61 protein-coding genes (1 of these 61 running past the window's edge) are annotated in these 57671 nt (G+C 35.4%); 8 read left to right on the top strand and 53 right to left on the bottom strand.

Features of this window, described 5'->3' with window-relative positions; genetic code table 11:
* The 7 genes from AX762_RS01720 to AX762_RS01690 all read right to left on the bottom strand — a co-directional run.
* A protein-coding gene (locus AX762_RS01720; protein ID WP_071847448.1) for a DegV family protein crosses the window boundary here: on the bottom strand, positions 1-604 show its start. Its footprint begins 1166 nt before the window's first position; only the first 604 of its 1770 coding nucleotides appear in the window; its start codon is at positions 602-604; its stop codon lies beyond the left edge, outside the window.
* Between the two features lie 755 nt (positions 605-1359).
* Complete coding sequence (locus AX762_RS01715) at positions 1360-2487, bottom strand: hypothetical protein (RefSeq protein ID WP_071847447.1); 1128 nt, start codon at positions 2485-2487, stop codon at positions 1360-1362.
* A 166-nt stretch (positions 2488-2653) separates the two neighbouring features.
* A complete protein-coding gene (locus AX762_RS01710) occupies positions 2654-3214 on the bottom strand; it encodes a sugar O-acetyltransferase (protein WP_071847446.1) in 561 nt (186 codons plus the stop codon).
* On the bottom strand, positions 3211-3846 hold the full coding sequence (locus AX762_RS01705; RefSeq protein ID WP_071847445.1) for a DUF1054 family protein: 636 nt from the start codon (positions 3844-3846) through the stop codon (positions 3211-3213). The genes AX762_RS01710 and AX762_RS01705 overlap by 4 nt, the downstream gene beginning before the upstream one ends.
* Before the next feature lie 108 nt (positions 3847-3954).
* Positions 3955-4644 carry a 5'-methylthioadenosine/adenosylhomocysteine nucleosidase gene (locus AX762_RS01700; RefSeq protein ID WP_071847444.1) on the bottom strand — a complete coding sequence of 230 codons (690 nt, stop codon included), beginning with the start codon at positions 4642-4644 and terminating at the stop codon, positions 3955-3957.
* Positions 4645-4666: 22 nt separating this feature from the next.
* Positions 4667-4900, bottom strand: a complete 234-nt coding sequence (locus AX762_RS01695) for a hypothetical protein (protein WP_071847443.1) — start codon at positions 4898-4900, stop codon at positions 4667-4669.
* 2 nt (positions 4901-4902) lie between these two features.
* Entirely contained in the window at positions 4903-5466 is a 564-nt protein-coding gene (locus AX762_RS01690) for an NUDIX hydrolase (RefSeq protein ID WP_256244349.1), read from the bottom strand.
* Between the two features lie 170 nt (positions 5467-5636).
* Between AX762_RS01690 and AX762_RS01685 the strand changes: the two genes are divergently transcribed.
* The 3 genes from AX762_RS01685 to AX762_RS01675 all read left to right on the top strand — a co-directional run bounded on the left by AX762_RS01685 (position 5637) and on the right by AX762_RS01675 (position 7925).
* On the top strand, positions 5637-6329 hold the full coding sequence (locus AX762_RS01685) for a 5-bromo-4-chloroindolyl phosphate hydrolysis family protein (RefSeq protein WP_071847441.1): 693 nt from the start codon (positions 5637-5639) through the stop codon (positions 6327-6329).
* 48 nt (positions 6330-6377) lie between these two features.
* The gene (locus tag AX762_RS01680; protein ID WP_071847440.1) at positions 6378-7586 is read left to right on the top strand and encodes a toxic anion resistance protein; all 1209 of its coding nucleotides are present in this window, start codon (positions 6378-6380) and stop codon (positions 7584-7586) included.
* 96 nt (positions 7587-7682) lie between these two features.
* Entirely contained in the window at positions 7683-7925 is a 243-nt protein-coding gene (locus AX762_RS01675) for a GlsB/YeaQ/YmgE family stress response membrane protein (protein WP_071847439.1), read from the top strand.
* Between the two features lie 74 nt (positions 7926-7999).
* Here AX762_RS01675 and AX762_RS01670 read toward each other — a convergent pair whose 3' ends face one another.
* From AX762_RS01670 to AX762_RS01530, 29 genes are all read right to left on the bottom strand, one after another.
* Positions 8000-9334 carry an IS3 family transposase gene (locus AX762_RS01670; protein WP_071847438.1) on the bottom strand — a complete coding sequence of 445 codons (1335 nt, stop codon included), beginning with the start codon at positions 9332-9334 and terminating at the stop codon, positions 8000-8002.
* Between the two features lie 141 nt (positions 9335-9475).
* Positions 9476-9679 carry a cold-shock protein gene (locus AX762_RS01665; protein ID WP_371261621.1) on the bottom strand — a complete coding sequence of 68 codons (204 nt, stop codon included), beginning with the start codon at positions 9677-9679 and terminating at the stop codon, positions 9476-9478.
* 179 nt (positions 9680-9858) lie between these two features.
* A complete protein-coding gene (gene ileS / locus AX762_RS01660; protein ID WP_071847458.1) occupies positions 9859-12639 on the bottom strand; it encodes an isoleucine--tRNA ligase in 2781 nt (926 codons plus the stop codon).
* Between the two features lie 267 nt (positions 12640-12906).
* A complete protein-coding gene (locus tag AX762_RS01655) occupies positions 12907-13581 on the bottom strand; it encodes a DivIVA domain-containing protein (protein ID WP_083432741.1) in 675 nt (224 codons plus the stop codon).
* Positions 13582-13653: 72 nt separating this feature from the next.
* A complete protein-coding gene (locus AX762_RS01650; protein WP_071847436.1) occupies positions 13654-14439 on the bottom strand; it encodes an RNA-binding protein in 786 nt (261 codons plus the stop codon).
* Between the two features lie 6 nt (positions 14440-14445).
* Positions 14446-14706 carry a YggT family protein gene (locus AX762_RS01645; protein ID WP_256244350.1) on the bottom strand — a complete coding sequence of 87 codons (261 nt, stop codon included), beginning with the start codon at positions 14704-14706 and terminating at the stop codon, positions 14446-14448.
* A gap of 64 nt (positions 14707-14770) precedes the next feature.
* Positions 14771-15235, bottom strand: coding sequence for a cell division protein SepF (locus AX762_RS01640; RefSeq protein ID WP_071847434.1), 465 nt, complete (start codon positions 15233-15235; stop codon positions 14771-14773).
* A gap of 24 nt (positions 15236-15259) precedes the next feature.
* Positions 15260-16501, bottom strand: coding sequence for a cell division protein FtsZ (gene ftsZ / locus AX762_RS01635; RefSeq protein ID WP_071847433.1), 1242 nt, complete (start codon positions 16499-16501; stop codon positions 15260-15262).
* A gap of 32 nt (positions 16502-16533) precedes the next feature.
* Positions 16534-17844: a cell division protein FtsA gene (gene ftsA / locus AX762_RS01630; protein ID WP_071847432.1), complete on the bottom strand. Its 1311-nt coding sequence runs from the start codon at positions 17842-17844 to the stop codon at positions 16534-16536.
* A gap of 227 nt (positions 17845-18071) precedes the next feature.
* A complete protein-coding gene (locus AX762_RS01625) occupies positions 18072-18884 on the bottom strand; it encodes a cell division protein FtsQ/DivIB (protein ID WP_177244012.1) in 813 nt (270 codons plus the stop codon).
* Between the two features lie 20 nt (positions 18885-18904).
* Positions 18905-20035 (bottom strand): undecaprenyldiphospho-muramoylpentapeptide beta-N-acetylglucosaminyltransferase, encoded by a 1131-nt coding sequence (murG, locus tag AX762_RS01620; RefSeq protein ID WP_071847431.1) that lies wholly within the window; start codon positions 20033-20035, stop codon positions 18905-18907.
* Between the two features lie 19 nt (positions 20036-20054).
* Positions 20055-21437 carry a UDP-N-acetylmuramoyl-L-alanine--D-glutamate ligase gene (gene murD / locus AX762_RS01615; protein ID WP_071847430.1) on the bottom strand — a complete coding sequence of 461 codons (1383 nt, stop codon included), beginning with the start codon at positions 21435-21437 and terminating at the stop codon, positions 20055-20057.
* A 96-nt stretch (positions 21438-21533) separates the two neighbouring features.
* On the bottom strand, positions 21534-22496 hold the full coding sequence (gene mraY / locus AX762_RS01610) for a phospho-N-acetylmuramoyl-pentapeptide-transferase (RefSeq protein WP_071847429.1): 963 nt from the start codon (positions 22494-22496) through the stop codon (positions 21534-21536).
* Between the two features lie 32 nt (positions 22497-22528).
* Positions 22529-24706, bottom strand: a complete 2178-nt coding sequence (locus tag AX762_RS01605; RefSeq protein WP_071847428.1) for a penicillin-binding transpeptidase domain-containing protein — start codon at positions 24704-24706, stop codon at positions 22529-22531.
* Complete coding sequence (ftsL, locus tag AX762_RS01600) at positions 24703-25074, bottom strand: cell division protein FtsL (protein WP_071847427.1); 372 nt, start codon at positions 25072-25074, stop codon at positions 24703-24705. The genes AX762_RS01605 and ftsL overlap by 4 nt, the downstream gene beginning before the upstream one ends.
* Before the next feature lie 38 nt (positions 25075-25112).
* Complete coding sequence (gene rsmH, locus AX762_RS01595; protein ID WP_071847455.1) at positions 25113-26066, bottom strand: 16S rRNA (cytosine(1402)-N(4))-methyltransferase RsmH; 954 nt, start codon at positions 26064-26066, stop codon at positions 25113-25115.
* 28 nt (positions 26067-26094) lie between these two features.
* Entirely contained in the window at positions 26095-26526 is a 432-nt protein-coding gene (mraZ, locus tag AX762_RS01590; RefSeq protein ID WP_071847426.1) for a division/cell wall cluster transcriptional repressor MraZ, read from the bottom strand.
* 174 nt (positions 26527-26700) lie between these two features.
* A complete protein-coding gene (locus AX762_RS01585) occupies positions 26701-27075 on the bottom strand; it encodes a DUF3397 family protein (RefSeq protein WP_071847425.1) in 375 nt (124 codons plus the stop codon).
* Positions 27076-27221: 146 nt separating this feature from the next.
* Entirely contained in the window at positions 27222-27401 is a 180-nt protein-coding gene (gene rpmF / locus AX762_RS01580) for a 50S ribosomal protein L32 (RefSeq protein WP_071847424.1), read from the bottom strand.
* A gap of 41 nt (positions 27402-27442) precedes the next feature.
* On the bottom strand, positions 27443-28003 hold the full coding sequence (locus AX762_RS01575; RefSeq protein WP_177244011.1) for a DUF177 domain-containing protein: 561 nt from the start codon (positions 28001-28003) through the stop codon (positions 27443-27445).
* Positions 28004-28128: 125 nt separating this feature from the next.
* Positions 28129-29316 (bottom strand): nucleotidyltransferase, encoded by a 1188-nt coding sequence (locus AX762_RS01570; RefSeq protein ID WP_071847423.1) that lies wholly within the window; start codon positions 29314-29316, stop codon positions 28129-28131.
* Positions 29317-29327: 11 nt separating this feature from the next.
* Positions 29328-30050, bottom strand: a complete 723-nt coding sequence (locus tag AX762_RS01565) for a class I SAM-dependent methyltransferase (RefSeq protein ID WP_071847422.1) — start codon at positions 30048-30050, stop codon at positions 29328-29330.
* The gene (gene rsfS, locus AX762_RS01560) at positions 30050-30409 is read right to left on the bottom strand and encodes a ribosome silencing factor (RefSeq protein ID WP_071847421.1); all 360 of its coding nucleotides are present in this window, start codon (positions 30407-30409) and stop codon (positions 30050-30052) included. The genes AX762_RS01565 and rsfS overlap by 1 nt, the downstream gene beginning before the upstream one ends.
* An 11-nt stretch (positions 30410-30420) precedes the next feature.
* Complete coding sequence (gene yqeK / locus AX762_RS01555; protein ID WP_071847453.1) at positions 30421-31008, bottom strand: bis(5'-nucleosyl)-tetraphosphatase (symmetrical) YqeK; 588 nt, start codon at positions 31006-31008, stop codon at positions 30421-30423.
* A complete protein-coding gene (locus AX762_RS01550; RefSeq protein ID WP_371261620.1) occupies positions 30992-31657 on the bottom strand; it encodes a nicotinate-nucleotide adenylyltransferase in 666 nt (221 codons plus the stop codon). The genes yqeK and AX762_RS01550 overlap by 17 nt, the downstream gene beginning before the upstream one ends.
* Before the next feature lie 15 nt (positions 31658-31672).
* On the bottom strand, positions 31673-31993 hold the full coding sequence (gene yhbY / locus AX762_RS01545; RefSeq protein WP_071847420.1) for a ribosome assembly RNA-binding protein YhbY: 321 nt from the start codon (positions 31991-31993) through the stop codon (positions 31673-31675).
* A 31-nt stretch (positions 31994-32024) separates the two neighbouring features.
* Positions 32025-33140 carry a ribosome biogenesis GTPase YqeH gene (gene yqeH, locus AX762_RS01540; RefSeq protein ID WP_071847451.1) on the bottom strand — a complete coding sequence of 372 codons (1116 nt, stop codon included), beginning with the start codon at positions 33138-33140 and terminating at the stop codon, positions 32025-32027.
* Positions 33133-33678: a YqeG family HAD IIIA-type phosphatase gene (locus AX762_RS01535; protein ID WP_071847419.1), complete on the bottom strand. Its 546-nt coding sequence runs from the start codon at positions 33676-33678 to the stop codon at positions 33133-33135. Before AX762_RS01535 ends, yqeH begins: the two co-directional genes overlap by 8 nt.
* A gap of 89 nt (positions 33679-33767) precedes the next feature.
* A complete protein-coding gene (locus AX762_RS01530; protein WP_071847418.1) occupies positions 33768-34019 on the bottom strand; it encodes a YkuJ family protein in 252 nt (83 codons plus the stop codon).
* A 182-nt stretch (positions 34020-34201) separates the two neighbouring features.
* Here AX762_RS01530 and AX762_RS01525 point away from each other — a divergent pair, with 182 nt between their 5' ends.
* Entirely contained in the window at positions 34202-35386 is a 1185-nt protein-coding gene (locus tag AX762_RS01525) for an aminotransferase class I/II-fold pyridoxal phosphate-dependent enzyme (protein WP_071847417.1), read from the top strand.
* A gap of 77 nt (positions 35387-35463) precedes the next feature.
* Here AX762_RS01525 and AX762_RS01520 read toward each other — a convergent pair whose 3' ends face one another.
* The 3 genes from AX762_RS01520 to AX762_RS01510 all read right to left on the bottom strand — a co-directional run bounded on the left by AX762_RS01520 (position 35464) and on the right by AX762_RS01510 (position 38393).
* On the bottom strand, positions 35464-36333 hold the full coding sequence (locus tag AX762_RS01520; RefSeq protein WP_071847416.1) for an NAD(P)-dependent oxidoreductase: 870 nt from the start codon (positions 36331-36333) through the stop codon (positions 35464-35466).
* A gap of 69 nt (positions 36334-36402) precedes the next feature.
* Positions 36403-38127 (bottom strand): phosphoenolpyruvate--protein phosphotransferase, encoded by a 1725-nt coding sequence (ptsP, locus tag AX762_RS01515; RefSeq protein WP_071847415.1) that lies wholly within the window; start codon positions 38125-38127, stop codon positions 36403-36405.
* Entirely contained in the window at positions 38127-38393 is a 267-nt protein-coding gene (locus AX762_RS01510; RefSeq protein WP_071847414.1) for a phosphocarrier protein HPr, read from the bottom strand. Before AX762_RS01510 ends, ptsP begins: the two co-directional genes overlap by 1 nt.
* Before the next feature lie 348 nt (positions 38394-38741).
* Between AX762_RS01510 and AX762_RS01505 the strand changes: the two genes are divergently transcribed.
* Complete coding sequence (locus AX762_RS01505) at positions 38742-40988, top strand: ATP-dependent Clp protease ATP-binding subunit (protein ID WP_071847413.1); 2247 nt, start codon at positions 38742-38744, stop codon at positions 40986-40988.
* 127 nt (positions 40989-41115) lie between these two features.
* On the opposite strand, the gene AX762_RS01500 is transcribed toward AX762_RS01505, so the two are convergent.
* Entirely contained in the window at positions 41116-42708 is a 1593-nt protein-coding gene (locus tag AX762_RS01500; RefSeq protein ID WP_071847412.1) for a peptide chain release factor 3, read from the bottom strand.
* An 11-nt stretch (positions 42709-42719) separates the two neighbouring features.
* Positions 42720-43838, bottom strand: coding sequence for an AI-2E family transporter (locus tag AX762_RS01495; RefSeq protein ID WP_083432738.1), 1119 nt, complete (start codon positions 43836-43838; stop codon positions 42720-42722).
* Positions 43839-43977: 139 nt separating this feature from the next.
* On the opposite strand from AX762_RS01495, the gene AX762_RS01490 reads away from it, so the two are divergent.
* Complete coding sequence (locus AX762_RS01490) at positions 43978-44412, top strand: GNAT family N-acetyltransferase (RefSeq protein ID WP_071847411.1); 435 nt, start codon at positions 43978-43980, stop codon at positions 44410-44412.
* A 5-nt stretch (positions 44413-44417) separates the two neighbouring features.
* Here the strand turns inward: AX762_RS01490 and AX762_RS01485 are convergent, their stop codons facing one another.
* Genes AX762_RS01485 through AX762_RS01465 form a run of 5 tightly spaced genes read right to left on the bottom strand, consistent with a single transcriptional unit; the run spans position 44418 to position 48007 of the window.
* A complete protein-coding gene (locus AX762_RS01485; RefSeq protein WP_071847410.1) occupies positions 44418-44672 on the bottom strand; it encodes a DUF3006 family protein in 255 nt (84 codons plus the stop codon).
* Positions 44672-45658: a ComEC/Rec2 family competence protein gene (locus AX762_RS01480; protein ID WP_071847409.1), complete on the bottom strand. Its 987-nt coding sequence runs from the start codon at positions 45656-45658 to the stop codon at positions 44672-44674. Before AX762_RS01480 ends, AX762_RS01485 begins: the two co-directional genes overlap by 1 nt.
* Positions 45651-46559 carry an RluA family pseudouridine synthase gene (locus AX762_RS01475; protein ID WP_071847408.1) on the bottom strand — a complete coding sequence of 303 codons (909 nt, stop codon included), beginning with the start codon at positions 46557-46559 and terminating at the stop codon, positions 45651-45653. Before AX762_RS01475 ends, AX762_RS01480 begins: the two co-directional genes overlap by 8 nt.
* Complete coding sequence (locus tag AX762_RS01470) at positions 46537-47361, bottom strand: NAD kinase (RefSeq protein WP_071847407.1); 825 nt, start codon at positions 47359-47361, stop codon at positions 46537-46539. The genes AX762_RS01475 and AX762_RS01470 overlap by 23 nt, the downstream gene beginning before the upstream one ends.
* Before the next feature lie 25 nt (positions 47362-47386).
* Positions 47387-48007, bottom strand: coding sequence for a GTP pyrophosphokinase family protein (locus AX762_RS01465; protein ID WP_071847406.1), 621 nt, complete (start codon positions 48005-48007; stop codon positions 47387-47389).
* Positions 48008-48103: 96 nt separating this feature from the next.
* On the opposite strand from AX762_RS01465, the gene AX762_RS01460 reads away from it, so the two are divergent.
* On the top strand, positions 48104-48694 hold the full coding sequence (locus AX762_RS01460; protein ID WP_071847405.1) for a CYTH domain-containing protein: 591 nt from the start codon (positions 48104-48106) through the stop codon (positions 48692-48694).
* Positions 48695-48874: 180 nt separating this feature from the next.
* Positions 48875-49495: a DsbA family protein gene (locus AX762_RS01455; protein ID WP_071847404.1), complete on the top strand. Its 621-nt coding sequence runs from the start codon at positions 48875-48877 to the stop codon at positions 49493-49495.
* 117 nt (positions 49496-49612) lie between these two features.
* On the opposite strand, the gene pepF is transcribed toward AX762_RS01455, so the two are convergent.
* The 7 genes from pepF to hemG form a co-directional block, all read right to left on the bottom strand.
* Positions 49613-51424: an oligoendopeptidase F gene (pepF, locus tag AX762_RS01450; protein ID WP_071847403.1), complete on the bottom strand. Its 1812-nt coding sequence runs from the start codon at positions 51422-51424 to the stop codon at positions 49613-49615.
* 109 nt (positions 51425-51533) lie between these two features.
* Positions 51534-52616 (bottom strand): competence protein CoiA, encoded by a 1083-nt coding sequence (locus AX762_RS01445; RefSeq protein ID WP_071847402.1) that lies wholly within the window; start codon positions 52614-52616, stop codon positions 51534-51536.
* 122 nt (positions 52617-52738) lie between these two features.
* A complete protein-coding gene (locus tag AX762_RS01440; RefSeq protein WP_071847401.1) occupies positions 52739-53380 on the bottom strand; it encodes an adaptor protein MecA in 642 nt (213 codons plus the stop codon).
* 210 nt (positions 53381-53590) lie between these two features.
* Positions 53591-53998, bottom strand: coding sequence for a transcriptional regulator SpxA (spxA, locus tag AX762_RS01435; protein WP_071847400.1), 408 nt, complete (start codon positions 53996-53998; stop codon positions 53591-53593).
* Between the two features lie 308 nt (positions 53999-54306).
* Positions 54307-55326: a lipoate--protein ligase gene (locus AX762_RS01430; RefSeq protein WP_071847399.1), complete on the bottom strand. Its 1020-nt coding sequence runs from the start codon at positions 55324-55326 to the stop codon at positions 54307-54309.
* A gap of 14 nt (positions 55327-55340) precedes the next feature.
* Positions 55341-56084 carry an MBL fold metallo-hydrolase gene (locus tag AX762_RS01425; protein WP_071847398.1) on the bottom strand — a complete coding sequence of 248 codons (744 nt, stop codon included), beginning with the start codon at positions 56082-56084 and terminating at the stop codon, positions 55341-55343.
* 134 nt (positions 56085-56218) lie between these two features.
* On the bottom strand, positions 56219-57616 hold the full coding sequence (hemG, locus tag AX762_RS01420) for a protoporphyrinogen oxidase (RefSeq protein ID WP_071847397.1): 1398 nt from the start codon (positions 57614-57616) through the stop codon (positions 56219-56221).
* Positions 57617-57671 lie beyond the last annotated feature (55 nt).

Here is a 57671-nt window from a genome sequence, read left to right as displayed (position 1 = left end):
GCCCATGGATGCCATCTAAAAATCCTTTAATAAAATAGGCAAAGCCTTTAGCCCCTGAATCGACAACAGACGCTCGCTTAAGAACTTTTAACTGATCGGTTGTGTTCTCAACAGCAATCTCCACATTTTTTAATGCTGTTTCAAGCAGTGTATCAAAGGTTCCCTGGCGACTTAGTTCTGTACTTAACGCATCATGAAAAACGGTCATAGTGGTTAAGATCGTCCCTTCAACAGGATTTTCCATTGCTTGATAGGCATACTCCATCCCATTTTTACTTGCCGAAACAAAGTCTTCTTTTGTGATAACTGTTTCGGCCGTTATTCCTTCGCTGAACCCTTGAAAGTATTGGGCGAAGATTAATCCGGAATTTCCCCGTGCGCCAATAATGGCTGAATCTGCAATAGACTCCAAGGTTGTTTTGGTATTTTCTTTTAATTCTGAATGATGAACAATGCTGTGCATAGTAGAGAAAAGATTGCTTCCTGTATCCCCATCTGCTACCGGAAAGACATTGATTTTATTTAAAAACAACCGGTTGTTCATGACCTCTTTTGCACCATTGATCAAGCTGACATATAATTCATCGTGTGTAATTGTGTCCATAGTTATCCCCTACCTTTTCTCATAGTCGAATCAGCCAGATATACTTATATAAACGTTACCGTTATTCAAGTATATTCAAGCTCCTCCAATAATTTAAAACCCGCATTTTCTAATTTCATATTCAACTAGTGCCACCAGTAAAAAATTATGACTATAATGTTTTACGAATATAATAAACCGATCTAATAAGTTTAATTAACGTATCTACTATGGATTATACAATAAAATGTATACGCCTGTCATTAATACTGTCTCATTTATTAGTTTTTCAAAATAAAGAAACCTGGTTTAATCTTTCTCTCTGAAGCATTTCAAAAAAATATTGTCAAATAAGAAAATAGTGAGTTTTCATTCTAGTAGCTACTCAAGTAAACTTAAACTTGGTATTTTATAGTCTGAATATTTTTTTGGGAATATTGTTCTTGAAACTTATAATACAGGAAATAACTGATTAGTCATTTTTTCAATACATTTATTGAGCAGTCCTCTCATCAAAACGGTCGACCATAAGATTTATCCGATAAAACGAAGCGGATAAGATGATAGGGATTCCAGAAATATAAGCGCTCCAATTTTTATTTAACTGATAATAATGATATACGGATTCGAACCTAAATATTGTAGCGAAAACCTGATCATGTAGCATGAAAAAGGAAGAAAGCCACACAGCTTTCTTCCTTTGATAAACTATTTTGAAATCTTTTCTATACGTAAAGTCAGATAATAGCTTTTGTATATTTCGTTGTGGCTTTGACTTAAAATCTCAACAGTGCTGCTATGCCTGTATCAGATGGCATACCTTCTGTTTCGAGCACAAATACGTTGCCTTTTGTTTTTAATACGTTGTGAACAAGCTGATTTATAAAAATGTTATTCTCCGGACTTTCATGATGTTGTCCATTTCCATCTATATGCCCATTAACCTGATAGTGATCTTCCAGTAACAATGTATCGATTTTCCCTTGGATGCTTGCCATTGCTAAGTCGTTGTATTGTGCTCCTAATTTAAATTCAGGTGTTGTTTCTTCAAATTGTTTAACCACTTTTTCGTAGCGTCGATTGATAATCTCATCAACGACTTCCTTTGTTTTTGCTTGAATATCATTATCTGTTAACTTTGCCGAAGAGGCTTCAACACGAGTTTCATCAAGATATGCATTTTTTGATATTTTTTTGAAATCGGCAATATTTGCAGGAAGTGCAAACAGCACTAACGGTAACTCAGAAGGTTTAGAGAAATACTCATTCACATATTTATCTACTTCTCTGAAGTAATTGATTTGATCAATTGCAACTTCATTACTTTTTTCGTTGTGTCCATGGAACATACCTGTTCCGGGTCCCCCAGCATAATCCGCTACATTTAGTGCACCGCCGGTCAGTTCCTCACCTAATGCTTTAACTAATGTATCTGGTGCGTCTTCCGGTAAGTCTATTTTTTGAATGGTATCCTTACGTCCACTGTAGAGACTGAATTTATCATGGTTAAGGCAAAGCAGATGATAATAACTGATATACTGAAAATTAGCAATTAATGGTAAGATATATGCTTTATCAGAAACGACTACCCTTGTATGAACTGGTACACTTAGTAGATAATAATATACCTCATCGGGTGTAATATAAAAAACAATACTATCAGTCACTTTTCTCCAAAAATGAGTATTGTCTTTCAGTCCATTTACTTTTTCAAGTAATCCATCGCAATACTTTTTATCGAATTTTTCGCATAACTTTTCTTTAGCTTGTTTTAATAAATTTTGAAATTGAATCTGATTAGCTTCTATATCATAAGAATTTGATTCAGAGTTAAGTGCTAATGAGACAACGACCTCATTTTCTTGCAGAAGTTCATCAGTTGGAAACGCAAACAATTCTATCATGTGCTTCACCTTCCATTCATTATTTTCTTCTGGTCCAACTAAATTACAGGTTAGTTACAGAAGAGTTCTATAGTTATATCATATCTAAACGTGTGGAAAATGTCTAAAGATACGCTACATAAGATAAACGTACGTTAGTTATAATATAATCATTTCAATAAGATCTCTAGCAATCATTATCAATGACTTTTATTATTTTTGCCGGGACTCCACCGATAATAACATTATCTGAAAATGATTTTGTTACCACTGAGCCAGCAGCCACAACAACATTGTCTCCCAATGTTACTCCTCCTATTATCGTTGCATTTGTCCCGATCCAGCAATTGTCTCCAATAGTGATAGGTCTTCCAAATTCATAACCGGAATTACGTTCTGTCGCTTTCAGGGGGTGTTCACCCGTAACCAAGTTAACTCCTGGACCCAGCATCGCATTTTTCCCAATGGTTATTGGACATACATCTAAAAAGACACAATTAAAGTTCGCGTAAAAGTCTTCTCCAACGTGTATATTATACCCATAGTCTAATCTGAAGGTCGCTTCTACCGTGATATTCTCTCCTGCACTTCCAAATAATTCTTTAATGATTTTCTTTCTTTCCTGATCTGTCTCCACTCGATTAAATTCTTGTGCTTTTGAATGAGCTGACACTCTTTCTTTTACTAACTCCATATCAGAAGCCTTATACATTTTCCCAGCAATCATTTTATCTTTTTCGCTTATCATTTCATCTCTTCCTTCCGATACAAATCCAGCAGTTCTTTATACATAGGCAACAAACCATTTAAAGTATCTTTAAAGAATTTTTTTTGCATAGTGTTGTCCAATAACTCTTCACTTGAAGGAGTAAGTACTCTACCGAGCATAAACTCTCCTTTTTTTACATTAATTAATCGTTTTAATGTTTTTTTTATTGTGTCTTCTTCCGCTTTTTGAATATCGGGTTTGGTGTGATCCCCAGAAACAAAATAATCATCATCTAAATTTTCCCATAACGATCGACGATTTAAAAGATATTCTCCCATAGTCTTTTCGTGTTTTGGATTATCAATGAGTGATAAAAATATAAAAATATGCTTTTCATTAATACCGATTTGAATATGAGGATATTTTTTATACCCACGGTTATTTCCTCCGATTGCACTCCACGTTGATTCCGGTGCGTTTGTTGTTCGTCTTCGGTGTTGGGCAATGTGAAAAGATCCATCAAATTCAGTATAGGCATTTACATCATTTATGTAAGCATCACCTAAGTTTTGAAAAACAGGCTGAATCTGCTTTCTTATGGCGCTCATTCGTTCATCGAGTCCATCAATATTAAAAATATCGAAATCAGAATATCTAAAAAATTCTTTCATTCTATTTCCTCCTTGAAGTCACTAGTTATCGTATCAAAAGAGCAGATATCTCGTTCCTCTATCTAAAAATCTGAGGCAATGGTTCTATCTACTCTATTTTTGTTTTATTTACAGTAAAGAAATAAATTGTATAACCGTATCGGCTGATTTTTTACCAACTTTTTCTATAAATTCATCGAATGAAACCGAGGCTTCTTCATCTGCTACATCGGATACAGCTCTAATAACAACAAAAGGAATATCGAACTGGTAACACGTCTGAGCTACCGCGCCGCCTTCCATTTCCGTTACTAGGACATCTTTAAAGTGTTCGCGTATTTCAGAAATCCTTTTTTTGTCACTGACAAAGGAATCCCCTGTTACGATCAGTCCTTGTTTGATATCCCAATTTTTCTTTACTGCTGCTTTTTTAAATAGATCGATTAAATGTGGGTCTGATTGATACCTACTTGGCATTTGAGGTATTTGGCCATAGTCATAGCCAAATACTCGCGCATCCGCATCATTATAAGATAACTCTGATGAAATAACTAGGTCTTCCACAGCTAAGCCGTCGCCAATCCCACCTGCAGAGCCAGTATTTATGACTGCTTCTACTTTATACGTATCAATGAGCAGTGTTGTCGCAATAGAAGCATTGACTTTACCAATGCCTGCTTGCGCCAAGACAACTTCGGTCCCTTGAATGGTTCCTTCATAAAAATATTGATTAGCTTTTACTGATTTTTTCAATTCTTGTAATTGAGCAACAATTTCTCTAGCCTCTTGCTCCATAGCAGCTATAATTCCTATTTTCATATTTATCCTTCCTTAACAGTTTTTATATAAAGAAAACAAAAGACAGTACAATTAACAATAATAATGCAACGATTATTATTGCAAGAGTCAAACGTTTCTCAATTAAGCGATATCTATCCATTTCATTTGATCTTTTTTTGGTTGTTCTGCCTACTTTATTTAATTTCCGTTCTGTTTTCTTAGTTTCTTTGGTTAATAATTTCTGCTCTTGTTCTTTTAATTTTTCTTCTTCTTTTTTCTTTATTCTAGATGACATGATTATTCTCCTAGCTTTATCTCTAATTTTTTCATTTTCCAGTAGAATAATGCAAAGACTGTTTTAGAGTCTCTCAACAAGCCCTGCTCGTATAAATCCCAGGCTTCGTCATATGTCGCTATGATAACTTCCACGGTCTCATCATCATCCGGTGCTAAAGAATCATCTACCAGATATAAATCGGTTGCTTCATAAATTTCTAAGAATTCATCTGTAAAGCCTGGTGTACTATAAAAAGACGTCACAAATTTCCAGGATTTTGCATTGTAATCTGTTTCTTCTTCTAATTCTCTTTTTGCCGTATGCAAACCATCAAGATCGGAATCGTCTTTTAATCCTGCCGGTATTTCAATGCTCACTTGATCAATAGCTTTACGATATTGCTTGACCAAAACTATTTCACCCGATCGTGTAAAAGGTATGACCGCTGATGCGCCTGCATGTCTTACAATCTCTCTTTGAGACATTTCTCCATTAGGTAATTTCACTTCTTCTACAATATATTCGGTTACATTCCCCTTATATATTGAAGTGCTTTTAATTGTCTCTTCATAAAATTTCATCATTTCATCTCCTAAGTAATTATATTTTTTATCATACCCTATTTATGGAAGTATTTCATCTCACTTCATACACTTCTTATAAATCCAACTAAGGTCCTATATAAATTTTTTCGGGTTTTGTGATATTATTAGTGTAGAGGAAATTTATCAATTCACGAGAATGGAGGATTAAAATGAAACAATCAAATACACGTTTAAATATCACCAATGCCCTAACTTTATTCGTCATTATGTTTATCTTTCTGTTAATGGTCGGATTTGAAATAAACATTTTCATATCATTATTGTTAAGTATCGCAATAGGTGTCTTAATGCTCAATCTATTAACAAAAACCGTTAGCGGACATACAAAAGAAAGGCTACCTCGTCTTTCCAAAGAAAAAGAAGAGTTCTATTCTTCCAAAGGATTATCTAGAGAAGATATAGATTATTTCAGGCGAACAATGTTTCAAGCTCAACAACAAATCGTCTCTATAGAGCAACATATGCAAAAGTCTGGCAAACTTAGAGCAATTGAAAATCGTAACAACACATTAGCATTATCCAAAGAATTATTTAAAGACATCACTCATGAACCAAATAGACTGCATGACGTTGATAAATTTTTATATGTTCATTTGCCATCACTGGCTGACCTTTCTGAGAAGTATTTAGAAATTGAAGGACATAAAGCCAAAAGTAAAACAACTTATGATATTTTAGAAAAAGCAGCTCTTACCATTGATAAGATGTGTGAGCAGATTGCTGAAGATTATGTAAAATTTAAAGCAGATGACATTCAAGATATGTCCGTTGAAGTTGAATTAGCTAAACGGACTCTTAATCATAAACAATCAGACACACAAGATTTCGATAGTTCAATCTAGGTAAATAAACTCAACCCCAATATAAATATTATACGAGAGGTGTAAACTATGCCAAATAATCACGAAAAACAGTTTGATACCAATAAATCAGCTGATATTGATGATTTAATTTTAAATCCATTTGGTTCAGAAAAACCAAATATCGATAAGGTCAAAAAAGATAGTCACTCGTTGACAAAAAAAACTGAAGCAAAAAAAGTGATTGATACACTTAGTGACCAACGAAAGACACAAGCTTACGAACTAGCTAAACAGATTGATGTGTCAAACAGTGATTCCATTTTAGATTATGGTGCTCAGGCTCAACAAAAACTGGGTGAATTCTCTCATTCCGTGCTCAATCATGTCCAGAATCAGGAAACCAATCAAATTGGTGAAACACTCAATGACTTGATGTTTCGATTAAAAGAAGCTGACCCTAATGAATTGAAAGCAGAAGATCAGAACCTTTTCAAAAAGATGTTCAGAAAAATCAATCGGTCTATTTATGAAACGACGGCAAAATACCAAAAGATAGGTGCTCAAGTAGATAAAATAGCTGTTAAATTAGATAAAGAACGTGAACTTCTATTAAATGACAATGAAATGCTCGAAGAATTATACGACAAAAATTTCGACTATTTTGAAGCTTTAAATGTTTATATTGCTGCAGGAGAAGTCAAGATAGATGAATTACAAAGCGAAACCATCCCTAAAGCGATTGAACATGCTGAATCTAGTGAAAATCAGATGGAAGTTCAAAAAGTCAATGACTTGAATCAATTTTTAAATCGACTCGATAAGCGTGTGTATGATTTAAAAACGGCTCGTCAAATGACTATTCAGCAAGCGCCACAGATTCGGCTCATTCAAAATACGAATCAGGCATTATCAGAAAAAATTCAGACATCTATTAATACTGCCATTCCTTTATGGAAAAATCAGATCGTGGTTGCATTGACACTACTTCGTCAAAAAGAAGCGGTAACTGCTCAAAGACAAGTATCAGAAACCACTAATGAACTGCTGAAAAAAAATTCTGAAATGCTGAAAATTTCTTCTATTGAAACAGCAAGAGAAAATGAGCGAAGCATCATCGATATAGAAACACTTGAAAAAACACAGTCAGATTTAATGGAAACTTTGGAAGAAACGTTAAATATTCAAAGAGAAGGACGATCTAAACGCAAAGAAGCTGAAGTTCAGCTCACTCAATTAGAAAGTCGTTTAAAAGACCAATTACTAAAATTGACCGAACCCAATGATTCAACTGAATAAAATCCTTTAGTTCTCGAGTCAAAATATTTGAATAAAATGTGACGGTTTCATATACTATAAAAGCAAGGTCATATTTCAGAAAGAGGAGAGATAAGTATGTTAGGATTTATTTGGTCACTTATTATTGGAGGAATCATTGGTGCAATCGGTCAAGCTATCGTTGGTACAAATGTTCCCGGTGGTATTATTGGTAATATCATAATTGGTTTCATTGGCGCATGGGCTGGCCACGCACTATTCCAAATGGGACCACAATTAGCTGACTTTTATATTATACCAGCTATTGTTGGTGCTATTTTAATTGTTTTCATATACGACTTGATTGCAAGCCGTCTATAAAAAGTACATTAAAATAAAAAAAGACTTCCTTTATTGAATTACTACCTATAAACTAGACACGTAAAAAAACGATACTATGCAGTCCATAGAAGATGATCCCGATAAGCTACGGGGGTCATCTTCTTTAATTTTTTCTGATATCGATTATGATTATAAAATGAAATATAGTCTTCTACTGCATTCCACAAAGCTTGAAGAGTTTCATATCTTTCCGAAAGGACTACGTCCTTCATATGACCGAAAAAGGACTCCATAGGGGCATTATCCCAACAGTTACCTCTTCTAGACATGGATTGAATAAAGCCCATTTGTTCAACGTTTTGCTGGAAAGTAGGATTAGTGTAATGGAAACCTTGGTCAGAATGCAAGTATCTTTCTGTCTCAGGAATGTCATTTGTTACCAATTCTAATTTCTCTAAAGTTCTATAAACCAAATTCATCTTTAAAGATGTAGAGAAATGATGTGCAACGATTTCTCCTGTGGCACCATCTTTAACAGCAGAAAGATAAGCCATTTGTCCCTTACCGTAAGGTAAATACGTAATATCAGTGAGTAACACTTTATAAGGCGTACCTCTATCAAAATCACGATCTACAAGATTCTTCTTAGTTTGATGTTCTTGTGTCGCTTTCATCATTTTTTTGTATGGTTTAGCTTTTCTAATGGGTGAAATGATTCCATACATTCGAAGAATCCTGCGGATTTTCTTATGATTCATTACAATATCATATTCAGCTTTCAATGCCATTTTTATTTCGTCTACGCCACATTTCTTTTTCTCGAGATAAACTTGATGAAGCAGCTCAAAATCATTGCTATCCTGTTCATACTTTTTATAACGTGTTGCTTCACTGTTCTTCCAATAATAATACCCACTTCGACTTACTTCCGCTATTTCACATAAATGCTTTACCATTCCTTTAAGGCTATATTCTCTTATGATTGAATCAATCAGTTCATACCGCTCAATGATTTTCAGACTGTTTTCTGTTCCGTTCTTCACGCTCCTTTCTTGCATCTCTAATTTTTTTACTAAATCTAAATTACCTTCTAGATAAGCAATACGTACTTTTACTTCTTCCAATTGGTCTTCAATAGATCCTTTTTGTTTACCTTTTGCTCGAGTTCCTTTCCCACGAGTTTCGTTTTGAAAACTTTCTTCACCTTTTAATTTCATTTTCTTTTTCCAACGACTCACACACTGATGAGGTTTTCCTTTGCCTACTAGACTTTCAGGCAGACCAGCATTTTCAAAGATGACCGTTGAGGTCATCCCTTTTCCACTTTGCTTTACCGCTTTGACTTTAAAGGAAGGTGAGTAGGTAATACTTTTTTGTGATACAGCTTTTAAATTATGATTATTCTGCAATATTTCCATTTCATTGTTTGTATATAATTTTTTGCTCATCAGAGAAACCTCCACTTAAAATTATTCTATAAAAGTATAACGAAAATTACATAAAAAAATAACCCGAAAACTAAGACACTCTTTTTTGAGTGTCTAGTTTTCGGGTAGAGGTTCATATTTTAAGGAAGTCTTTTTATTTTTTTATATCTTTCTTACGTTTGCAGCTTGCGGTCCTCTTTCACCATCTACGATTTCAAATTCAATTTCTTCACCATCGTCGAGTGACTTATATCCTTCGCTATCTATTGCGCTAAAGTGAACAAATACGTCTTCATGTCCTTCAACTTCAACAAATCCGAAACCTTTTTCTGCGTTAAACCATTTTACTTTACCTTGAACCATTATGCATCCTCCTAAAAAAATTATTGCAACAGACATCAAACATGATACATACTTACTGTGTGAATCTTTTCAATCTCCATTACACTTAAATTATACATAAGAAGGCGTTTGATTTCAACAAAATGACCCATAAAAAGAACTTCTCTATTAAAAACCATAGAGAAGTTCTTTATATATATATATTAATCTTGAATCAATACTTCTGGATAATGTTCTTCACAGATATCGTGACAACGTTGGCATAAGAATTCATCTTCAGATAACTGAATACTATCTTCTGTTGTAATACGGCATCGTGTACATACATCCCCTTGCATTCTTTCAACCAGGATAGAGACATCGTCGAAATCTAATATTCTGTCATCTGCTGGTTTTTCTTCTAAATCTTTTACATTGATCTCGGAAGCAATCAGTATTTGTCTAACATCACTATTCATAGCATTTAACAGCTCTTTAATTGATTCAGAAGCAAATAAGGTTGTTTTGGCTTCAAAGTCTTTACCAATGATTTTATTTTCTCTGGCTACTTCATTAGCCTTCAGAACTTTATCACGTAAAGACATGAATGCTTTCCATTGGTCTAATAATTCATCTGAATTGCTATATTTTTTAACTTCAGGAAATTCTGCTAATTGAACAAAATTTTCTTCTTCCTCCAAATAACTCCAAATTTCTTCAGCAGTATGAGGTAAGATTGGTGTAAGCAACTTAGTCAAGTCTCTAACGATATGATAAAAGACTGTCTGCATCGCACGTCTGTCATAAGCATCCGGAGCATCGATATAAAGGATATCTTTTGCAAAGTTAGCATAAAAGTTAGATACATCCAGCGTACAGAAATGATTGATTTCTTTAAAAATATCTGAGAAATTGTAACGTTCATAACCATCAACGACATGTTCTACAGTTTGATTCAATTTGTTCATCATATACTGATCAACTGGTCTTAGGTCTGCATAAGCAATGCCATCATTTTCGAAATCGAAATCTTCTGTATTTTGGATTAAGAAACGAAGGGTATTCCTTATTTTGCGATACACTTCTGATACCTGTTTTAAAATATCCATACTTACTCTGACATCAGCTTGTGTATCCACACTAGAAACCCATAAACGAATCAAATCTGCACCCATCTGATTGATAACTTTATTTGGGTCGATGACATTCCCTATCGATTTACTCATCTTCTTGCCGGCCCCATCTAAAACCATTCCCTGTGACAAAACAGCTTTATAAGGTGAGACACCATTTATGGCTACCGACGTTGTTATACTGGAGTTGAACCAGCCACGGTACTGATCTGATCCTTCTAAATACAAATCAGCTGGGAATGTAAGGTTTTCTCTTTGACGAAGAACGGCATGATGTGATGAGCCTGAATCAAACCATACATCCATAATATCCGTTTCTTTTGTAAATTCACCATGAGGACTATAAGGATGTTCGAAGCCTTCAGGTAACAAGTCTTTTGCTTCTCTCTCAAACCATACATTTGAACCATGTTCAGCAAATAATTCAGCTGCATGTTCAGTTGTTTCTGGGGTAATAATAGGCTCACCATTTTCACCATAAAATATAGGTAGAGGTACTCCCCATGCACGTTGTCTTGAAATAACCCAATCGCCACGATCACGCACCATATTATATATACGTTGCATTCCCCAGGGTTGTATCCAATCTACTTTTTCAACAGCATCTAAAATATCTTGTCTGAAATCATCTATAGAAGCAAACCATTGTGGTGTCGCTCTAAATATGACAGGTTTTTTTGTTCGCCAGTCATGTGGATAACTATGCGTAAAGAATTCAAGTTTCAATAACGCATCGTTTTCTTCTAACCATCCGGTGATTATTTTGTTTGCTTTATCGTAAAATACACCTTCTAGTCCGGGTGCTTCGTCAGTAAAGCATCCTCTACCATCAACTGGAGATATGATAGGCAATTTATAATTTTGACATACAATATAGTCATCTTCGCCATGACCAGGAGCAGTATGGACCAAGCCAGTACCATCTTCCAATGTAACATGGTCCCCGATAATGAGTAGAGACTCTCTATCATAAAATGGGTGTTGTGCTGTGACGCCTTCTAAATCTTTACCGGGAATTTCTTTGATCAATTTGACATCTTTCCATTCCAACGTTTCGGCAATATCATCAGCCATATCAGATGCCACGACAAATTTTCTGCCATCTGCTTCGTATACGCCATAATTTGCATCAGGTTTAACTGCAATAGCCAAGTTAGCCGGTAAAGTCCATGGAGTGGTTGTCCAAATAACAAATGAGGTGTCCGTATCAAGCAAAGATTTACCGTCTTTAACTTTAAAAGCAACATAAATATTAGCGGAACGGACATCATGGTATTCGATCTCAGCTTCAGCCAATGCGGATTCACTTGATGGTGACCAGTAGATTGGCTTCAATCCTCTATAAATATACCCTTTTTCTGCCATTTTTCCAAAAACACGAATTTGTTCAGCTTCATAATCCTTGGTTAAGGTTACATAAGGATTATCCCATTCTCCAGCAACGCCCAATCGCTTAAAATCTTCACGTTGCTTGTTTACTTGTTTCCAGGCATAGTCTCCACATAATTTTCTGAATTCTGCAACAGACATTGATTTTCTGTCCACACCTGTATTCGTAAGTGCCTGCTCAATCGGAAGACCATGAGTATCCCATCCCGGTACGTAAGGAGCACGAAATCCTGACATAGACTTATATCTTACAATAATATCTTTTGATACCTTATTCAAAGCATGACCGATGTGGATATTTCCGTTTGCATAAGGAGGTCCATCATGCAAAACAAATGATGGTTTATCTCTGTTTAACTCTTGTCTCTGATTATAAACATCTTGCTCTTCCCATTCTGCTTGTCTTTCCGGCTCTTTATTAGGTAAATTTGCTCGCATAGGAAACTGTGTTTTAAGCAAATTAAGTGTCTCTTTCATTTCCATTTCATCACCCTTAATATTATTATTTTTGATGCAAAAAAAAGACTCCATCCTAAAGGACGAAATCTTCGTGGTACCACCTTAATTCGAAAAGTATTGCTACTTTTCCTCAACCCTTTAACGCAGGAAAACGCGAATAACTACTCTTTTTTCATTATCCGATGACTTGAAGGATCAATTTCAGTTTCTACTTGTCAATTTCTCAGCTTTCATTGACTCTCTGTAAAGTTTTCACTTAAAAGGTGTTTCAAGATTCTTTGATTATTTAATTTATGGAAGTTCAATAGCTGGCATCATACCTTCTTCATACTCATCATCAGTACTGTCGTCTAATGGTAAAGAAGACTTATCAGTAATTTCTGCTTCTATAGAAATCTCTTCACTATCTTTTTGATCCAATTCTTTTTTCACTTCTTGGATAGTCTTTATTTCTGGTTTTTCTGAGATGGATGGTTGTAATATATCATCCCACTCTTCTTTTTTAACTAATTCTAATTGAGATTCTATCATTAACTGAAGTCTTTGTCTAAATATTCTGCTCTGTTTTCTTAGTTCTTCTGTTTCCAGTTCGATTTTACGTGCCTTAGTGACTGCATCTTTTAATAATTCATCTGCGTTATTTTCAGCTTCGTGTTTTATATTTGAAGCTTTGGTGTTAGCTTCTTTTGCAATCATTTCTGCTTCTTTGTCAGCATTAAGTTTCAATCTATCAGCTGCTTCTTGCGCCACTAAAATAGATTTGTTTAATGAATCATGCATCTGATCATAATTAGCTAATTTTTCTTCAGCCAAACCAAATTTCTTTTCCATTTCTTTTTTCTGCTTTAAAAGCATTTCATAATCTTTGATGATTTGATCAAGATAGTCATTGACTTCATCTTGGTCATACCCTCTCATTTTAACAGGAAACTCCTTATTATGTATATCCATTGGTGTTAGTGCCATGGAAAAACACCTCCATAATTATTTAATTACTTTTTTTATCCAGTATAAAAAGTTTAAATCAGACTCAAGTTTTTATCTATTACGATCTAAGAAACCTAACTTGAGTCTAATCTTTTCTTTTTTTGTTTTACCTTCGATTGCTTCTATCCGAAGCCGGCCATACCCACGAATTGAAAGAACATCATGTATACCTAAAATTATATCTGGTCTCTCAGTTTCATTCCAGTTTACTTTCACTTTTTTTGATGAAATGAGTTCCTTGGATTTTTGTCTTGATATATGAAAAACATTAGCTAATATGACATCAAGTCTCAAAGAAGATACAATTTCATATCTTTCCTCCCATGTATCTTTAGGAAGAAGAATCTCGGTGTATGGGATTTCCTCAAGTTGAATGGTTATGTTACCGATTTTGGATAAAGACGAAAGGAAAAATTGCATAATCGATGTGTCAGCAAAAAATTGCCAATCCTCTCCATCAGTGATAATATCCCCAATCATTTCTCGTTTTATCCCTTCACCCATGAGTGTTCCTAAAATTTTGCCATGCGATAAGTCAGTAAATTTTTTAGGGTACCGTAACTCAGCAATTTTAATTTCATAATCTTCTTGTACGGGTTCAAAATATGAAGGAAAAAGATAAAGGCGTTTTCTCTCAGCCGCCTCATATCCTCCAAACGCTTCAGCTATAACTTCATTATGCTGCCCTATGATCGATTCTACAACGTATTGTTCCCTTGGGTCTAAAAAAGGAGTCAGGTAGGGCGAATATTGCAATTCCACCTTCTGTATCCAATCTAGTACCTGATCAATAAATAGTCTTTCATCATCTCTAAAATGTTGATATAAATTTGCCATTTAACATCATCCCATTTGTGTTAAAAGATTAAATAAAAGTTGAAATACGGCTTGTACACCATATTCGATAAAATTTAAAGCGAAAAATGCGACAATTCCTGCTAAACTTATCATGCCAATCGATGGAACAAATTGTCTGAATATACCTACGTACGGTTCACAAATCCTTATGAGGATCTGTCCCAGCTTAGATTGGTACCCGCCAGGCATCCAAGATAAGAGAAAATAAACAACTAAAGCAATTCTATAAAGATTGATTCCTTGCATTATTAATCTATAGAGTGCTAATAATATTTGAGATAACATAATTACTTTTGGAGCTCCATTCTAATTAAAAATCAGTATTTTTTAACGCTTGTAATTCTGAACCGTCAACTTCAAATGATTGAGGCGTACATATAAATATTTCTTCTCCCAATCTTTGGATATCACCTTTAATTGCATAGGTCGTACCCATTAAGAAATCAATCATATTTTTGGCCTGTTCTTTTTCCATTCTTCTAAAATTCAAAATAACCGACTGATTGTTTAACAACACATCAGCAATAGATTGAACTTCCGAATATAAACGTGGCTCAACCACTTTTATGCGTGGTTTTTTTAAAGCTTGTTGCTGATTTATAGCAACAACATTTTGACCAGCGTTCTTGTTGCCCGTCTTTTTATTAGGCGATGCTGAAGGAGCTGTCATTATCTTGTTCTCTTTTTGGGTTGAAGCAACTTCTACTTCATAATCTAAGTCGTCATCAGTATCATTAAGAGAAAAATAATCATTTAATTTATCCTTTAAATTCATTTAATACTCTTCCTTTCTGATGATTTATTTACGTCTTCTTCTGAAGAAAGGAGGTGTATCAATTTCTTCAGCATTAGATGAATCTCCAGAAGTGTCTTCACGATCAAAGAGATTTTTTGAAGAATCTGCTTTATTTTCAGCTTTTTCATCTAAATCAGCATTGTGTCGATCTCTTAGATTAGGTTCTTTTCGTATATCCCAGTTACCAAAAGGATCTCTTTCTTTATTTACTGACTGAGACTGAGTTGCAGCTGAAGCTGAAGTTTTTTGGGCAGTTTGTTTAGCTTTTTTAGATTGAGAACCTCTCTTTTCAGGATCAATACCCGTAGCAATCACAGTAACGACTACTTCGTCTCCTAAATCTTCGTTGATCGATGTACCAAAGATTATATTTACTTCATTCGTTGCTGCGCCCGATACAATGTCAGAGGCATCTTGCGCTTCAAATAGTGTCAAATCAGAACCACCAGTAATATTTAACAGAACACTTTCGGCTCCATCCAATGATATTTCTAGCAATGGAGATGAGATAGCTTTTTTAGTCGCTTCAGCTGTTCTGTTTTCTCCAGAAGCTGTACCGATACCCATCAGTGCTGAACCTTGGTTTTCCATTACTGTTTTAACATCAGCAAAGTCCAGGTTGACATAACCAGGATTTGTAATTAAATCAGAGATTCCCTGAACACCCTGTCGCAGCACATTATCAGCTTCTCTGAATGCTTCCATCATAGGGGTTTTCTTGTCTACGATTTCAAGTAGACGGTTATTGGAAATCGTTACTAAAGTATCCACGTGTTCGCGCATAGAGGCAATGCCTTCTGCCGCAAAACGTCCTTTTTTAGGCCCTTCAAATGTAAACGGTCGAGTAATCACACCGACGGTTAAAGCACCTTGCTCTTTAGCAATTCTAGCTACGATTCCAGCTGCGCCAGTTCCAGTTCCGCCACCCATTCCTGCAGTGACAAATACCATATCAGCACCTTTTAAAGCTTCTGCTAGTGCTTCTTCACTTTCCTCGGCAGATTTCCTTCCAACTTCCGGGTTAGCTCCAGCACCCAAACCACGTGTCAACTTGGGTCCAAGTTGAATTTTAGTTTCTGCGCTCATCATGTCCAACGCTTGTAAATCGGTATTGGCAACAATGAATTCAACACCTTGTACGCCATCTTCAATCATACGGTTTACAGCATTTCCACCTGCACCACCGACGCCGATTACTTTTATCTTAGCTCCATTTGCAGCAAAAGAATCAAATTCTAAATCCATACTATTTTTCCTCCTGTAGAGATTATAAATTGTCAATCAAAAAAATGTGTTAAAAAATTCTTGATCTTGTCTATAATAGTCTCATTATTTTCTGTATTTTCATTTAATTGTTTTTCATTCGTATTCACTGGCTTTGCATCCTGCTGTTTAACCAGTTGAGTTAATGGTGTTTCTCCGTCAAACAAAACATACCGATTCATTACTTCATGAATGTCATCCATGTTAGCTTTATAAAAGACCAATGAAATCGCATTTGTAAATGACGGATAACGGACACCCATAAAATCTGGAACGTATTTTTTTACGTGCACATTGAAAATCTCTTCAGCTAATTCTTCTATTTTGGGAATAGCTGATGTGCCACCAGTCAAAATAATGCCTCCTGGCAACTCGAGCGCTCCGATTCCATCTAATTCGGTTTTAACTTGCTCAAAAATTTGAGCCATTCTTGCTTCAATTATTTCGGCAATGTACGATTCTTTGACTTGAATTGTATTATCTTGACCAACAACATCTATCGTAATAGATTGATCATTCGCTAATGCTTCATCATCAATAAACGCATACCCAACTTCTTTTTTTATTTTCTCAGCATTTTTCAATGATGTATTTAAGACGACTGAAATATCTTTCGTGATGTTTGAACCGCCTTCTTTAATTATACTTGAAAACTTAACTTGCTGATCATGAATAGCGGAGACTGTTGTTTGTCCACCACCTAAATCTATTTGAATGGTCCCAAACCGGCGTTCATCTTCCGACATAATCAATTCCGACATCGCTTTTGGCTGAAATAGGACATCGTCGATAGCATAACCCGCATTATTCACACTTTTTTTAATGTTATGCAAGACCGTTTTAGAAACCGTCATTGCGGTTCCGTACAACTCCACTTGATTGCCGACCATTTTTCTCGGATCTTTAATCCCATCAAATCCATCTACAATAAACTCTTCAATCATCACAGATAAAAGCGTTTGATCTGAAGAAACTTTTCTTTCACGAATCTGCTTTACCATCTTCTCAATAACTGAATCATTAACTTCCTGATTAGCGCTGGATACATCCACGCTGACATGAAACGGATTAATTTCAATATTCAATGCAGGAACGCCCACAATGAGTGATTCAATCGTAACTCCTGCTTTTTCTTCTGCTTGCTCTACAGCTTTTTTTATTGAATGAGCTGTTTCGTCAATATCAATAATCAAACCTTTACTTATACCGTTTGTTCTTTCACTTCCAACTCCAGTAACATTCATCTGACCATTTAAAACTTCAGAAACAATGACTTTAATTGAAGTGGTTCCAATATCCAAACTCGTATAAACACCATTTCTCAATTTATTGAAACCTCCTATCTTCAAAACTTAACTGTCTAAAATAATCTTTTTTTAAGAATTTTTATATTTAAAGTTATTGCTCATATCATTTTACCATAAATTGATAGGCAGAATGAAGAGTGTTTATTGATTTATCAGTATTTTTCGATTACTTTTGTGTGACAATTAAAACCGTTTGTTCTTATTGAAAAAAAGCAGGAGCTAAACGAGATGTTTACTCCTGCTTTTTATTCAAATCCCTCGATTTCTTCTGGATCGTCTTCATTATCTGATGTGAATGGAATGAAATACGCCCCAGCTTCCAAATCGAACAGTCCGGTAGTGTTATCTACTGCTGCTTTCATTTGGTGATAATAATTTAATCGTTCAGCAAAAACAGGAATAGGCACCAGCACCTCATTACCGTCATTCATAAAAACACTTAACAACATGTCATTTCGATCATGTTGAAGATAATCGATCTGCGAAATAAGCATTTGAACTTCTTCATCAACTTGTTCATATTCGTCAATCATCAACTCTAAAGGACGACCTTCTTCAAACCCAGTTAATATCGGCTGGTGAGCATTGATTCTAGGAACTGCTTCTTCTAGTATATTACCATTTTCCAATATTTTCTTATACGTATTATCACTAGCTAAATAAGCAACAGTTTTGTATTCTTCGATTTTAATAACGAAATCCTGAATACCTGATAACGACAATTCTGCTTGTGCAACTTGAGGGTTATCTTGCACTATCTTTTCTTCTATTTTTCTTTTATTTAGATATTCTTCCCAAATAGAATCTCCTGAAGTTAGCCCGCTCGAATCTAGAATGACCTGGTCATAAACTTCTTCAGATCCAGAAACGCTTATATTATTCGCTAAACGATACGGACTGATGAAATAAAGTGAAATGAGCAATATGAATAAAAACACTCCAACTACTACTCCCCAATTTATCAATCTCTTTTTTGCTTGTTTCAAATGAATAACAGAGGAATCTGTTGATTTTTTTAATTTTTCTGATTCTGTAAGTTTCCCCTCTTTATTACTCATATTCCTATCTCCTAAGCGTTTCATCTTTTTAAAAGATTTACGATTGTGTTTATAATTAAATCCGATGCCTCTTGTTTACCTAACTGCTTAGAAGCGTGACTCATATTATCTCGCTTCTCATTATCATTCATCAATAAATCGATTTTTCCAACTAATTGCTCAGCATTTAAATCCTCTTCTTTCAATACCAATGCAGCGCCTTTATTTTCAAGACTTTGAGCATTCTTTGTTTGGTGATCTTCTGTTACGTTTGGACTAGGTATCAAAATGCTAGGAATACCCAATGACGTCAGCTCTGAAAGTGTTGTCGCACCACTTCTGGAAACGACTAATGAAACAGATGCAAACACCTCTGGAAGATTATTAATATAAGGAACGATTCTTACACCATTTGCTGATGAATCACTGACATATTGTTTTGATTCTTTCAATTCTTCCACCATAGGTTCGAAGTGATTTTTACCAGTGATAAATAAAGTCTGATAAGATTTATTTATTAACTGTGACCAACTATTCTTTACTGTCTCGTTTATCCTCGACGCTCCCTGACTTCCTCCAAAAATAAGGACAGTAGGTTTTTCAGGATCTAATTGATATTCAGACAAAACATCTGTCTGCACAAAGTTGGCTACTTCCTGCGCACGAGGGTTCCCCGTATAGATGACTTTTTCTTTGTGTTTTCCAAATTGATCACGAGCTTCTTCAAAACAAATAGCTATAGCTGAGACATGTTTTGCTAAGAATTTGTTAGTCAGCCCGACCACGCTATTTTGTTCGTGAATAAGTGTGGGGACATTTAATTTTGAGGCAGCATAACACACCGGTGCACTCACGTATCCCCCCGTACCGATCACCACATCCGGTTCAAAGCTACTGACGATTTTTTTCGCCTTATTAATTGACGTTACAAACAGTTGAATTGTCTTTATATTATATTTTAATCCTTGAAAATTCAATTTTCGTTTAAACCCTTCGACTCTAAGCGGTTCGAAATTGTATCCCTGATCAGGCACAATTGTGCTTTCAAGCCCTCGATGAGTTCCAACATATAGGAATTCAGCTTCAGAATCCACTTCTTTCATTCTATTCATTAATGCTAATGCAGGGTATATGTGCCCCCCTGTGCCTCCGCCTGTAACTAAAATCTTCATAATTATCGCACGTTTGTGCTTAACCTCCTTTGACTGATTCCTTAATTGATCTAACTGTATCTATGAAATCGTTACCTCGTTCTTCAAAATTAGTGTACTGATCCCAACTTGCACAAGCTGGAGATAATAAAACCACATCTCCAGATTCGCTGTTTTCAAAGGCTGCTAACGTCGCTTCAGGTACACTATTTGCTACAACAATCTTAGCGATATCGGCATATTTGGCAACTTTAGCTAATTCATGCTTTGTTTCGCCAAAAGTAATGATAGCTTTAACGTGTTTTCTTAATAGTGGGACCAAATCATCAAACGACTCTTTTCGATCCAGCCCTCCAGCAAGTAACACGATCGGGTCAGAGAACCCTTCCAATGCATGAATCATTGCCAAGGTGTTAGTGGCTTTAGAATCATTATAGAACCTTCTATTTTCTATGGTATCTACTAACTGCATACGGTGTTCTACACCTTTAAATTTTTTAAATGCATTTATGATATCCTCATTTTTTACTTTTTTAATTTTCGCAACGGCTATAGCAGCTAAAGCATTTTCCAAATTATGTTCTCCTGGAATCAAGACATCCTCCGTAGACATTACCGGCTCTCCACTGTACATAATCACGTTATCTTTCACATAAACGCCAGAATCTAAATCCTTTTTTCGAGAAAAAGGTACCAATTTCGCCGCGGCATTGCTTGATACTAGCTCACGTAATTCATCTTGATCGTAATTATACACAATGTAATCGGCTGAAGATTGATTTTTAGTTATTGCTAACTTCGCATTAACATACTCATTCCTTGTTTTATGATAGTCTAAATGAGCTGAATAAATATTGGTTATAACTGCGATCGATGGATGGAATTTCTCTATTCCCATTAACTGAAAGCTGGATACTTCCATGACCAGATCATCCGTTTCAGACGACTCTTGAGCAATAAAACTCGCCGACGTGCCTATATTACCTACCGCATAAGCTTTTCCAATAGAACGATTTTCATTTAATATCATTTCAATCATCATTGTCGTTGTTGTTTTTCCATTAGTACCCGTTATAGCAACAATTGGACTTTCTGATATCAAATAAGCTAATTCTACCTCAGTGATGATTAAAATATTTTTATCCCTGGCTTTTTTCACTAAAGGATTAGTGTAAGGTATACCCGGATTCTTAACAATAAAATCAATTGGTTTTTCTAATAGGTCTGAAGGGTGACTTCCTGATATTATTTCAATTCCTTTATCTGTTAAATCTTCAGCTTCAGCATTTTGACTCAAGTCTTTAAAATCATTTACGGTCACATTTGCTCCAAGATGATTAAGTAATAGGGCAGCGTTATAACCAGAGACTGCCAGACCTAAGACTAAAACATTTTTATTTTTAAATTGCGTTGCATTTTTCATAAAAAACTCCTTTAATAACCAGAATAACTAATGTGTAAATCTACAATGAATCTAAAAAAACTGGAAGTAGAAAGCTACTACCAGTTTTTCAGTACATTAAAGCATTAAAAATGTTAATGAAGATGCAATTAAAGTTATTAGTGAAAAAATGATAACAATTTTCCATTCGTTCCATCCTACCATTTCAAAATGGTGATGAATCGGGCTCATTCTAAACACACGTTTACCTGTTAACTTAAATGATGTCACCTGTATCATGACGCTGGCCGTTTCAAGTACGAATATTATTCCAATCAAGAGTAAGGTCCATTCCTGATTTAAAACAATAGACACCGCAGCTAAGCCAGCTCCTAAAGCTAGCGAACCGACGTCCCCCATGAAAATCTTGGCTGGTTTTTTATTGAAAATAAAGAAACCAATTAAAGACCCCATGATTGCGGATGTAAAGACAGCTACTTCATACTGATTTTGAAGAACAGCAATAATAGTATAGCTGAAATAGGCAATAAAACCAGTACTTGCTAGTAAACCATCGATACCATCAGTCAGATTCGTCGCATTTGAAAAACCGACTAACCAAAATAAAATAAACAAAATATAAAAATAACCTAACTCTATTTCATTTCCAAAAGGCAAAGCGATACTTTGAATATCTATGACTCGTGAGACACCAAAATAAAAAAGAATAGCCGCTACTATTTGTCCAATCAGTTTCTGCAAACTTGTCAATCCTAAATTACGTTTCAGGATGACTTTTATATAATCATCAACAAAACCGATAGTTCCATAAACCAATAATATAAAAACTAGTAAGAGAACCAGTAACGTATTGATTGGAAAGACAAAACTGAATATTAGAGAAATGATCGACACAGCTATGAGAAGTGTGATACCTCCCATTGTAGGCGTTCCTGACTTTGCTTCATGCCAAGAAGGACCTTCCTCTCTAGTTACCTGGCCCATTTGCTTTTGCTTGAAATACTTTATAAATACAGGCATTAACCCTGTAACGATTACTCCACTTAATAGCAGTGGATATATTAATTGAATGCTTTGCAATATTCTAATCCTTCCTTATCTTATAAGCTGAATTATTGGTTAGGTGACAAAACTATTGTAAGTTCAGTTCCACTCTCGATAAAGGCGTTGACGGGTAAGTCTTGTGACAATACAAAGCCTTCACCTTCAAATGTAACATCAATACCAGTCAATTCTGTCAATTTTAACACGTTACTCTTAGACCAACCTGTTAAATCAGGCAAAGTCATGGCTCCGTTAGTCAAAAGCATGACACGGTTTGATTCATCGATTTCAGCGTCTGGATCGGGATGCTGCTGAACGATCGTATCACCTGAACCGATAATGCTGTAATCTATTTCTTCTTTATTTAATTGATCAATCACAGATTGAGTGCTTTGTTGAATAACATTTTCCAATTTTTGCTTTTCTTCAACTGAATCCACTTCACTATCATTTGCATTAGAATAATATTCCAGTGCTCTTTTCATAACTGGATTAAATATTTTCTGAACCACGTGACTTCCATGACCTACATCATTTAAAGTCGGTTTTTGAACAGTCACATAAAATATAAGTTCCGGATCTTCGGCGGATCCCATCCCAACAACTGAATAAACATAGTTGGAATCACCTGAAAGATAACCGCCAGTTTCACTAGAGATTTGAGCAGTTCCTGTTTTAGCTGCGATTTCAAAACCCTCTACTTCATACCCTCTGGCTGTACCTACATCACTGTATACTGTTTCAGTCAAATATTCAAGTGTTTGCACCGCTGTCTCTTTAGATATCATTGTAGCTGTTTCTTCAGTTTCAACAAGTGTTTCTTCACCTGTTTTGGTATCTATTATTTTTTTAACCAAGTGAGGTTCAACCATATTCCCTTCATTGGTGACTGCTGAAAATGCACGAAGCATTTGAATAGGCGTTACAGATATGCCTTGACCAAATGATGTGTTGACTTTTTGAAGTGTTCGATTGTATGGATTGGACCCAGTATATTCATTGGGTAAAGAAATGCCCGTCGCTTGACCAAAACCAAAGGCGTCTAGGTGATCTTTCCACTTATCGTATCCCATTTCTTCGATTTGATGAACAAAAGAAACGTTGCTGGAACGAGCCAATCCCTCAAGATAAGAGATATTACCCCAGCCTTCTGGTTTGACATCATGTACAGTGCCCCCGCCAATTTGAATCTTACCTGACCGATAATAATCATATGGTCTGAATGTACCCTCTTCAATCGCTGCTGCTAATGTCATTACTTTTATTGTAGATCCAGGTTCAAAGGTATATTCAATCAGAAAATTTTGCCAGGTTTGATCGATGCCTTCCTTAGTCGTCGCATTAAACGTTGGACGCTGTGTTGTTGCTAAAATTTCACCTGTTTTTGCATTCATTAAGGTAGCCGTAATTGCTTCTGGTTTATGTTCAGCATTGACATCTTCGACAATGCTTTCTAGGAAAATCTGCATGCGTCTGTCAATTGTCAACTGGATATCATTGCCATCAGTAGGCCGAACTTCTTCTATTTCCTGATTGGGAATAACATAACCAAACCGATCTCGCTGATACTCTATCCATCCATCTTCACCACTTAATATATCATCAAATTCTTTTTCAAGACCCAAGACACCTTTAAGCGATTGACTGTCTTCATCTTCACTATCTCTTTGAGCTAAACCGATCGTGTGAGATGCAAACGATCCGTTTGGATATAGTCGACTTTTTTTCTCCTCAAACGTTATACCTGTTAACTCTTTTAGTTTTAACCTTTCTTTAATTCCACTCACGGTTTCATAAGTTAAATTATTGCCGTCACTTCCAAATTCTACTTGACTATTGTCCAAGGTTAATCTGTCATGGAGGTCTTCTTTACTCATTGACATATGTTCAGATAACACTTGTGCTACAGCCTCAGGATCTTGTATATGGATAGGGCGCTTTGGTGTTGACCATTCATCCGTCAGGACGGCAACCATTTTATATGAGTTTGCATCCAGAGCAATAGGGTTTCCATTTGCATCGTAAATCGTCCCTCTGTTAGCCTTTAAGGTATTATTTCGTGTATACAACTTGTGCACATTTTGAATTAAATTTTCTCCGTTAACTTCTCCCGTTACCATGATAATAGCAAACCGTGAAAAGACACCGAAAAACAAGATAAAACAAAAAATATACAGCGCTATCGCTATATATTTTCTATTATGAAAAGGATTCGAAGCCTTTAATTTTCTTTTAATACGTCTCATTTAAACACATTCCTAATTTGTTCTTCATTCATTTGCAAATCGTTCTCTTTGGCAATCGAATATACACGGTCATAACGTGATAATTCTTGTACATTCTGTTCGTAGTTGCTATTTTCTATTTGAACCATGGTTGCTTGTGATCCTATATCTTGAATGCTTCTGTTCATGGTTGAGACTTGCATTGATAAAGCGATGTGTGCAACGGCCAACACAAAAAGAACAAATCCAAACAAACCACTAACTGCCATCTCTAATCGAGTTAAACCTTTATGTAGTTTTTTTTCAATCTCTCTATTTTCAGTCTTTTTGGGTTGTGTTAATGGCTGCGTTTCATTAGCTAATTGTCTAGCTAAATTATCATTCATCATTGGTACCCTTCTCCTTTCTGCAATGAGTTATTAGTTAATTATTTTTCTCTTTGCTTTTCAGCTATTCTTAGCTTTGCGCTTCTTGAACGATTGTTTTCATTCAATTCTTCTTCAGAAGGTAAAATAGGTTTTTTATTTATCATCTTCAGGATAGGTTGTTTATGATCTGGAATGATAGGTAACCCACGAGGTAATTCTGGTAAATCCGAATAACTTTTAAATAATTGTTTAACTATTCGATCTTCCAGTGAGTGAAAGGTTATGGCACTTATACGTCCACCCACATTTAAAATATCAACTGCTTGCTCCAATGAATCTTCCAAAGCACCCAGTTCATCATTTACTGCAATACGTAATGCCTGGAATACACGTTTGGCGGGATGACCACCTTTTCGACGTGCGAAGGCTGGAATAGCGTCTTTGATGATATCCACTAATTCGTGTGTCGTATCAATAGACTTGTTTTCTCGACTTGCTTCAATTTTTCGAGCAATCTGCTTCGAGAATTTTTCTTCACCATATCGGAAGAAAATCCGAACCAAATCGCTGTAATCCCAATTGTTTACTATATCGTGAGCAGTTAGTGCTTGAGATTGATCCATTCGCATATCCAGTTGGGCATCTTTGTGATAACTGAATCCTCTTTCTGTAACATCCAGCTGAGGAGATGAAACACCTAAATCGTAGATAATACCGTCTACTTTTAAAATATCTCTATCTTCTAAGGCGGATTTTATATTTCTGAAATTATCATGTATAAATGTCAATTTCCCACTTTTTAGTTCTTCAGCTAATACCTGACTAGCGCTGTCAATGGCTGTCATATCTTGATCAAAAGCATACACGTGACCTTCTGAACTTAATTCATTTAAGAGGAGTGCAGTATGTCCTGCTCCACCTAGAGTACAGTCGACATATATGCCATCTGGTTTTATATTAAGACCCTCTACAGTCTCATTTAACAATACTGTTTCATGTTTAAATTCCGCCATTTTTTTACCCCTTTGCTGACTGTCCGTGTTAGAATCCAAAATCTATCATCTCTTCAGCTATGTCTTCAAATGATTCATTAGCCTCTTCAGCAAATGAGGTCCATCTGTCTTCGCTCCATATTTCAATGCGATCCGACACACCAATGATATAACACGTTTTTTCGAGTGCTGCATGTTTAGTTAATGTGTTGGGCAAATTAATTCTTCCCTGCTTGTCTAGTGAACATTCAGTAGCTGCTGAATATAGGAATCGTGTAAACGCTCTCGATTCTTTTTTAGCAAGAGGGAGTTGTTTCAACTTTGCTTCGAGGAGTTTCCATTCTTCCATGGGGTATCCGAAAAGACAACCGTCTAATCCGCGGGTTACAATGAAACGTTCGCCTAAATCATCCCTAAATTTAGCTGGAACAATCAAGCGGCCTTTTGCATCAATTGAGTGTTTGTATTCACCTAATAACATTTCACTGCACCCCTTTCCCACTTATAAGGTAAAGTCTACCACAACTCCCCACTTTCCACCACATTATTTCCCTTAAAAATATTTATTTATACACTTACAAAAAAAAAGCCCTAGTCATTGATACATATGACTAGGGAACGCTTGTTTATTAAATTTTTATGACTAACTCTTCCTTTAAATTACTCCTTGATATATCAACCAAATACCTGCCCCAATGTAAGTAATTAAACAAATAACAAAAACGATACGCCACCATATTCTAAAAAACAGATACAAATTCAACTCTTGTTTGTAGAACGTATAATAAGATGCTAAGAGAATACCTATTATTGAGATTGAAATGAACAAGTAAGGCAAAAGATTAATTGCTAGATAGAGTTGACTGATGATGAACAGAAGCAAAATCATGTAAGGTATAATTAAATCGACTACTTTTATCGACAGTTGTATCAACTTGAATTGTTTATTGATCCATCTTGAAAAAATAAATGTAATAAACGGCACTAAATAAAAACCAATTAAAGGGAGTATGTTTTTTAATGAGCCCATGAAGTCACTTCCATTTCTTATCTTCGAATTATAGTTCAATATTACATATGTAACACATAACCTAAAGAGAATAAAAAAAAGTGTTTATGAACAATAGTCATAAACACTTTTTTATATAATTTAATTCATCTGATAGATTGATTAAATTAAGCTTCTTTGTTGATGACCTCTTTGCCTGCGTAATGTCCGCAAGAAATACAAATGTGGTGATTACGTTTAACTTCGCCACAATTAGGACAATCGCTCATGTTTGGAATATCCAATTTAATATGAGTACGTCTTTTTGCTTTTCTGCTAACAGATGTTCTTCTTTTAGGTACTGCCATTTTCCAACACACCTCCTTAAAAGGATTCAAATTCTATATACTTACTCGTTATCTTCTTTGAAGAGATCCTTAAGCACTGCAAATCTTGGATCTCCTTCACCATTAGATGAATTAATATCATCGTTATGCTGATCTTCTGGTAATACTATCCAATCTTTCCCGCTTGGCATATCATCCTTTTCAAGCTCTTCTACTGTAAATACTTGACTGGGTTTATTAGTTAAAATTGCGTCCTCAATAGGTTTATTGAGATCTAATATATCCTCGGACAATCGCTCGGCTAACTCTTCTTCTGAAAATTGTTCCAAACTAACAGTAGAATCAGGGGCTAGATAGATTTCTGAAAATGGAAATTCCATCGATACATCTACTGGTTCTAAAGACCGCGAAGATGGTATGGTAATTCTCAAGCTCACTATCAAATCAACATAATAAACAGATTTTTCTGCAACTGATAAACTTCCTTTTAAGGAAACCGGACTTACCGCGATTATTTCATCATCACGTTTCTTCAGTGATTTTTCTAAATCGACGGATCCCTTTACAGTTAAAGGAGCATCCTGATATTTTTTCAATTCATTTAATGCCCATTTGATTTTCATAGACTTCACCTCAGTGTTAAACGTCTTTTTCAACCTAAATAGCATAGGCACTTAAGTCGTTACTTTTTTAAAAAATTGACTTAATTGAGCAACAAAAATAATTATACTATTTCGAGCTGATAATGTCAATATATTTTAATAGGCTTTCTTTTATAGTCTTGGCTTTCAATTCTGTTTTGATCGGCTAATCTATAAACATCTCCAACCATTAAATCATAAGCGAGCAACTTATTGTTTTTCTGATTAACGTTTGTGATCAATGGTTTTTTTAAATGATGTTTTATCTCACTCAAATGTTTTTGCCCAGTCATGTTAAATCCTAGCAAACGTATATACTCTACACTCTCTGTTTTCTTTTCCATTTCTGCTTTAGATTGATTAAGCAGTATATAAAAACTTAAACGCTGTAACCTTGTCCAGGAAAGTTGTTTCGTTTTTAATCGAGATAAAAAATCATTCATATTCGCTGATTCTTTAATGACTTCTTTCACTCTATATTCTAGACCCTTTTCCATTAAATAAATCCGACTTAACTCAGAGTGCGAAGTTGTCAGTATTCGATACTTTAGATATGAAAAATAATCATCCCAATTTACATGTTTACTTTTGTTTAAAATCTCTTCTGTTTCTTTTGGAAAAGGAAGTGTTTTGTAATCATCCCACTTATCTTCAGAAAACACCAGATTTCTAATAGCTGTTGCACTGGCGATTTCATTACCTGCCATGACTTCACTATCATGATAGTGACTGCTCTTTCTGCGAATCGTTTCAATCTCAATTGATCTGTTATATTTTTTTAGTGCTCTTGCATAGGCAAAACCAAGCATGTTATTCGGCTGAGTAAGATCAAGTTTGAATTCCGGAAAATATTTTGAGAGAATATCACTCATGTTTCTTGCATAGGTCAGTTTTTGTTTTTGTTCTTTGCGAAAAAGGTCATTTATTTCTTTTTCTTTCTCTAAATAAACAGTTGCAGCTTGAACAAAATCAGAACCTTCTCCAGATTCACTTCCAAAACTCAATACATGAATACCCATGTGATTCAAAAGCTCTATAGCGCCTTTTGCATATAAGTCTGCCGGCTGGACACTAAAAGCTGAAGGGATCTCGACAACGATATCGGCACCATGCTGTAACGCAAGTGATGCTCTATCCCACTTATCTACAATTGCCGGCTCACCTCTTTGAAGGAAGTTGCCTGACATGGCTACTATCATAACATCAGCTTCAGTCTTCTTTTTAGCTTCTTGAAGATGATACAAATGCCCATTATGAAACGGATTATACTCGGCTACAACCCCACATACTTTCATAAACAAACCCCTTATTTAGTACAAGCAAAAAACCAGCGCTTACTCTCTTCACTCACTTCATCTGTAAAATCAGCACTCACGTCGATAGTATGGAAACCTGCTTCTCGCAGCAATTCAATATAAACATCTATCGGATAGGTTCTCTCTTTATGCGTCTCTTCAAATCTTTCATATAGATTATCTTTGTTGTTAACAAAAAAAGATAATTCATGCTCCACCGAATAAGGGTATTCCCCTTCAAAACTATCCCATATAAAAACAATGTTATCTGTTTCTGCGTGAAACGATGATGTTAAAAATCTTTCTATTTGAGTGATAGAATGCACGTCGAATAAAAATTTGCCGTTTTGTTCCAGTCGATTATAAACCTCTTTAAAAACGAGCAAGACTTCTTTCTCATTTTCCATATAACACAGAGCGTCACTGTAGCATATAATTCCAGGATACATCGGTAGATCCTCTAGATGTCTCATATCACCTTGTATTAAAGGAAATGACAACTCTTCATCAAGTTGTCTGTTGTAAGCAATACTCAACATTTCATCAGACAAATCTAAACCAGTGATATCATAACCAGCTCTTTTTAATTTCAGTCCCAGTATGCCTGTTCCACTACCAAGTTCAAGTATCTTTTCGCTATTCGGAATGTATTTTTTTGTATAGACTAACCACTTGTCATAAAGGCTATCATCCATGAGATTATCATATACTTTTGCAAACCAATTGTACGTCATTAGTCAAGCCATTTGCTTATATCAACTTGTTCTGCATCAGACCATAACCGCTCTAATTTATATAAATCGCGCTCTTCTTGTTTAAACAAATGAACAATAACATCTCCCAAATCAATTAGAATCCATTGTGCATTATCTTTTCCCTCAACGCGTTTAACCTCTTGATTATTTTTATCAGCTGCTTCTAATATGCTTAATGAGATGGCATTTAACTGTCTATCATTATTTGCATGCAGGATAACAAAATAATCTGCTAACAAAGAAACCTCTTTCATATCCAATGCTAATATATCTTCGGCTTTCTTTGAATCTGCCGCTTTTACTACGTATTCTAGTACATCTATTGATGATTGAGTCATACTTTTTCCCCTTATTTTTCTACCACCCAAGCATTATAAGTCTCTACAGCTTTGGGGTATATTTTATTTTTTCTATCAACTAAATGTTTTAATGTTTGTCTGGTGATATAAGCAACTGTCGCTGCCAGATCTTTTTCAGCTAATTTTCTTGCCTTATCTACACCTCTGTGTAAACGTCTAGGCTCTATATAATCAGCAACGTATATAATTTGAGCAATATCTCCCATTGTTGGACTTCCAATGGTATGAAATTTTATGGCTTCTAAAATAGCTTCGTCTTCTAATTGGTATTCATTCTTCATGAGGATCGCCCCAACAGGACCATGCCAAATATTACTTCCAAACTGTAACATGTCTAATTCCAGATTTTCACTAATAATCAAATCTCGCATTTCTTCATCAGATTTCTCTTTTGCATAGTCATGCGCTAAAGCAGCAATACTGACTTTTTCTATGTCTATATTGTACATTTCGGCAAGTTTTATAGCCGTTTTCTCCACTCTTAACACGTGTCTGTACCTTCGTTGACTCATTGAATCCTGCATAATATTAATTAGTTCTTCTCTACTTACACTAATTAAATCATTCTGATAATCCATCTGAATTTTTCTCATTTTTATATAATCCTTCACTTTCGATATATTTCTCAACTTTTGGAGGAACTAAATATTTTATTGAACAGTCATCCATAACCTTTTGACGAATCGAACTCGAACTAATGTCGATGTTCGGTACGTCAACCGTGATAACTGGATAAGACGTATCCAAACTGTGATAAGGGCGATTAACCGCTACAAATTGAATGATTTGCATAAGGTCGTCAATTTTATACCAGTTTTTTAAATCCTCTACCATATCCGCTCCGATAATAAAATAAAACTCTATATCCGGATTCATTTCTTTAAGTTGAACAATTGTATCGTAAGTGTAACTTTTACCCCCACGTTGTATTTCGATTTCTTCAATTGAGAACCCTTCGTTATCTTTGATCGATTCACGTATCATCGCTATCCTGTGTTTGGCATCGATGGTTTTCTTTTCTTTTTTGTGTGGAGGATTAGCACTTGGTAAAAACATTACCATTTCTAACCCCAGCTGGTTTTTTACTTGTTCAGCAATAATTAAATGCCCCAAATGGGGTGGGTTAAATGTTCCACCTAATATACCAACTTTTCTCCTTGGAACCGTCTGATACAGCTCATCGAGTACTTTTGGTTCCACGACGACATTCGCAACCATATTTACCAACGGTCATGCTCCCCTTTATGAATGATTGGATTTAGGCAAGCGAGAAGAGTAACGCTGATACTTTTCATCTTCAGAAGGTTTAAATAAAACTAATACTTTGCCTATTTTCTGTACAACAATAATTTCGGAATTTTCTTCAATAAAAGTCAGCGCTTCAGAAGCAGTCCAGTCAGTGTTTTGAAGTAACTGCACCTTCATTAATTCTTTATTTCCAAGCGATTCTTCAAATTCTTTGACCATGTCAGTAGTTAAACCATTTTTCCCGATTTGAAAAATGGGTGAAAGATGATTTGCCTCAGCACGTAAAAAACGTTTTTGTTTACCTGTTAATTTCATATTGATCCTCTTTTCTATATCTTTACATTTATTAAATAAGCTGTTTTCTCACTATAACATCTACACCTTCTGGTGCCCAGCCTGCTACTTGTATATCTGTAGCATCGATTGATACCCACCCCAAGCCGTTAAACACTATATCTGACGGTTCTTTTATTTTGAATTCATGCCGTTTTAATTTAGGAAAAGTAGCGACGGATTCAGCGCTAGGCGGAGACAGCATCTCACCTAAATGATTTTCATATAATTCATCTGCATTTTCTGTTTTTGTTCGGTGAATAGTTATTTCGTTTGAAAGATAACAGACAAATGACTGTTTTCCTTCTCCCATCAAGTAATCAAATCTAGCTAATCCACCGAGAAACAATGTCTGCTTATTGTTCAATTGATAAGCTTTTGCTTTAACTTCTTTTCTTGGAGTGACGATTTTTAATTCTTGCGGATTTAAATATTGTGAAAATTGATTTTTTTGTATGATCCCGGGAGTATCAACGAGCACCTTTTTGTTGCCCAGTGGAATCTCAATTTTACCCAAAGTCGTCCCTGGAAAATAAGATGTCGTGATTGTGTTCTCTGACTCTGTAGCAATATTGATTATTTGATTAATTAATGTTGATTTGCCTACGTTGGTTGTTCCTACAACATAAACATCTTTTCCTTTACGTTCTTTTTCTAGGGCTTTCATAAATTCTGTAACAGACTCTTTATTTAACGCGCTAACTAAATACACATTTTGAGGTCTAATGCCATGACTCTGAACTTGTTCTGTCACCCATTGACGCAACTTGCTTTTTCGATGAACTTTTGGTAAAAGGTCACTTTTATTCGCCACAATTATTATAGGATTATTACCCGCAAATCTTTGAATTCCTGAAATAATACTTGCATTGAAATCAAAGATGTCTATAACGTTGACGATTAAAGCATCCTTCTGATTCAATTCCTGAAGCATATTTAAAAAGTCGTCATCGTTTAGCTCAACATCCTGAACTTCATTGTAATGTCTTAACCGAAAGCATCGTTTACAATATACATCATCTTCCGAGTCACTTTCACCTAATACGGAAGATGGAAGATAACCGGAAATTGACTCCTCTTTTGATTGTAAAATAGCTCCACAGCCAATACATCTCATTTCATCATTCATTAATTCGTCTGCCATGTATCGTATCTCTCCATTTCATTTCTGAATCATTTTTTATCAAGTAATTCATTATTTTCAACTCTACGAATCTGTTTAGTCGTGTATTCCATGCATCGGAATCTAAAATAGGTTTAACCAATACACTTTTAAACCCCGCGTTATTTGCGCCTTTTATATCGGTTATGATCTGATCTCCTACCATCAACCATTCTTCTCTCGGGAAAGAATACTCTTTAATAGCTTTTTTAAAGCCTATCGTTAATGGTTTCAATGCATTTGGTATAAAATCTAATTCCAGTATACTTGCTACTCTTTTCACTCGTTTATTGGAGTTGTTTGATAAAATAATAACTTTAATATCATTTTTTTTCATTAGTTTGATCCATCGAATAGTTTCCTCAGTTGCTTCTGGATTATTCCATGCAATTAGAGTGTTATCTAAATCTGTTAATATAGCTTTTATATTGGCTTTCTTTAATTGCTCAGGTGTAATTTGATAAATGGATTCAACCATCCACGTGGGCTTAAAACTACTCAGCATTACTTCCCTCCTAAACTATTATTTCAATGCACGAAAGGGGATTTTCTAAAAAAAAGGAAGTACACAAAGCACTTCCTTTTTTGCACTTCTTACTCTCCGATAGATGTAGCAGATTCGATCAATTCAAGTATTTCAACGGCCACATAATCAATATTATCGAATTCATATACTTGCTGTGCTGTGCGATCTTCAAGTTCAAACATTTTAGACTTGCTATCATAACGCACGATACATTTTTCAACGCCGTCTTTTTCAAAACGTCTAACTTGTACTTCTTCCGATTGATCTTCACGCATAGCTTCTAAACGTTTGATAATTGGGATAAGTTGGGATGAATTCATTTTTTTTCACCTTTCTCCTTCTATTGTCTCTTCACTTTTTTATTTTAACAGATTACAGCTCGAATTACATTAGATGCGCTACGATTTAAGGATTTATTGTCATTGATGACTCGGTGACTAGAATTAACTATCAATTATTTGTAGGAATTATGGTAAAATAATTTGAAATAGGAGGAAAGCACATGACAAATACACATACTTATAATTTAAATCGCGAAATAAAAGCTTTGGATGTTTCTAAAATCAGACAATTTGATGATCAGGTCTCTGCTTTTGAGCCCTTAATCCGTTTAACACTCGGACAACCGGATTTCCCTACACCACAACACGTAAAAGATGCTGCAAAAAGAGCAATCGATTCTAATTTCTCATTCTACACAAGTACCGCCGGAGACATTAAACTCAGAGAAGCTGCATCAAAATTTGTAGAGGCTAAATACAACCTCAAATACAACCCACAAACTGAAGTGATAGCTACTGTTGGCGCCACCGAAGCCTTAGCCACTTCTTTATTTACGATTCTTAATCCTGGAGATTATGTTTTAATTCCGTCTCCATTTTTTTCTCTCTATGATTCTCTAGTAAGAATGAGCCAAGCAACACCGGTTTACATGGATACTTCTGAAACCGACTTTTTAATTACCTCTGACATGATAGACAAAACGATTCAAAGCCTAGACAAAATACCTAAAGCTATTATCCTGAATTATCCGAATAATCCTACTGGTGTCACTTGGACTAAAGAAGATGTCATTACTCTGGCTCAGACACTCTCAAACTATCCTGATATGCTAGCCATTAGTGATGAGATTTACAGCGAACTTGTATATGATCAGACCCATATCTCGCTTGGAGAACATTTAAGAAGCCAAACTATTGTAATCAATGGCCTTTCTAAATCTCACGCTATGACAGGCTGGCGCCTGGGTCTGATTTTCGCACCGGAGAGTTTGACAACTGAACTTTTAAAAACACATCAGGCTCTTGTAACAAGTGCCTCCAGCATTACGCAATATGCTGGAATCGAAGCCTTGACCCATGGCATTGACGATGCGCTTCCAATGAAGCAAGCTTACAAAAAACGTCGAGACACTGTTGTGCATGCTTTAAGAACATTGGATTTGGACACAACCGAACCCACAGGAGCTTTCTACGTCTTTGCCTCTCTACCTGAAAACCTATCGATGACAAGCTATGATTTTTGTTACGAATTTGCTAAAAAATTTAAAGTTGCCATGATACCAGGTGACGCTTTTGGCGATGCAGGAGAAGGTTATTTCAGAATTAGCTATGCCTCCAGCTTGGAAGATATAGAGACAGCTATGGATCGCCTTACTCAATATGTAAATGACTTGCGTAGGCAATAGTCTTAAACTAATAAGCGAATCATCGGTATGATTAACCGATGATTCGCTTATTTTTTATTCATCAGATAAACGCATTATTATTCAGCATCCCACCATAATTTGATTAACGATTGGGTTCCAGATTCATCATATCCATCTTGACTCAATTGATCGTAAAGATTTTTAGCTAGTTTTGTTGCGGGTAAATTCAGTTGCATTTTTCCAGATTCTTCTAGAGCTATATTTAGATCTTTAATAAAATGTTTAACAAAAAAGCCCGGTGAATAGTCTTTCTTTAAAATTCTCGGAGCATAATTTTCTAATGACCAGTTCCCGGCCGCTCCTCCGCCTACTGTCTTGATTACCTTTTCAAGATTTAATCCAGCTTTTTCAGCATATACCAGCATTTCTACTAAACCTGTCATTGTGCCTGCTACCATAATTTGGTTTGCCATTTTCGTATGTTGGCCACTTCCGGCTGGACCATGCAACATAAGTGAAGACGAGAAAAGTTCCAGAAGACTTTTCATTGACTCATAGGCTTCCTGCTCTCCACCTACCATTACCGTTAACGTTCCATTCTTGGCGCCTAAGTCTCCACCAGATACTGGCGCATCTAAAGCTCTGGCGTTGTGTTCTGAAGCCGTCTGACTGATTTTTTTAGCCATTGATGGTGTACTGGTCGTTAAGTCAATAAGTACTTTGTCAGATATATCAGCTTTAAAGATTCCCAACTCCCCATAATACACCTCTTCTACGTCAGAAGGGTATCCAACCATGGTAATTATCACATCTGACTCTTCAGCAACTTCACTCGGTGAATCCCTCCATATCGCGCCTCCACTTATGAGTGTTTCAGCTTTAGATTTTGTCCGATTATATATATTCACTGTATAATTATTGTCTAACAAATGACCTATAATCGATTTCCCCATCACACCCGTGCCAATAAATCCGATTTTTTTCATATTTTCACTCCTAAAAAAGACTGTTATATAAAAAAAGATTGAGCCCCTAACGGACTCAATCTACTTATATTAATTTTCTACATATTGATTAACTAATTCAATAACTTCATCCACAGTTGTACATTCGGATAGAGCTTTTTCGGACAATTCTTTCATTTTGTTAGAATCCAATTTTTTGAGCAAGCTTCTTGTTTTAAGTATGCTTGTTGCACTCATAGAAAATTCATCTAATCCTAGTCCTACTAATAGAGGGACCGCAATCTGATCTCCAGCCATTTCTCCACACATACCTGCCCATTTTCCTTCTTTGTGCGCTGCATCTATGACCCCTTTAACAAGGCGTAAGATTGAAGGGTTATATGGTTGATACAGATAGGAAACACGTTCGTTCATTCTATCCGCAGCCATAGTATATTGAATCAAATCATTTGTTCCGATGCTGAAGAAGTCAACTTCTTTAGCAAATTGATCGGCTAATACTGCAGCAGCAGGGATTTCAATCATAATTCCCACTTCAATATGATCAGCGACCTTTACTCCTTCTTCAAGCAACAAGGCTTTCTCTTCTTCTAACATTGCTTTAGCTTCTCTAAACTCTGGTAACGTTGCAATCATTGGGAACATTATACGTAACGTTCCATGAACTGACGCACGCAATAGAGCTCTTAATTGTGTTCTGAAAATAGAATCTTGATCTAAACTAACGCGGATAGCGCGATAACCTAAAAATGGATTCATTTCTTTTGGTAATTTCAAATATGGGAGCTCTTTATCTCCGCCAATGTCCATTGTTCTCACAACGACTGGCTTATCGCCCATACCTTCTAATACCTTTTTATATGCATTGTATTGGTCTTCTTCAGATGGTAGTTCTGTTGATTCCATATATAAGAATTCTGTACGGTATAAACCAATAGCTTCTCCACCATTGTTTTTTACACTTTCTAAATCTTTTGGTGTACCAATATTCGCAGCTAATTCAACATGTTTGCCATCTTTAGTTACACTAGGTTCATTTAGTAATTGATCCCATTCTTTTTTCAATTCATCATGTTCTTTAGCTTTTTTATTGAAAGCTGAAATCTCGTCTTCAGAAGGATTAATGTAAACATCGCCTTCTAAACCATCTACGATCAACATATCATTTTCAGATACTCGCTCTGTGATATCTTTTGTTCCAACGATTGCTGGAATTTCCAATGATCTAGCCATAATAGCAGAATGAGATGTACGACCTCCGACGTTTGTTACAAAAGCTTTAACATATTTTTTGTTTAGTTGAGCTGTATCACTGGGTGTTAAATCTTCTGCAATAATGATAACTTCTTCTTCAATTGTTGCTGGAGATGGTAAGGTAACGTTCAGCAGATTAGCTAGTACACGTTTTCTGACATCACGAATATCAGCTGCACGCTCCTGCATATAAGCATTATCTTCCATTCCCTCAAACATTGTAATAAACATATCAGTTACTTGTTTGAAAGCAAATTCGGCATTAACATTTTCATTATCGATTACTGTTTTAGTTTGATCTATCAAATCTGGATCTGACAATACCATAATGTGCGCATCAAAAACTTGCGCTTCATTTTCACCTAATGACTCCGCAGCAATAGCTCTAATTTTAGTTAATTGTTCTTTAGATTTATCCATAGCTTCTGTTAAACGAGTCATCTCAGAATCGGTATCGGAAATATCAGTTTTTTCGATAGTTAAATCTGGTTCAACCATTAAGTAAGCTTTTGCGTGAGCGATTCCATCACTTGCTGCAATTCCGGATACTTTTAAAGTCATTATTCAGCCATTCCCTCATTTTTAATTGTTCCTTCGATTCCTTCAATAGCTTCTTTTTCGTCAGCTCCATCAGCAGTAATTGAAACTTCTGCACCTTTGCCAACACCAAGAGACATAACGCCCATGATTGATTTCAAGTTAACAGATTTACCTTTATAATCTAAAGTGATATCTGAGTTGAATTTCCTAGCTTGTTGAACTAATAAAGTAGCTGGTCTAGCGTGAATACCTGTTTCTGCGATAATTGTATATTCTCTTTTTTCCATTTGAATTTCTCCTTTTAAATAAAGTATTTTTTTTATCGAAAGGAATAGAACGTTTACGCTTTATGGGATTATAACGTTTGTACCGCACTTTCCCAATAAGCATCCATTTTATTCTTTCTTTCTATAACAGATTACCATTATTCCCCCTTACCTACAACTATTTTTTCTTAATCTACATATTTAGTACTTGAAAGTCAAAATTGGTCAATGTATAATATAATTATCAAAGGTCAGTATTGGTCAGATAAAATAGTCTGGATATTGATGTACTCAACTGTTTTGAACTGACCTTTGACGAAATTACGAGTATAATTGAGTCAAACTATAAGCGAAAGGATGTTTTATATTATGATTTGTCAACGTTGTATGGAACGACCTGCAACTATTCATCTAACAACAAGCGTCAATGGTCGTAAACGAGAAATTGATCTTTGTCAAAAATGTTATCGTGAAATAAAACAGCAGGAACAGCAAGGACGTTTAAACCAAGGAAATAATCAAGACCCCTTTGGATTCAATCAATTTGATGATTTGTTTAGAGCGCTGTCGCAAAAACAAAACCCTAACGAACAACAGCCTACCCCGCCGAATCAACCGTTCCCCGGGAACAATCAGCAACCGCCTAGACAAGGTGGCGGTCGCGGTGGAATACTTGGTGAGTATGGTGTTAATTTAAATCAACTCGCTAAAGATGGTAAAATAGATCCTATCATCGGTCGAGATAAAGAAATAGAACGTGTCATTGAAGTTTTAAATAGACGAAAAAAAAATAATCCAGTGCTGACAGGAGAAGCTGGTGTTGGTAAAACAGCAATTGTCGAAGGTTTGGCTCTGAAAATAGTTAACGGAGAAGTCCCTCAAAAACTCCAGGACAAAGAAGTTATTCGTTTAGATGTTGCTTCCCTCGTCCAAGGAACAGGCATCAGAGGTCAATTTGAAGAACGCATGCAACAATTAATGAATGAATTACGTGAAGATAATAAGATTATATTATTCATCGACGAAGTACATGAAATAGTTGGTGCAGGATCAGCTGAAGGAAGCAGCATGGATGCAGGTAATATCTTGAAACCGGCGTTAGCCACAGGTGAATTACAACTGGTTGGTGCGACGACCTTAAATGAATACAGAAAAATAGAAAAAGACCCTGCACTGGAACGTCGGTTGCAGCCTGTAAGAGTAGACGAACCCTCAATAGAAGAAACCTTAACCATTTTAAAAGGTATTCAAAAACAATATGAAGATTATCATCACGTAAAATATTCAGATAAAGCGATAAAAAGTGCTGTAGAATTATCCCACCGCTATATCCAAGACCGTTTCCTACCGGACAAAGCCATTGATTTAATGGATGAGTCAGGTTCTAAAAAGAATTTAACCATTCAGTCTGTTGATCCAAAATCTTTGGAAGAAAAAATAAACAACGCGGAAAAAAACAAGCAAGAAGCTTTGGAACAAGAAGACTATGAAAAAGCGGCCTTTTATCGTGACCAGGCAACAAAATTCAGAGAAATGATCTCTCAGCAGACACCTCAGTCTGAACAACCCGAAGTGACTGAACAAGATATCATCAATATCATTGAAATTAAAACTGGCATCCCAGTTGGTGAATTAAAAGAGAAAGAACAAACACAATTAAAAGATCTAAATAAATCACTTAGACACCACGTTATCGGTCAGGATGAAGCTATCGATAAAGTTGCAAGAGCGATTCGTAGAAACCGTATTGGATTAAGACAGAAAAATCGTCCGATCGGATCATTTATGTTTATAGGTCCTACTGGTGTGGGGAAAACAGAGCTAGCCAAGACATTAGCCCTGGAATTGTTCGGAAGCAAAGATGCCTATGTGCGTCTGGACATGAGTGAATACATGGAAAAACATAGCACGTCTAAACTTATTGGTTCACCTCCAGGATATGTCGGATATGATGAAGCGGGACAATTAACTGAAAAAATAAGACGAAACCCGTATAGTTTAATCTTGGTTGACGAAGTTGAAAAAGCTCACCCGGATGTTCTGCATATGTTTTTACAAGTTTTAGACGATGGACGCTTAACAGATGCCCAAGGCAGAACAGTAAACTTCAAAGAAACCATCATAATTATGACAAGTAATGCGGGGACAACAAATGTTGAATCGAGTGTTGGGTTTGGAGCACAATTAAGTGGCGTACAGCATTCCATTATAAACCATCTCCAAGATTACTTTAAACCAGAATTTATAAATCGTTTTGACGGCATCGTAGAGTTTCACTCTCTTACAAAGGGAAATCTCCTGGAAATTGTCGATTTGATGCTGGACGATGTCAATGAAGCTCTAAGTCAACATGAAATCACATTGAACGTCGCTCAGCAGGCAAAAGAAAAACTGGTTGATTTAGGTTATGATCCTAAAATGGGCGCACGCCCTTTAAGAAGAGTGATTGAAGAACAAATTGAAGATAAGATTGCTGAATTTTATTTGAATAATCCGGAACCCGGAGAAATATTGGCAACAGTCGAGAATGAGGCTATCGTCATTACTAAAATATCAGCATCTGAATCTGTTAATGAGATTCAAAGTAATGACAGTGGAGAAACGATTTCTGACTAACTCTAGTCCACGCTTAAATAAAAATTTAAGCGTTAGCTCATCCGTTTAAACTTTTGAATAAAAAAACACATTCGTATTTCAGGTTCAATACAATGAACCTGAAACGCAGAATGTGTTTTTTTATTTATTATAATAATGAAGTCAGTTCGACCTCTGGGTATTTATCACTGAACCATCTCATAGCAAACCGGTTTTCAAATAAGAATAGAGGCTGATCGAAGCGATCTCTTACAAGCATATTTCTACTTGACCCCATATTTTCATCCAATTGTTCCGGCTTGACCCATCTAGCAATACGGTTACCTATCGAAGTCATAATGACTTCCGAATTATATTCATTTCGCATCCGATGTTCGAAAACTTCAAATTGAAGTTGTCCCACAGCACCAATAATATAGCTTTCTGTGTGATAGGATTTATAGAGTTGAATTGCACCCTCTTGAACAAGTTGATTGATTCCTTTATGAAATGATTTTTGCTTCATAACGTTTTTCGGTTCAACCTTCATGAATAGTTCAGGTGTAAATTGTGGCAATTCCTGATACTCTATTTCATCGTTACCTTGATATATAGTATCCCCTATTTGAAAATTACCAGTATCATAGAGGCCAACAATATCTCCTGCTACAGCATCAGTAACAATTTCTCTACTTTCAGCCATAAATTGAGTTGAATTTGAGAGTCGGATTTTTTTATCTGAACGTGATAATGTCACGTCCATTCCTTTTTCAAATTTACCGGAGCAAATTCTTAAGAACGCAATCCTATCTCGATGACGCGGATCCATGTTGGCTTGTATTTTAAATATGAATCCTGAAAACCTTGGTTCTGTCGGTTGGACTATCTCTCCTTCTCTTGTTTCGTGAGAAGATGGCTCAGGAGCAAATTGCAGAAATATTTCCAAAAATGTCTGCACGCCAAAATTATTTAAGGCAGAACCAAAAAATACAGGTGTTAGTTTCCCTGTTGCTATAGCCTCTTCAGAAAATTCATTCCCCGCTTCTTTAAGAAGCAAAGCCTCTTCCAGTACTTGCTTATACAAGCTTTCTTTTTTGATCTTGTGTTCTCCTTCTATTTCTCCCTCTGAATTAAGCGAGATAAATCGTTCGCCCTTATTTGATTCTTCAGGTCTAAATGCTTCGATTCGATTGTGATATAAATCATATAGTCCTAATAAGGTTTTACCTGATCCTATCGGCCAATTCATTGGATAAGCATCAATTTCCAGTACTTCTTCCAATTCTTCTATGAGCTCTAATGGTTCTCTACCGTCTCTATCTAACTTATTCATAAAAGTAAAAATTGGGATACCTCTCATACGACAAACTTTAAATAATTTCTTGGTCTGTTCTTCTATACCTTTTGCGCTATCTACCACCATGACAGCAGCATCCACTGCCATTAATGTACGGTATGTGTCTTCGGAAAAATCTTCATGTCCTGGAGTATCCAAAATATTGATACGTTTGTCGTCATAATCAAATTGCATAACTGAACTCGTTACAGAGATCCCTCTCTGCTTCTCTATTTCCATCCAGTCAGATTTTGCGAATTTACCAGATTTTTTTGCTTTAACTGTTCCAGCTTCTCTGATAGCTCCACCAAAAAGTAGCAATTGTTCGGTAATCGTCGTTTTACCCGCATCGGGATGGGAAATAATAGCAAACGTTCTTCTTCTTTTTACTTCTTTATTTAACTCGTTATTGTTATTTTCAGTCAATGTAAACGTCCTTAATCTTTAAATTTATTTTTTTCTAATGAATACTTATCGAGCTTCTCTTCTTGATACATTATAAATAGGTAAGTTCCTATCGTTTTCAAAATAGCAAAAACCGGGACGCCTATCAACATTCCAATTAAACCGGCAAGATTTGCGGAAGCCAGTAACACCAATATGACTGTCAGCGGATGAATTGCCAAGGATTTACCCACTAATAATGGTGTCAAAAAATTGCTGTCTAATTGTTGAGCAATTATAACAAAGATGGCTACCAGTATTGCCCGTCCCGGTGATTCGATCAGTCCAACCACGATTGCCGGTCCTGCGCCGATAAATGGCCCAACAAAAGGGATGAAATTAGTAATGGCCGCAAAAAAGGATAACAGAAAGGCAGAAGGCATATTAACTATGGAATACATGAGAAAGAGCAAGACGCCCACTATTAAGGAAGCCAACCCTTTCCCACTGATATAACTTGAAATCGTGTCATCTGTTTTCATAATCATTTCTTTGATATTTTTTTTATACTTTAATGGCGCAATATTGACGATATGTGGTAGAAATTTTTTGCCGTCATGAAGCATGTAGAACAATATGACCGGAACTGTAACAAACAAGAATGCTACTTGAGTGAATGCCTGAATAGCGCTTCCTGCACCTGAGACAATTCCAGTTAAGAAACGTGACCCAATATCTCTTAACCACATTTCCAAATTCTCTAAAGCTGAATTGATATCGATCTGCTGCATCCACGGTTCTTCAGCTAAGCGGTTTGCATATATTTCCAGTTCACTTATAAATTGAGGTATGCCGGATATTAAATTGGATGTTTGCTCTATCAACATAGGAATGCCCAATAAGATAGAGATGACAATGAAACCCACTAATAATATCATTACAATTGTGATACCAACTATCCTTTTCACTCTGAAACGTTCAAGCAATTTAACTAGAGGATTTAATAAATAATACAAGAAACCGGCAAGAAGCAATGGCATAAATAATGCTGTAAGTATGCCCATTAACGGGTTCAATAAAAAATCAATGCGTTGGAGCAAGTAAATAAGTATGGCAACGGCCAATAACCAAACCGTCCAGAACATTAATTTGGATTCTTTCCAATTGATCACTTTATCCCCCTCTTTTTAATCATTTCTCTTACATTATAGTAGACCTGGCTCTTTATTAAAAGGGCAAGTTCACGTAATATATTGACGTAAATGTTAAATATTGCTATAGTAAGACATAATTTTAGAAAAGAGGGATAATATGCATTTTCTAACTACCATCGACACATCATCTCAAATCTACCTTGATGCTATAGCCATAAGGAAGATAGTTTTTATAGAGGAACAACAGGTTGATGAATCCTTAGAAATTGATGACTTGGAAGACAAAACCTTACATATCGTTGGTTACAAAGACAAGTTACCTATCTGTACTGCTCGATTACTGAAAAAAGAGGATGAATCTGTAAAAATCCAACGCGTTGCAGTCCTTGCTGCTTACCGAAAAAAAGGTGTAGGCAGACTGTTGCTCGAGCAACTCGAAAAAATTTCCAAAGAGCAATTAAGCGCCGCACGTCTTGCTCTTGATTCACAAGATCATGCTATCTCATTTTACGAAAAAATCGGCTATTCTGTAAAAGGTGACGGTTTTTTAGATGCCGGCATACCTCATCACTACATGCAAAAGGCTCTTTAACTCTCTTATTTTAATTTTTTGTTACTTGATTTCTTTAGCAGGCTTTCCCTTTTAAATTTGTTATCAGATAACCTTTTTTCTTTTTCAGCGTTGTCTTTCTCTAGTATGAATTGACTATTATCTTTTGCTTTAACCACAAAAACATCACCAACTTCAAAGGATGCAGGTAAAGTTGCAACTGGAACGTAGATGGGATCGTCGTCAGAATCCGGAATCAAACAAGCTATATTGTTTTCGATTTCTTCTAATACCACATGCATTACCTTTCCTCCTCGGTAGAGATATCGATTTGGTTGTTCTCATTAACAACAATATGAATCGTTCCATAATTATCCGTTCCTAAAAGTTCTGCTGGATGACCCTCAAATAATTGGACGATTTCTCTATCAGGATGTCCAGAGTGGTTTCCCGCCCCAGCCTGATATATAGCAACGGATGGGTTAATGGCTTGCAACCAATCTTCACTCGTGCTCGATCCGTGATGACCTAATACTATAATGTCGGATTGCAAACCAGTAGATACTTCGTTTAAAATGCGCTCTTCAACAGCCATATTTACATCGCCCATATGCATCATTACTGTATCTCCAAGAGTGATCCGTGTGACAATGGACTCATCGTTTTGACTGCCTTGTTTTTCGTTTTCCAACGGATGCAAGACTTCGATTGAAAATGCACCGATCTCTGTTGTATAACCATTTTTCGGCTCGGCATATATCACGTCTGATTCTAACAAAGCATCCAATACATCACTGTAAGTTTGACTTGTATGATCCATCCCATTCATCCACACTTCATTAACTTGAAAATAATCCAGGACCAAATCGCCATTACCTATATGATCCGAGTCGTTGTGAGTGAATATGAGTAAATCGATTTCTCCTCCTATCCCAATTTCATCATTGAGATAATTGATGATGCGTGGATCACTATCATCATATCGTCCCGTATCGATCAATATGGTGGTGCCATCAAACGCTTCCAGTAAAACGGATGACCCTTGACCCATGTCAAAAAAATGATAGTCAGCCAGTTTCTCCCTTTTTTTATCCTCATTGAAATTTGAAAAAAATGAACGCATTTGAGAAGACATCTCGTTTGCATACGTTTCAATCCATTGATAAGAAAAATCATTTTTCCCAAACCACAACCCCATTAAAAAGGCAACACTTACGAGTAGTGTCATCAATAAAATGGAGCGCGGTTTATTGCTATTCGTTTTTTTACGCTTATACTTTCTAGTCACGACGCATACTCTCCAATTGATTAGTTAATAATATTAAATCTTCTGTTAAGGGAGCTTCTACTATAAGCTGTAAATCTGTAAATGGATGCTTAAAACTGACTTTAGCACAGTGCAAAGCTTGTCTTTCAATGAGATCATTATTTGCATTAGAATTATAGAGTGTATCTCCAAGTAAAGCATGATCCAACGCTGCAAAATGTACTCTGATTTGATGCGTTCTTCCCGTATGCAACTGAACCTTTACTTTTGTTGCATTAGCATATCTCTGTTTTACCCAATACTCAGTTAAGGAAGGTTTGCCCAAATCATCGATTTGCCGCTTAATGATTGAATCTTCCATTCGAGCAATCGGCTTATTGATAAGCCCTGAAGGGTTCTCTATTACACCCTCAGCAAACGCAACATACTCTTTATATAGATTTTTGTCTTGTAAGAGTTGATCTAAATAAGAATGGGCTAAGGAATGTTTAGCGAAAATCATAACACCTGAAGTATCTTTATCTAAACGAGTAACAATGTGTATTGTTTTAAGCTTGTAATTATTCTTTTCGATATACCCTTTTACTCGATTAGCCATTGTGTGGTTCTTGTAGATTGAGGAAGGTACGGAAGGAATATTACTTGGTTTATTGACGATAAGAAAATGATCATCTTCAAATAAAACCTCGATATTTTTATACGAGATCCCCAGAATGTCACTGCCTGTTTCTACAGGTAAAGTAAGAGAAATTAAATCCCCTAGCAGCACCATTTTCCTGACACGACTAAGTTGATGATTAACTTCTAAACGTCCTCCCTGAAATTTCACTTTCGCAAGAAGTCGTTTGGAAATGTTTTTTGTTTTTAGAAATGATTTCAGAGTCATCGGTTGCTGGCTCTCAACTGTCCATTCTATTTTCATTTTTTGCTTTTGCTCCTAAAAAAGAATCCTCCACACGATCCCAAAAGTGAGTATGTTGATATCGCGCAAACCTGATACGTTCTTTTGCAATTCGAAATCGTATGTAATCAACTTCAGTTTCAGCTGAAACTAATTGATCTATGGTTAACATGAATTTAGTCGTATCAATTGGAATGATTTTTATCCATTCATCTGGTGCTATGATCATTGGTGAGCTGAGTGTTCTAAATATACGATTATTCAGTGACGCTATTTCTGTCAATTGTAAGGCTTCTAATCTTGGATGTAAGACTGCACCGCCGATCGATTTATTATATCCAGTTGAACCAGTAGGGGTTGAAATGCATAATCCATCTCCTCTAAAATGTTCAAAATGCTCCTCTTTGATGTAAACATCACAAACTAGCGTTCCATCAGTGATTTTAACAATGGATTCATTTAATGCTAAAAAGTGTTTGTTTTTGAGCTTGTTTTTGTAGATAACCTCTATATCAAGCAATGGGTAGTCTATAAATTCACCATTGTCGTTGTCTAAACTATCAACTAACTCAGTTAAATTATACTGTCTCCAATCTGTATAAAAGCCTAAATGCCCCGTGTGAACACCTATGAAGCGAACACTATCCAAGAGGTGAGCATACCGATGAAATGCCGACAGCAACGTCCCATCTCCTCCGACAGATATGATAATATCCGGCTGATGAGTTACGACATCTATCCCTGCATTATCTAGTAATTCCTTTAGTTCGTGTGTTACTTCTATTGATTCTTCCGTGTTGTTTTGAACGATTGCAATCTTCACTATGACTGTCCTTCCTTTACATCAATTACTCTTGAGAATAACGGAAGTTTTTTTGAATTTCTTTTATTTCATCTCTAATGGTAGACATTTCTTCATCTAGTTGAAAGGCTGATTCAGCTGCTTTCTGTAACCTTGTATTAATTTCATCAGGAAATTCACCCTGATATTTATAATTGAGTGAATGCTCTATCGAGGCCCAGAAATTCATTGCCAGGGTTCTGATTTGAATTTCCACTAAAACCACTTTTACTTCATCAATCAATTGCACCGAATATTCACATATCAAATGATAGGAACGATACCCGCTATCTTTCTTATGATTTACATAATCTTTTTCCTGCACCACATTAATGTCGTTACGATTTTTCAACATAGCTACCACATCATGGATATCTTCTACAAAAGGACACATAATTCTGATTCCTGCCAAATCTTCCATATCGGTCTCAAGCTTATCGAGTGAAATGTTTCTCGTTTTTGACTTCATTAAAATACTATTGATAGGCTTGACTCGACCTGTAACAAATTCAATGGGGCCATGTTCTTTTCTTGAAAGGTACATTCCTCTTAAACCACGTAACTTAACTTTTAATTCATCAACTGTCTGGTTGTAAGGAAGCAGGAAAAGTTCCCAATCTCTATTCATATCCTTAACCTTCTCTACTTTAATTTAGTCGTTATTATTGATATCATTGTAACATATTTTCATAAAATACCGTAGCAAGGGAATTGAGGAACTGATATGAAACAAGAAGTAGAAATTGAATACAAAAACTTATTAACCGAAGAAGAATACATGAAAATAAAACAAATCTATTTTAAAGACGAAGCCATACCCGTTACTCAAGAGAACTACTATTTTGACTCCGAAGATCATGTTTTAAAAAGGAACCAATGTGCACTAAGAATAAGAACAAAGGAAAATCATGCCGAAATGACTCTAAAGACTCCATTTGAAGGACATCACACAGAAACGACAATTGATTTAGATCCTGAAAGCGCAAAAAAAATGATTATAACCGGTTCCTTTATTCTGCCCGGAGATATTATTTCTGTCTTGAAAGATCAAAATATTTCGATCGATCCAAATGTTTTTATAGTTGCTGATCTGAAAACTGAACGATTAGAAATAATCAATCCTCATTCTATAATTGTATTAGACAAAAGTTATTATTCTGATCAACAAGATTTTGAGCTGGAAATCGAATCAGCTTCAAAAGTTACTGGCGAAGTATTATTTAATCAAATCCTTAAAGATAACGCCATCCCTGTAAGACCCACAATTAATAAAATCGCTCGTGCCTTTAAAGCAAAGTTTAAAAGTGATAAGTAATCCATTATGCTTGTGACAAAATTGTTACAAGGGGTTTTTTTTCTTGCTTTTTTTAGGCAGAATATTATATTAAACTAGTTTTATTTGTTAATCTATGTAATGTAATCAATTAGACGTTAAGAAAAAACACATGTAGATTAATCTGATCAAGACAAAATAGAAACTAGGTGAGTGTTAAAAATGTTTTTAAATAATATAATTGAAGTTTTCTTATTTGTTAATCCATTAGGGCCCACATGTTTTGAAACTGAAAGAATGATTGAATCCTTTTCTAATGAACGAGACGAGAAAGTTAAAGTGCGATTTATTCCACTATTAAACTTTCATACTATCGGAAACATCGTCAAGGAAACCGATAACCCAACTTTAGCCCATCGAAATCAACTTTACACCGAATCCTTTCATTCCAGCTTGGCCTTTCAAGCTGCTTCAATGCAAGGCAAGAAAAAGGGCAGAAAATTTTTAATGGCGTTACAAGATAAAGTTATTAACGAAGGAAAAGAAGTGACTAAAGAATTATTTATTCAAATTGCTGACTTGATTAAATTAGATGTAGAAATGTTTGAAGAAGATATTCAATCCGATTTTTCAGAAACAGCATTCAAAAAAGATCAGAATTTAGCCCAAGAAATGAATATACAAAATGCGCCTTCTTGTGTTTTATATTCTGGAAATGATGATGCCTATGGTTACCGGGTCAACACTGCTTTCACAAAACAATTACTTCATGGGTTTTGTGATGAAAAAGTCCAAGTTAAAAAAGCTAGTGTCAATCGTTTATCACTACTGCAAACGATGTAAACATAATTTCAAAAAAAAAGCCATACTCACAACATTCAATTCTTTCAATTGAATATTGGAGAATGGCTTTTTTATATTATCGACAGTCTTTGACTCCAACTGACTCTCGTTCCTACTTTAAATAGAATTCAAAGCTTTTTCCAACTCATCTAAACGTTCTTCAAACACGGCCATTGCTCTCTCTAAATACTCTCTTTCGGTCATGTCAACGCCCGCTTTTTTCATTACTTCAATTGGATAATCGCTGCTGCCTGATTTTAAGTATGAAAGGTATTTATCTAATGAACCTTCTTCGCCTTTCAAGATCTTATCTGCTAGCGCCGTGGCAGCACAAAATCCAGTTGAATATTGATATACATAATAATTATAATAAAAATGTGGAATACGTGCCCATTCAAATTGAATGGCATCATCTTTTTCTACTGTATCTCCATAATATTTTGCATTTAGATTTCTATAATTTTCGCTTAAATAATCTGCTGTTAGGGGTGTGCCCTTCGCGGCTTCTTCATGTATAAAGTGTTCAAATTCAGCAAACTGTGTTTGTCGGAAGACAGTTCCTTTGAATCCATCTAAATAATGGTTCAAAACATAAGCTCTAGCTTTAGGATCTTCGGTCGTTGCCAGTAAGTAATCCGTAAGTAAATTTTCATTTGTTGTTGATGCTATTTCTGCTAAAAAGATAGAATAGTTACCATATACATACGGTTGGTTCTTTCTAGTAAAGTAACTGTGCGCACTATGCCCTAATTCATGAACAAGCGTGTACAGATGATTCAGCGAATCGTGCCAGTTTAATAAGATATACGGATTGGTATCATACATACCTGAAGAATAAGCTCCACTCCGTTTTCCTTTATTTTCAATGATATCGATCCAACGGCTGTTAAAGGCATCATCCAAAACGGCCTTATATTCAGAGCCGAGCACGTCTAACCCTTCAAGTGTTTTCCCCTTTGCTTCATCATAAGTATATTTCAGACTGGCTTCTCCAGTAATAGGAGTATATAAATCATACATGTGCATTTCATCTAACTCTAACACCTGTTTTCTTAAATTCATATATCTATGAAGAAGAGGCAAATGATCATTCACTACTTCGATTAAAGTATCATGAACAGCTTCTGGAATATGGTTATCTGCTAGTGCACTTTCCCGGGCTGACTTAAAATGATGGACTTTAGCTTGGAAATTATGATGTTTGACATTCGCAGACAAGGTGCTGGCGAATGTATTTTTAAAACTCTCATAGACTTCATACATTTTTTCAAATGCTTCTTTTCTCACTTCTCGCTTAGTACTTTCTAAAAGTTCACCATACATCCCGTGAGATAATTGAACGTCTTCTCCATCTTCACCTTTGACCATCGGGAATTTTAAATCAGCGTTGTTCAAGACACTGAACGTTTGGCTTGAAGATGTAAGCACTTCACTAGCAGCGGCTAATAAAGCTTCCATTTCAGCTGAAAGTACATGCGCCTTATTTGCAGTCAATTGTGAAATGTAATGTTTATATTGTTTCAACTCTTCTTTTTCTTCAAAATAATTGGATAGTTGCTCTTCAGGTAAAGCAATTAGTTCCGGCTCAAACCAAGACGTAGCTTCTTGAGATAAAGCTGCGAGATAACGCGCTCTATCATTCATCGCTTGATAGGTGCTATTTGCAGTATCCTGATCATTTTTTAAATGGGCATAAACAAAAAGGGCACTCACTTTTCTAGAAAGGTCTAACATTGACTTCAGTGCCTGCAGAAAAATCATTGCATCAATTTCAAGTTTCCCTTGAAATTTCTTGACCTCTTCTAACGATTTTTCAGTTTTTTTGAAATCGTCCTCCCATTTCTTATCCGATTTATAAATGACGCTAAGATCCCACGTTTGTTCCAAAGGTAATTCTTCTCTTAATGGTAATGCCTTTGATTCAGTCATTAAACTTCCTCCTAAACTTTTATATACAAATTAATAATAACATAATTTGAAAACGAATAGAATATCTATCTTTTTTTTAATTTTACATCTTATTTCACTCATTTAATCCTCATTTTTTAGAGAAACTTTTATGGCGAACCCATTTTTCATCGCCAACTATTTTCATTATTTCATTTGTACATAATGCTTCAATGTACTCAAAAAAAGGTTGATAAAAATTTGCAGGATTCACATTAGGCATAATTTGAAAAGCAACCACTTTTTCTGTCTCCCACTCTTTGATTTTACGCACCAAAACATTTTTCGTTATAACATGATAAGATTCAAATTCTTCCAACCATATCAACATCAATAATTTCCATTGGTAAGAAAACGTAGCGATCATCCACTCGTTGGGAACGATACAGAATATGCTGTCTGGTAAAGAATCAACCGACAGACCAGACTTATACATGAGTTCGAAAAAGTGTCTACTTTTTTCATATCTATAAAAAGATAATTGATATAAGTACTCTTTTTGTTCTTCTCTATTTTTCTCAATACCATAACCGCTTCTTTGTCTCCTGACAGAATTTCTAAACACATCTTTTAATGTACTAGAGACAGTTACACTCTTTACAGTGTAATGCACTTCCGTGTGAGAACCTGAAAAATCAGATAATATCTCAAACTTTTTTCTATTCTGATCCAATTGAAACAGATAATATTTTTCGCTTAAATCCATTGATATGTAAGCATAATGTTTTGTGTTTACTTTTTCTGATACTTTTAATTTATGACCTAAAATCCAGAACACATAATACCCATTATTTTTATAACCTCTAGTTCTTGAGATTATTTTTTCTTTTGTAATAGTGCTACATTGATATTCAATGGCTATATTTGTTCCTTTATAATTAACGAGCAAGTCTGGTCGCTGCTTCAACGCAGGTAGAAAAGCTTCTAATTGAACCTCTATTTTTTCTTTTTTGAACCAGTTATAGAGTAACAGTTTCCCTTCCATATGCTCTGGAGTTTCTCCCTCAGAAAAAGTCTGACAGTCACTGTTGTTCTTGTGTGAAAAATGAGACTGATATATCGATCCATTCTTGAAAATCACTTCTTCTTTACACGAGGGACAGAAACATTCTTTATTATTCCTATAGTCACTAGCTTTAATTATATTATGCTGCTTATCAATTGCTATGAACATTCTTACATCACCTCACCTACTTTTTTTCATACAGTATTAATATTTCCTAACTATTTTTTTTTTGACGAAAAAAACCCACAGAAAATTTAATTTCTGTGGGTTTTTACTAATTATTAAATTCTTTACTTGAAGTGATAGCGCATTAATTCTAATGCGTTGGTCTCCATTATTTTTTCAGCATATTCATTCAAGACTTCTGGTGTTGTATTCGTTTTATTTCCAAACTCTAAAGCAATGGCTATTTCCTCATCACTTGTCTTTTCAACCATTTCCTCTACAAAGAAAGTTAAATGGAGATAGTATCTATTTTTGTAGCTATAAAGAGTTGATATGCCACTTTCTAAAAATAACGATTTGGAAAGTGAAACCATCTGTTCGAAGCCCTCTAAAGCAATCACAACTTCTTTGGTCGTGTTATCACCCTTAGCGTATTCATCAATTTCATCCAGTGATTCCTCATTTTGATTTATATTATCATCAATTTGCTCTTTCAACGTGTCTAAAGAATCATCATCATCTTTAAAGTTAGTTCCTTTGCTAATAAACAATTCTAATCCGTTATTATTCGGCATGACTTGAAAAGTGACCGCTTCAGATTCTTGAAATTCTTCGTCAATATCAACTTCTTCTAAGATACTATAAAAAAACTTTTCAATTTTTTTTTGATTTCCTAACAGATCAAGAAAAGTGATACCACGTTCCTCTAAATCAGTGTTTTCTATGATCACACGAATAGTATCATCGTTGATATGTTCTATTTCCATTATTCCACACCTCGCATTTCTTTGGAATAAACGTCCCTATGGGGTTAATTTACTTTACTATCGACAGGCAGTCTACTTGACCACACTCTAACTATTATACAAAAGCTACTCTTTAAATACAAGTAACAAATCCATATAAACCAATTTAGAATTGTGACAGTTTATAAAAAGAATCGACAAATATATTTGTCGATTCTTTCTAATATTTATTTAACTTTGTGTTAAGGCTACCAACTGTTGAGCTTTCTGTAATTCGATTTCTCTGACTGCTCTTGGTACAAACTGGCGAATCTCATCTTCATTATACCCAATCTGTAATCTTCTTTCATCTAAAATAATTGGTCTTCTGAGCAATGTTGGATTTTCTTGGATTAATACAAATAATTCTTTTAAAGACAACTCATCTAAATCAATATTTAATTCTTTAAATGCTTTGGACCGGGTAGATATGATATCTTCCGTTCCATCTTCAGTTAATCGCATGATAGCTTTTATTTCCTCAATTTCCAATGGATTATGAGCCATATTTTTCTCCGTATAAGGGATGTTGTACTCTTCTAACCATGCTTTTGCTTTTCGACAAGATGTGCAACTAGGTGTAGTAAATAATGTAACCATTATGTATTTCTCCCCTCAATTATCTTTGATTAATAAAACCGGGTGGAACTGTTTACAATTATTATAATAGCTTAAATGTGACGGGATGTAAACCCCTTTCTGTCATTTTTCCGTCAAACTTATCTTATTTATTTTTCAAATAGATACAAAAGGCTGTAGAAAAAGCTCTTCTCAAACATTATATTTTTCAATATTTACGGACATTTTATAATCATTATAATTAAAGCTTGTCAAATCGAACAAAAAAACCTTGCTCTGCTGACTAGAATCATCAACAGACCAAGATTTTTCTTTAAACTATTTTTGAATCAGTAAAATAAATCGACTAATTCTTCTGTATCAATATTGCCAAAATATTTATTTTTATCAATGTTATCGAAAGTTTCTTTGATAGCATTTCTCGTATAAGGAATACCCTTAAATTTATTTTCCACATCTTCTATTTCGCCTAAACCAAAGAAATCTCCGTAAATGCGGATGTCTTCGATATTACCTTTTCTAACATTCATCTTGACTTCAACTGTTCCCACAGAAAGTCGTTCACTGCGTTCCATATCAAATTCGGGAGATTTTCCATAATTCCAATCCCAGTTGGACGTATACTGCTTTGCAAAAGCTTCGATTTTTTCCCAATCTTTATCTGTTAAAACATATTCTTTTATCTTTTCTTTGGAATCAGTCTCGTAAATATTAAGCAATAATTGATCTCTAAAATCTTTTGCATTCATAAACTGGTAAGAATCATCTAGAAAAGGTTTAATGTTCGTTACACGACTTCTAATGGATTTGATACCTTTCGATTCAAGTTTATGTTTTTTTGGTTTTAAAGCTTTTACTACAGCCTCAATCTGCGAATCGAACATCAGTGTTCCGTGAGCTGTCATGCGACCATTTTTAGCATACATAGCATTTCCGGAAAATTTCTTCCCATCAATGACTAAATCGTTTCTTCCCTTTAATTCAGCTCCTTCTACCCCCATTTGATGTAGCGCATCTATAACAGGTGAGGTGAATTTTTTGAAATCCCGGAAAGAATCACCATCATCTTCAGTGATAAAACAGAAACACAAGACTCCCATATCATGGTATACTGCTCCGCCGCCAGAAAAACGGCGAACAACGTCTACCTCATTTTCTTCCACATACGAGGTATTGACCTCTTCATATGTGTTCTGATTTCGTCCAATAATGATTGAATTGTTGTTAATATAAAACAAGAGAATCGGTTCGTCCAACTTGACTTCATTCAACAAATAATATTCTATGGCTAAATTGATTTTCGGATCATGAATTTCTTTTCCATCGCGCTGATTTTTAACATAGTACATATTATCTTCTCTCCTTATATAGTTATTATCATTTCTTTTTGTGCTAATTCAATCGGTATAGACGGTGCTTCTTTTTTTGCTTGTTCAACTAACTGATCCAGCTTTCCTGTTTGAGGTAAATGAGTAAGTATCAACTTCTTGACTTTTGCTTTATTTGCTATTCTTCCACATTCTTTAGCGGTCATGTGCACTGTGTGATTTTCCATTCCCTCATAAAAATTACTATCCGCTATCAGTAGATCCGCATCTTTGGCAAATACTATAAAATCCTCTTTATATCCAGAATCTCCGGTAAAGATCATTATTTTATCACTTTTTTCTTCGGTGATTTTAAAGGCATAACAGGGTACGGGATGAAGTGTCTTCATATGCTCAATTTTAAATGGTCCAATAGTCAGTTCCGACTGTTCATTAAAAGCAATACCTTGACTGACATTTCCAAAAGACATTTGATTGAAATTGACTATGTCTTCATTATGACAATAGATGGGTAATAGATGAGGCTTATTCCCTTTGGAATCTCTTTTTAATAAACGAGTAAATTGCAGGACACCTAAGTCAGCAATATGATCGTGATGATAATGAGACAATAAAACAGCATCTAAATAGATTGGATCAACGTACTTTTCCAACGTTAATAAACTGTTACTCCCAACATCGAGCAAAAGATGAAAGCCGTTTGATTCAATTAAGTAGGCGCTTGTTCCTATCCCATTAGTTGGATAGCCCCCATAGAAACCTAAGATAGTGACTTTCATAATAATCTCCCTTCTTATTCTATAGTCTATTATTAGAATACGTTTCTAAGTAAAAAAAAACAACCAAAACTCTTTTTTACCAAGAGATTTGGTTGTTTTTTCAGCATTTCGAATAAATAATGTGTTTCAAAACACTAAATTGTATTTTTGATATATGCTATTACCTCTTCACTTGTTGTATTTGCTTGGGCAATACAGTTATTAATACCAAATCCATTGACACCATTTCCCGCCAAATAGAGACCTGGATAATTTTCGTTTAAAAATTCCATCAAATTTATCCTTTTCTCTTCATGCATTAAAGTGAATTGAGGGATAGCATTTGGCCAGCGCTTGATAATTTTATAATTAGGCTTGCTATCAATACTCAACATGCTTGATACATCGTCTAGTATCTCTTCTTCTATTTGTTTATTACTTAAGGACATCATAACACCGTCTCCAGTACGACCAAAATAAACCCCCAGTAATTCTTCGTCTTTGTCTTTATAATGATTCCATTTTTTGTTTAACCAAACTATACTTTGTATATACGAATTATTCCGTCTAACAGACAACAGACCATTACCTTTAGGAGGATTATGGATAGAGTCCTTCGGGAAACTAAATAACAAGAACCCAACTGAGCCCATTTTAATATCTTTAAAGTAATCACTTAATTCAATATCAGAAAAAAGCTCTTTATAGGATCCAGAGTCTGTTGCTACTATAATGGAGTCGACTCTTAACTGTTCTTTCTTATTGATATCTAAAATATAAGTGCCATTGATGCTCTTTTTTATTTCAGTCACTTTTTTTGAAAATCGAATACTCTCGCTTACTTTATTAGCCAGCTCATTAGTCAGCATTTCAAGGCCATCTTTAAATGTGGCATACATGGCATCGCCATCCCATATTTCCGGATGGTTCACCAATGCCTTTGTCCACGAGCCGTAATCTTTTTCTAATTCTATAATAGATTCATTAAACCCATGAACACCTATTTCATCAATATCACTTGTATAAATTTTTGAAAAGAAAGGTTCAGCTACATATTCAGCCATTTCTTCGCCTATACGGTGCGCAAGGTATTCTTTTGTCGTTAATTCTTTTGTCGTTTCTGTTTGAGAAAAATAAGTGTTTTTCAGAAAAGCCAGTTTTCCACGAAAGGATATCAAATCATATTTCCAGATATCTGCACGTTTTACAGGAACTCCTTTATAGGTAGGACATTCGAAATGATATAATTTATTAAATGCAAAAACATCTTGTTTTCCATTTTGACTTAATTCAATATGCTTCTCTAATTTCAATTCTTTTATCAAATTCATTGCTTCAGGTAATCGTGTGTCGATAGACTCGGCTCCTAAATCAATAAATTGTTCCCCAAACTTCATGGTAAACAATTTGCCCCCTGAACGAATAGAAGATTCCAGCACAATCACTTCTACAGGAAGATTTTCTTTATCGACCTGTTTTTTCAATCGATAGGCAGTAGTCAATCCGGTGATTCCACTGCCAATTATGGCAATTCGTTTTTTATCTTTATCCATTCAGCTTTCCCTCACAAACTATAATGATATCCGTATACTCCATTTGATACTATGT

The sequence above is a fragment of the Alkalibacterium sp. 20 genome (assembly GCF_001885615.1).
Taxonomy (GTDB): Bacteria; Bacillota; Bacilli; order Lactobacillales; family Carnobacteriaceae_A; genus Alkalibacterium.
This window is presented reverse-complemented; position numbering and strand designations above follow the sequence as displayed.

Excerpts from the sequence above, each read along its gene's own strand:
- AX762_RS01715 (WP_071847447.1), bottom strand. The coding sequence starts at position 2,487 with ATGATAGAATTGTTTGCGTTTCCAACTGATGAACTTCTGCAAGAAAAT.
- AX762_RS01710 (WP_071847446.1), bottom strand. The coding sequence starts at position 3,214 with ATGATAAGCGAAAAAGATAAAATGATTGCTGGGAAAATGTATAAGGCT.
- AX762_RS01705 (WP_071847445.1), bottom strand. The coding sequence starts at position 3,846 with ATGAAAGAATTTTTTAGATATTCTGATTTCGATATTTTTAATATTGAT.
- AX762_RS01700 (WP_071847444.1), bottom strand. The coding sequence starts at position 4,644 with ATGAAAATAGGAATTATAGCTGCTATGGAGCAAGAGGCTAGAGAAATT.
- AX762_RS01695 (WP_071847443.1), bottom strand. The coding sequence starts at position 4,900 with ATGTCATCTAGAATAAAGAAAAAAGAAGAAGAAAAATTAAAAGAACAA.
- AX762_RS01690 (WP_256244349.1), bottom strand. The coding sequence starts at position 5,466 with ATGATGAAATTTTATGAAGAGACAATTAAAAGCACTTCAATATATAAG.
- AX762_RS01685 (WP_071847441.1), top strand. The coding sequence starts at position 5,637 with ATGAAACAATCAAATACACGTTTAAATATCACCAATGCCCTAACTTTA.
- AX762_RS01680 (WP_071847440.1), top strand. The coding sequence starts at position 6,378 with ATGCCAAATAATCACGAAAAACAGTTTGATACCAATAAATCAGCTGAT.
- AX762_RS01675 (WP_071847439.1), top strand. The coding sequence starts at position 7,683 with ATGTTAGGATTTATTTGGTCACTTATTATTGGAGGAATCATTGGTGCA.
- AX762_RS01670 (WP_071847438.1), bottom strand. The coding sequence starts at position 9,334 with ATGAGCAAAAAATTATATACAAACAATGAAATGGAAATATTGCAGAAT.
- ileS (WP_071847458.1), bottom strand. The coding sequence starts at position 12,639 with ATGGAAATGAAAGAGACACTTAATTTGCTTAAAACACAGTTTCCTATG.
- AX762_RS01655 (WP_083432741.1), bottom strand. The coding sequence starts at position 13,581 with ATGGCACTAACACCAATGGATATACATAATAAGGAGTTTCCTGTTAAA.
- AX762_RS01650 (WP_071847436.1), bottom strand. The coding sequence starts at position 14,439 with ATGGCAAATTTATATCAACATTTTAGAGATGATGAAAGACTATTTATT.
- AX762_RS01645 (WP_256244350.1), bottom strand. The coding sequence starts at position 14,706 with ATGCAAGGAATCAATCTTTATAGAATTGCTTTAGTTGTTTATTTTCTC.
- AX762_RS01640 (WP_071847434.1), bottom strand. The coding sequence starts at position 15,235 with ATGAATTTAAAGGATAAATTAAATGATTATTTTTCTCTTAATGATACT.
- ftsZ (WP_071847433.1), bottom strand. The coding sequence starts at position 16,501 with ATGGATTTAGAATTTGATTCTTTTGCTGCAAATGGAGCTAAGATAAAA.
- AX762_RS01625 (WP_177244012.1), bottom strand. The coding sequence starts at position 18,884 with ATGAGTAATAAAGAGGGGAAACTTACAGAATCAGAAAAATTAAAAAAA.
- murG (WP_071847431.1), bottom strand. The coding sequence starts at position 20,035 with ATGAAGATTTTAGTTACAGGCGGAGGCACAGGGGGGCACATATACCCT.
- murD (WP_071847430.1), bottom strand. The coding sequence starts at position 21,437 with ATGAAAAATGCAACGCAATTTAAAAATAAAAATGTTTTAGTCTTAGGT.
- AX762_RS01605 (WP_071847428.1), bottom strand. The coding sequence starts at position 24,706 with ATGAGACGTATTAAAAGAAAATTAAAGGCTTCGAATCCTTTTCATAAT.
- ftsL (WP_071847427.1), bottom strand. The coding sequence starts at position 25,074 with ATGATGAATGATAATTTAGCTAGACAATTAGCTAATGAAACGCAGCCA.
- rsmH (WP_071847455.1), bottom strand. The coding sequence starts at position 26,066 with ATGGCGGAATTTAAACATGAAACAGTATTGTTAAATGAGACTGTAGAG.
- mraZ (WP_071847426.1), bottom strand. The coding sequence starts at position 26,526 with ATGTTATTAGGTGAATACAAACACTCAATTGATGCAAAAGGCCGCTTG.
- AX762_RS01585 (WP_071847425.1), bottom strand. The coding sequence starts at position 27,075 with ATGGGCTCATTAAAAAACATACTCCCTTTAATTGGTTTTTATTTAGTG.
- rpmF (WP_071847424.1), bottom strand. The coding sequence starts at position 27,401 with ATGGCAGTACCTAAAAGAAGAACATCTGTTAGCAGAAAAGCAAAAAGA.
- AX762_RS01575 (WP_177244011.1), bottom strand. The coding sequence starts at position 28,003 with ATGAAAATCAAATGGGCATTAAATGAATTGAAAAAATATCAGGATGCT.
- AX762_RS01570 (WP_071847423.1), bottom strand. The coding sequence starts at position 29,316 with ATGAAAGTATGTGGGGTTGTAGCCGAGTATAATCCGTTTCATAATGGG.
- AX762_RS01565 (WP_071847422.1), bottom strand. The coding sequence starts at position 30,050 with ATGACGTACAATTGGTTTGCAAAAGTATATGATAATCTCATGGATGAT.
- rsfS (WP_071847421.1), bottom strand. The coding sequence starts at position 30,409 with ATGACTCAATCATCAATAGATGTACTAGAATACGTAGTAAAAGCGGCA.
- yqeK (WP_071847453.1), bottom strand. The coding sequence starts at position 31,008 with ATGGATTATCAGAATGATTTAATTAGTGTAAGTAGAGAAGAACTAATT.
- yhbY (WP_071847420.1), bottom strand. The coding sequence starts at position 31,993 with ATGAAATTAACAGGTAAACAAAAACGTTTTTTACGTGCTGAGGCAAAT.
- yqeH (WP_071847451.1), bottom strand. The coding sequence starts at position 33,140 with ATGAATGATGAAATGAGATGTATTGGCTGTGGAGCTATTTTACAATCA.
- AX762_RS01535 (WP_071847419.1), bottom strand. The coding sequence starts at position 33,678 with ATGCTGAGTAGTTTTAAGCCCACGTGGATGGTTGAATCCATTTATCAA.
- AX762_RS01530 (WP_071847418.1), bottom strand. The coding sequence starts at position 34,019 with ATGAATTCATCCCAACTTATCCCAATTATCAAACGTTTAGAAGCTATG.
- AX762_RS01525 (WP_071847417.1), top strand. The coding sequence starts at position 34,202 with ATGACAAATACACATACTTATAATTTAAATCGCGAAATAAAAGCTTTG.
- AX762_RS01520 (WP_071847416.1), bottom strand. The coding sequence starts at position 36,333 with ATGAAAAAAATCGGATTTATTGGCACGGGTGTGATGGGGAAATCGATT.
- ptsP (WP_071847415.1), bottom strand. The coding sequence starts at position 38,127 with ATGACTTTAAAAGTATCCGGAATTGCAGCAAGTGATGGAATCGCTCAC.
- AX762_RS01510 (WP_071847414.1), bottom strand. The coding sequence starts at position 38,393 with ATGGAAAAAAGAGAATATACAATTATCGCAGAAACAGGTATTCACGCT.
- AX762_RS01505 (WP_071847413.1), top strand. The coding sequence starts at position 38,742 with ATGATTTGTCAACGTTGTATGGAACGACCTGCAACTATTCATCTAACA.
- AX762_RS01490 (WP_071847411.1), top strand. The coding sequence starts at position 43,978 with ATGCATTTTCTAACTACCATCGACACATCATCTCAAATCTACCTTGAT.
- AX762_RS01485 (WP_071847410.1), bottom strand. The coding sequence starts at position 44,672 with ATGCATGTGGTATTAGAAGAAATCGAAAACAATATAGCTTGTTTGATT.
- AX762_RS01475 (WP_071847408.1), bottom strand. The coding sequence starts at position 46,559 with ATGAAAATAGAATGGACAGTTGAGAGCCAGCAACCGATGACTCTGAAA.
- AX762_RS01465 (WP_071847406.1), bottom strand. The coding sequence starts at position 48,007 with ATGAATAGAGATTGGGAACTTTTCCTGCTTCCTTACAACCAGACAGTT.
- AX762_RS01460 (WP_071847405.1), top strand. The coding sequence starts at position 48,104 with ATGAAACAAGAAGTAGAAATTGAATACAAAAACTTATTAACCGAAGAA.
- AX762_RS01455 (WP_071847404.1), top strand. The coding sequence starts at position 48,875 with ATGTTTTTAAATAATATAATTGAAGTTTTCTTATTTGTTAATCCATTA.
- pepF (WP_071847403.1), bottom strand. The coding sequence starts at position 51,424 with ATGACTGAATCAAAGGCATTACCATTAAGAGAAGAATTACCTTTGGAA.
- AX762_RS01445 (WP_071847402.1), bottom strand. The coding sequence starts at position 52,616 with ATGTTCATAGCAATTGATAAGCAGCATAATATAATTAAAGCTAGTGAC.
- AX762_RS01440 (WP_071847401.1), bottom strand. The coding sequence starts at position 53,380 with ATGGAAATAGAACATATCAACGATGATACTATTCGTGTGATCATAGAA.
- spxA (WP_071847400.1), bottom strand. The coding sequence starts at position 53,998 with ATGGTTACATTATTTACTACACCTAGTTGCACATCTTGTCGAAAAGCA.
- AX762_RS01430 (WP_071847399.1), bottom strand. The coding sequence starts at position 55,326 with ATGTACTATGTTAAAAATCAGCGCGATGGAAAAGAAATTCATGATCCG.
- AX762_RS01425 (WP_071847398.1), bottom strand. The coding sequence starts at position 56,084 with ATGAAAGTCACTATCTTAGGTTTCTATGGGGGCTATCCAACTAATGGG.
- hemG (WP_071847397.1), bottom strand. The coding sequence starts at position 57,616 with ATGGATAAAGATAAAAAACGAATTGCCATAATTGGCAGTGGAATCACC.